We start from the raw sequence: 57,671 nt of genomic DNA on the forward strand, positions 1-57,671 counted from the left end.
CGTCCATTTATTGCTCCTTTCAGAAACTTTGAGCGGTTCCTGAAACTGAGCATGATGGACGACTCCAGCATATGTCAAACTATGGGAGTCTCCCCGGCAAAGCCGGGGGTTTACCCTTATCAATTATGGGTGCCAAAATATGGATAGGCTGTTTGTCAAGCAGACAGATGTGGCCAGCACACTTACCAACCTTAGACCACAAAAGTATTTGATGGACACTGACTATGCGTGGTTTTTCAATGAGAAAGATGATCTGCTGGTCGGTTGGGCCGACACCGGATCTGCGCTCGGATGGCGGGATCACCACAGACAATTGATATCTGCCGACTTTCTGGACAAACTGAAATCGAAGCTAAACAGCTCGGGTCTGGAACTGGATGATGTAGTCCCATTAATGAGTCTGCGGGAGAACTCATATAACGAATGGATACGGTACTCGAACGACCTGACGGCTATAGGTTCTGGCATAAACATCGGGTCGCCTGATTGGATATCGTCTTTTGCGTGGAACCTGTACGGCTCCCTCGACGCGGACGGCAAAGCGCTTGCTAGGTCCGACGGCGGCCTTCATCTGGCCAAATTTGACCCGCAATATGTTTTGAGTATTTTCAAGGCTCAAAAAATGCAGGCACATCCCGACAGCGAGATGCCGCTTTCTCTGATCGGAGAGTCTGCAGCCGATTCTATCGAAAAGAGCAAGCAGAAAGCGCAAGAATTTACCGGGCGGGCAGTATCCGATCCGCAGATCTTATCAACCATGACAATGCGTGTTGTGAAATCTCCTGCAACCAACCGACTGTACAATGATAAAGGCTTCGTGCCGGTTCCATCCGGTCTAAAACTGTCAGAATACAAGATTGTGTTTGCTTATAAAATTGACGGAGAAGACCATAGTTACACCGTCTCCGGCCCGGCGCTGGCATTTCCTGTGTGGTCGGATGCGCGCGAAGCCGAGGTTATCAAAGCGTCTCAATAGTCCGGCAAGTCATACTCGGCTGCCAGGTGCGCGTGTGCATGCTCAAGCTGTGCCAGTTTATTGACCAGATGCTTATTAAACTCAGGCAAATCACCCGGGCTGCGGCTTGAGAGGAAATTGTCGTCCTCCACTGCAGGCTCGTCGACCCATATCGCCCCTGCGTTAACCAGGTCGTCTTTGATGGTGTGATACGATGTCATCTTTCGCCCTCGAACAAGCCCAGCCGATATGAGCAGCCATGGCCCATGACAGATAACTGCTATGGGCTTGTTCTGCTCATTCATATAGCGAAGAAAATCCTGCGCTGATTTGTTTTCTCGAAGCTTGTCAGCGTTAACTGCCCCTCCTGGTATAAGTGCGGCATCGTAGTCCTCTGTGTTTGCCTGATCTATAGGCACATCCACTTCGAATTTATCACCCATATGTGTATGATGCATGCCCTGAACAAGCCGCTCGGCCGGTGAAAGAATATGCACCACGGCGCCCTCGGCCTGCAGAGCATCTCGCGGGCTTGTGAACTCAATTTGTTCGAAGCCGTCAGTCATAATTGCGGCTACGCGTATGTTTTCGAGCTTGTTTCCCGACATTTCGACCCTCCATCGGCTGTACAATTGTTAGATTTTTTGTTCTTCCCTATTGGCACATCTTCATAAGAGCTACCCGCTGGTGTGTGTGAATAAACAAGAGCCTAAGAAGCAATCAAACGAAATCCAATGTTTAGTCAGATGTTTCTCGGTGATTTCGATAGTTAATCGTTAATTTCGTGCAGGAGTTTGTATTGATTGTGGGGAAGTACTGCTCAGTTGTAGCTGGCAGGCAGCACGGTATGTGAAATACCTGGATGATAGATGTTTGCATTGGCATCTTAATCTAAACTGCTGTGCAATGCTGGCCAAGGCCTGCCTGGTAAGCCATCCGGCCCCTGGTGCCGCGTGGATTGCGCGCATCATGGAACGGAGTTCTTAGAACTGGATAACTGGAGCAGAGCACAATGGTAGAATGGAAGCTAAGCGCTGCGGGCAAAGCCAAGCCCTCTGCGCGCGTTTCGGAAGGCAGTATTAACATCGGGCAACTGTCGCGAGTAATTAATATGTCTCCGAGACCGTTCGTGCTGATAAACGAACGTGAACTGAGCGTGCTGCGGCGCGGATTGACCAAGGATGGTTGGAAAAGGATCCTCTATCTGCAGCCCGCGGACCTTCGCCATGGCATTTATGTAGGCGCGGGCCTGCTGTCGACAGCAAATCAATGGCTGGAGAAAGAAGTTCAGATCCCAGAGCCCGAAACAGAAATGGGCAAGTCCGTATGCGATAGCGGGACTGGTGAAGTCTCTAATGACCCGACTCGACATACGCAACACGCCCGCCTGGCAGGAGCCGCACTCTCGCTGGCTATTGTCTACAGCATCGAGAAGGACAAAACCTACTCCGACAAAGCCGCCCAAATACTGCTTATGTACAGCGAGTATTATCGGAGGCTCGGCAATTGCCGCGAAAATGTACGGGATTCCAGCGCAGAAGCCGCTTGGGCTATAGCGATGACCCAAGCATATGATCTGATTTACTACTCAAGAAGCCTCAATGAGAACGAAAGAGCAGCAATCGAAACACAGCTTTTCAGGCCGCTTGCAAACCGATTTCGAGACCTCGAAGATGCGGGTGTGCCGGGAGCTTGGCACTTATCCGCAGTCGGCGTGATCGGGCTTTGCACTAAAGATGCTCAATTGGTGGCTGCCTCTATTGACTCCTATAGAAAATGGATATCTACACAAATAGGTGACGGCGGGCTTTTACCGGAACATCTAAATGCTCATTTTAGCGCGACATCCGCACTGTTATATTTTGCCGAGGCTTGTTACCATGGGGGAATCGACATTTTTTCCATGGGTTCGCAGACTCGATCACTCAAAGCAATGTTCCTGGCTCCGCTGAACCTTATGTATCCTTCTTTCCGCTTCCCGGCAATAGGCAATGAACAATTCGACTCATTTCTTCCGCTTGACCTCTATGAAGTGGCTTACAGGCGATGGGGAGACCCGGAACTCTCGTGGGTTCTGAAAAAAGGCTATAAATTTGGTCAGGATCCGGCAAACAACTACCATCTCCAGCATCCCGAGCGCTTCAGCAGGTCGGGTTTTTATGCGTTTTTGTTCGGACGTGACTTGCCGGGCCGTTCGGCAGCTCCGCTGTTCAAAAGCGAAGACTATCCATCGCTGGGAATATGTACATTAAGAAGCGGCGATGACTTGATGGCAACCGTAGATTATTACGCTCACAACAACCATCATCTCAGCAGACTCGGTTTCACACTTTCTGCCGGTGATGATGTAGTGATTGCGGATTACGGCACATCTCCGCTCTGCAGCAGCGCGATTTCCGAGTGGTCGCAAAGCACAGCCGCGCATAATACGGTGATGGTTGATGAGAAATCACAATCTCTTGCAGGTAAAAGCGGACTAACCGCTCAGTGTTACGGCACATTTATTCAAGGGGTCGAGTGTATCGCGAGCAATTGCTACCCAGGCGTAAGTCATAAGCGGAAGATAATAATTCTGGACCGCATTTGCATCATCCAAGACAACCTGACGGGTGATGATGAGCACAACTACGATTGGCTGATGCGCTGTCAGGGTATTGCACGCCTGCATGGCTGCGCGGAATCTATCGAGGTCCCAAAATCAAATACTCCGATGATAGAATGGAAGAAAGCATACAAGACATCCGGCGAATGCAGGGTCGATTGGCAGCTTTCAAATGGCGTTCTTGCCGCCGGAATATGGCACTTCGGAAGTAAAGGTGAGATTGCTCTCGGTAACTGCGCCACCGACACCGCACAAAACAGTGTGCCGATACTGCGCTGCCGCCAGCAGGGAAAAGAAGCGTCTTTTTTGGCAGTGCTGGCGCCGATGTCTGAAGCAGATGAAATATTTATGAAAAGAGACCGGAACCTGATCACGCTGACAAAGAAAGAAAGCGTTGAGTATCTGTATATAAGGGGATGTGACGACGTCGAAAAAAATGCCACTCAAAATGGATTAGAACTGGAAACTGATGCAAGTTTTGCAGCCGTCAGGACATGTGATGGTGAGATCAGGTCTATGGTGATCTCCGAAGGCTCGTGGCTGAAATGGAACGGTAAATCCATACTGGAGTGTTCTTCACAGGTTGGCTGCCTCGAACTGGTATTTGAAGAGAGAGGTCCACAGATGAAATATCACGGCGAGGCCTCCGGCATGGTAAAGATCAGGACCAACGCGCGGGCGATGAGAGTGAACGGTGTGCGAGCACAAGCCTATAATACTGACGGCTACGCCACTCTACGAATAGCCGGGCACATGATTGCCGGTGAAATGCATCCACACAAGAATTAATTAGGTGCTCCTGTCTTGTATATTCGTTCTCTCTGCTAGACAGGAGCCATGCGCGGTATAGTTCTACCCCCTAAACACAACCGAGAAGTTCAAGAAAGCAAGACCGCAATCCTGGACCGGTTCAATCTGACTGATACACTGCCAGGCTCGCTTGACCATTACCGCTTGAACCTTTAGAATTACAATGTCAGTAAAAAACAGGAGAACCGGTCAATTGGCAAACGTAGAAATGGAGACCATCGTAAACCTGTGCAAGGCGCGCGGGTTTATTTTTCAATCATCTGAGATATACGGCGGGCTGGGCAGCACATGGGACTACGGCCCGCTTGGTGTTGAGCTTAAGCGCAATGTCAAGGAAGCCTGGTGGCGGTATATGATCTCTACCCGCGACAATGTGGTCGGCCTTGACTCCGCTATTCTTATGCACCCAAAAGTCTGGGAGACATCCGGCCATGTGCAAAACTTCACCGATCCGCTGGTCGACTGCAAGCAGTGCAAGCAGCGCTTCCGCGCAGATGACCTCGAAGATGTCAAGAAATGTCCGGCATGCGGCGGCGAGCTTACCGAAGCGCGGCAGTTCAACTGCATGTTTAAGACTCACATGGGACCGCTGGAAGACAGCGCCGCAGTAGTCTATATGCGTCCTGAGACCGCCCAAGGAATATTCGTTAACTTCACCAACGTTCAGCAGGCGACACGCAAGAAGCTGCCGTTCGGAATAGGCCAGGTGGGCAAATCATTCAGAAACGAGATAACCCCGGGCAACTTCACCTTCCGCACACGCGAGTTCGAGCAGATGGAGCTGGAGTTTTTCTGTATGCCCGGCACCGATGACGAGTGGTTCGAATATTGGATCAACGAGCGCAAAAACTGGTATACAAGGCTGGGCATGAAAGAAGAAAACATGCGGCTGCGAGCGCATGATCCGGCTGAGCTTGCGTTCTACTCTAAGGGCACGACCGATATCGAGTATAAATTCCCGTTCGGCTGGGGTGAACTCGAAGGAATCGCCAACCGCACAAATTACGACCTTTCGAAGCACTCTGAAGGATCTGGCAAAGACCTGACTTTCTTCGACGAAGCCAGCGGCGAGCATGTAACTCCGTTCGTTATCGAGCCGTCAGCCGGGGCAGACAGAGCAACCCTGGCGTTCTTGCTGGACGCTTATGATGTGGAAATAATTCCAAAGGGCGAAAAGAAGGACAAGCGCACTGTTTTACGATTAAGCAAAGACCTTGCGCCGATAAAGGCCGCGGTTATGCCGCTTCTGCGTAACAGGCCCGAGATAGTCGAGACGGCAAAGAAACTTGCGCATGACCTGCAGCGCGCCTTCCCGACAATGTATGACGACACAGCCTCCATAGGCAGACTATATCGCCGGCAGGACGAGATCGGCACACTCTGGTGCATAACCGTGGACGTGCAGACAGTCGAGGAAGACCACCAGGTCACCATCCGCGACCGAGACAGTATGCAGCAGATCAGAATGCCCATAGAAGGCGTAAAGCAGTATCTGAGGGATAAATTAGAGAATGTGGACTGCTAAGACTAGGTTTCAATCTTCCAGGAGAAATATCCAATGAGTAATCCCGAACTCATTGCACTCGTTGATCGGCTGTGCAACGAGACAAACGAAACCGAATGGCTGGAGTTCAAGAGAAACCGATATGAACCGCAAGAACTCGGAGAGTACATCTCAGCCTTAGCTAACGGTGCATGTCTGGCGGGAAAACCTCGTGGATATATATTGTTTGGAGTTGATGATGAGTCTCATAATGTAGTAGATACCAAATTTGACCCACACACTGCCAAAGGAAAAGGTAACCAGAGTCTGCTGATTTGGTTAAGAAGTGGATTGCAGCCCAATACCGGTTTTGAAGTTCATATTGTCAATCATCCTAATGGACGCATAGTATTATTTGAAATACACCCAGCTTGGGATCGCCCGGTTAAATTCTATGGGAAGGCATTCATCCGAATTGGCTCAAGTAAAACAAATTTGGAAAAACACCCAGACAAGGAACGAGCTATTTGGAATCGCCATACAGATTGGTCTGCACAGGTCTGCGAAAGGGCAACAATAGCTGATCTTGATTCTGTTGCAATACAGATGGCTCGAGAGCAGTTCAAAATCAAAAACCCTAGACAAATCGCTGATGTTGATAGTTGGGATGATATAACTTTTCTCAACAAGGCTAAGCTTACAATTCAAGGGGCTATCAGTCATGCAGCAATAGTGCTACTTGGGAAACCTGAATCTGCCGCGCTATTATCACCAGCGGTGGCAAAAATATCTTGGATACTGAAAGACGCACACAATCAGGAGTTGGACTATGAACACTTTGGACCACCATTTGTTCTAGCAGTGGACAAGGTGCTTAGCCGTATTCGCAACCTGACTATTCGTACTCTACCTAGTGGTACATTATTTCCGCAAGAAATTACTCAATATGACCCATGGGTAATACGTGAGGCTCTTCATAATTGTATTGCTCATCAGGACTATAGTCTTCACGGTCGAATAAATATCGTGGAGACGTCAGATTCAATTTTGTTAACCAATATGGGCAGTTTCTTGCCTGGAGACATAGAAACAGTTATATGTCAAGATGCGCCGTTAGAAATCTATCGCAACCCGGTCCTAGCTGAGGCGATGGTTGGGTTGAATATGATTGATACACAAGGCGGCGGCATCAAGCGTATGTTCCGAACGCAGATGCAGAGGTTCTTCCCTTTGCCAGATTTTGATTTCACTGAGCCGGATCGAGTGGCTGTCAAAATTCAAGGGAGGATTATCGATGAGCAATATACGCGTTTGTTGATGGCTAATGGAAATCTTGATCTGTGGCAAGTAATCCAGTTGGATCGTGTTCAAAAACAACTTCCAATATCGCGTGATGCACATCGTCGACTGAAAGCTGCAAACCTAGTGGAAGGGCGCTATCCAAACATAATTGTTGCTGCTCTTATTGCAAAAGCCACTGGGCAGAAAGCGCGCTATATTCGCGATAGAGGGTTTGACAAGAAGTATTATCTCGATGCGATTTTGGCTTTGGTAAATAAGCACGGGCCTGTTGACCGTAAAGATATTAATGCTCTGCTTCTGGAGAAGCTGCCTGAAGTACTCACAGAATCTCAGAAGAAATCTAAGATTCATAATTTGCTTGCCGAATTAGCACGTGAGGGAAAAATATACAATACAGGTACTCGACCAAAACCGCGCTGGCAGATAGTTAAAAGCGATGACGATTTATCAAACCATAATGAGAAGTAAAACAATGAACTGTTAAACATTGTTTGTTGCTGATACTGCGATTACCTGGATATTGTTTGCTAAAGCAGGCCATTTTGGCTCGATTAACAAAGCTTTTAACAAAGATTCTAGCAAAGCATACCTTGTTAGCTGCCTGATAATACGTCAGATTTTAGCCCGGTGCGAACATGTGGTTAACACACTGTAAATGCAAAACAACCAACAAAACAGCTCAATCTGCAGGTGGAGTGATGCCAAATATTGGCTTACTCCTTTGGCGCTGACTTTCATCATATACATTCCCTCCCTTTTTTCTTACTTCCAGCAGGACGACTGGGGCCATCTGACCACAGTCACCCAACCCGGATTTAACCCATGGTTGTTCGGACAGTGGTTCTACAGGCCGCTCTTTCTTGCTGCCTTCGGCGGGCTGTATAAAGCATTCGGGCTGAATGCAGGTGCATGGCATATAGTCGAACTAATGCTGCATCTGATTAACGTTGCCCTGGTATATCACCTTATCAGAAGATTGAAATTCGGCCAGTCGGCGGCAACAGTCGGTGCGCTGGCGTTCGGAGTCTTTCCACTCAGCACTAATGCAGCGGCATGGTTATCGGATATATCCGGTATTGCCGCCACCACGCTTTGCCTGGCTGCTGCTCTCATCGCCTTGTCCGACCGCATTTCAGTGCTTATCAGAGGAGTGTTATGCGCTGTTGTGTGGGCGAGTGCGCTTTTTTTTAAGGAAGAGTCAGCGAGCATGATCGCTGTGCTGCCATTGCTTCCATTGTTTAATAATACAAATAGAAGCAGGCGCGAGTGGATTGTCTGGTTTGCGTCATGCCTGATGATGGTCGGTGCATTTGCATTCTTCATGCATATGGAAGGTCAATGCCAGCATACTTTAGGCAATGCGAATGCCCGCGTGAGTCTTGAGTTGCTGCGCAGAGCGGCGACCTTCGTGCTGTGGCCGACAAGTATGGGCCTGCCGATTTTCGCAGCAAGCGAAATATGGATGCCTGCAATTCTCGTTGTTGTGCCGATAGCACTCTGGCTACTGTATCCGAGTCTTAGGCCCGGAATTTTCTGGCTTATCACTACAGGCTTATCTATTGGAATAGCCTTGAAGTATCTGGCGCCGGCGGGCCGCTATTTTTATATACCAGCTATAGGAATATGCCTGTGCATTGCGGCTCTTGTGCAGCGGCTTTCAGCGGTCGAACGCCCCGTTCCCTTCATTACACGGTTTATTGCTGCTCTGCTCGTGGTATGGATTGTTTCAATAGGCGCTGCGCTGCCTGCAGTTTCAATTGCTGCCGGATTGATCGTAATGTTGTGGAAAAGCGGATCAGACGAAAAAGACAAACTCGACCACGCCAAATGCACTGCAGCACTTGCTGCGGCTTGCATCTTTACATTGCTCGAATATTTATCCGTGACTCTATCAAGTGTCGGGTATTTCCCAATCTGGCTGACCCTGGTTGTGCCGCTGGCCATAGCCGCTGTGTTCATTATAAACGACCCTGCCTGCCGCGTACGGCCGTCGCGGCGGTATGAGTATGTGTTATTGTCCTGTCTTGCATTTTGGACACAGCAGCCGACAGCATTGATATTCCTGTTGGCGCTCATATGTATTCGTTTGACAGAGAACAAAAAACAAAATACTTCCGTAAAACCTATTGGAGCTTGGGCTGGAATACTGGCGGGAGCGATTATTATATTGCCATGGACCGCTATGTCGATTTCGCGAAACCTAACATGGCTTCATTCCGGACAAATAGTCAGGTCGGCAGTAAGCCGGACAGCGCATATTATGAGCCGACTGCCTAAAGGTTCGGATGTTGTTGTTGTAGACAAAGCCGGAATGACATCTCCTGAGCCTCGCATACTGCAAGCTGCGTCTCGCCTGATCGCACGACGGTCCGATTTGAGGATTAAACTAGCTCAAGAAAAAGACCCGAAGGCTTATAATATAGTATGTGACAGCCAATGGCGCATCAAGCTCTATCGGCCGGATAATTAACATGAATATACGCGAAACATACGAACAACTCGAAAAAGAAATACTCTCAGCCGATGCAATACTCGCCTGCAAGTCGAAGGGCAGGCTACGCCCGGAACCGCAGGACAGTGTGCGAACCTGCTTTCAGCGCGACCGTGACAGAATAATACACTGCAAATCATTTCGCAGGCTCAAACACAAGACGCAGGTATTTATTGACCCGGAAGAGGACCACTATCGCACGCGGCTCACTCATACTCTGGAGGTCGCGCAGATTGCCCGCACCATCTCACGCGCGCTCCGCCTCAATGAAGACCTCACTGAAGCAATCGCTCTGGGTCATGACCTCGGTCATACTCCGTTCGGCCATGCCGGTGAAGCTGCGCTTGATGAGGTAATTCGGGAATATGTGCCGGACGCCTCTTTCAGACACTCTGAGCAGAGCCTGAGAGTGGTCGATGTGCTTGAAAACAAGGGCAAGGGGCTTAATCTGACTTACGAGGTCAGAGACGGCATTCTGCACCACTCCAAGGGCAATGCAGACCTTGTGATTGATTCCCGCGGACCCTCCACTTTTGAAGGCAGGGTTGTAAAGATCAGCGACCGTGTAGCGTATGTAAACCATGATATAGACGATGCAATCCGCGCCGGCATTATCACCGAGGATGATCTGCCGACGGATTGTGTCGAAATCCTTGGCAGAAGCCACTCGCACAGGATTGGAGCAATGGTCGAGGATATCATATATTACTCCGCCGAGCACAAAGCCATAGGAATGAGCGAACCATTCCGAAAAGCCACTAACCGCCTCAAGGACTACCTCTTCAAGCATGTTTACGGCCGCGATGTAGTCGGAATCGCTGAGTTAAAAAATGCAGGTGAAGTGCTTAAAGAGCTTTTTCGGTTCTACATGGCCGACCCGGATCAACTGCATTCGGCGCATGGTGAGTCTTTCGAATTGAACAAAGACACTAATGAACTGGCTCGCTGTGTCTGCGACTTCATCTCAGGCATGACCGACCGTTATGCTCAAAAAGATTACACGCTCAGATTTGTTAAGTAACAGGCCGACTCACAAATTGCTTGACTCAGTGGTGCCCACGCATGTAGAATGAATGGGCGGAGGTAACCTCTTTGAAAGGCGGCACTCTCTCGAACTTTGATGAGTGGTCTCCAAATCGCCGTCATTTGCCCATATTATTTTTTGGCAGCAAGCAGGTCTGAATGTCACTATACATAGTAATAACGATTATCGTAGTCGCCCTCATTTTTGATTTTCTGAACGGTTTCCATGACGCGGCAAACTCGATTGCAACTATTGTCGCAACAAAGGTTCTTTCACCGTTTCAGGCAGTAATATGGGCGGCTTTTTTTAACTTTCTGGCTCCTCTTGTATTTGGCGTGCATGTTGCCGATACGGTCGGCAAGACTGTCAACGCAGCGATCTTTTCATCTCATACAATGCTGATAATAGCTCTGTCGGGGCTATGCGGAGCAATTTTCTGGAACATCATTACCTGGTATATTGGACTGCCGACCAGTTCTTCCCACGCTCTGATCGGAGGGCTTGCCGGTGCAGGTCTAACTGCCGCCCACATTTTGACCGGTTCCATGAAAAACGTATTGAACTGGGAGAAGATCGATACAATTGCCGCATTTATTGTGTTCGCCCCTCTGATCGGTATGGTATTCGGCTTCACCATTATGGTGATCGTTATGTGGCTGCTCCGGAAGGTTTCGCCGAGCAGGGTCGACAACTGGTTCAGGCATCTGCAGCTTTTATCGGCTGCCGCTTACAGCATCGGTCATGGCACCAACGATGCCCAAAAAACAATGGGTGTTATTGCCGTGGTTTTGCTGACTGCGGGCCATCTGCAGCCAATGGCAAATGGAAGTATACCGGTGCCGATCTGGGTGAAGCTGATCTGCGCTATGGCAATCGCTTGCGGCACCATGTCCGGCGGCTGGAGAATTGTAAAGACTATGGGACTCGGCATAACAAAACTCAAGCCGGTCGGCGGGTTCTGTGCAGAGACAGCAGGCGCAATAACTATTATTGGATCAACAATGGCGGGTATTCCCGTCAGCACCACACACACCATCACCGGTGCGATTGTCGGGGTAGGCGCAACACACAGGCTTTCCGCTGTAAAGTGGGGAGTGGCCGGAAGGATCGTTTGGGCATGGATTTTGACTATGCCGCTCTCCGCGCTTATGGCGTCGGGAGTCTATTCACTAATCCACTTTTGCCAATAGCCGTTAAAGAAATGGAGGCCGGATATGGGCCTGAGGATTATACCAAGAGAAGAAGCTTTTTTTGATCTGTTCAAAGCACAGGCTACTAATGTAGTCGAAGGGGCTGTGTTACTTAAGGACCTGCTTGAGGACTACACAGACGTAGATCAAAAAAGAATGAAGATCGAAAAGACTGAGAGCTTTGGCGATGAGATTGCACATAAGATCATCGAAAAGCTCAACAAAACATTTATCACACCGATAGACCGCGAGGATATCCACGCATTAAGTTCAGCTTTGGACGACATTCTCGACTTCATCAACGCCACGTCTCAGCGACTGAACCTATATGGCGTAGAGTCAATAAGCGCCGAGGCAAAAGAACTCGCGAACATTGTTTTACGGGCTGCCGAGGAGACACTCGCCCTTACGGAAAGTATGAAGAACCTCAAGGATGTCAAAAGCATGAAGTCGCGCTGGATTGAGGTCAACCGGCTTGAAAACGAGGGAGACAAGGTCAGCCGCAACGCCATTGCAGGTCTGTTCAAAAATGAAAAAGACCCCATCGAAGTAATTAAGTGGAAAGAACTCTACGAGCACCTGGAAATGGCCATCGACAAGTGCGAAGATGCGGCCAACATTGTAGAGGCTGTCGCACTCAAGAACGCATAGAAATCAGTCTCGGTCTATTGCGCGCGGGCCATGCTCAAACCCGGGTCCGCCATGACCTTCTCGTCCATGCGGGTTGGCCAGCACAAGGAACGAGGTAATCGCAATAGTTATTGCCAGCAATACCACGGCAAGCACTGGCTTGTGCTTGAGATAGCTCCCGATGCACTTGGCATTCAAGATAAGGTGAAAGACGGCCGCAATGACCATCACGAGGGCCATCAGTTCATGCACCGGTGTCACTTGGCGAATATGGGCAAACATCATCAACAGGCCGGTAACTGCTGTCGCCGCGAACGACAGGATTAATATCAACGATACTGTACTTCTCATTTGACCCTCCGAATGCGCAAGGTTTTGTGAGGATGAAGAAATAATGCCCCGGCATCAATGCTCGGGGCACACTCTCTTTGGTATTTTGGGTTCTACGCCGACACAGCGGAGACATTAGATGCCTGTGGGCCTTTGGGACCGTCGGCAATCTCGAACTCCACCTGCTGCCCTTCAAAAAGGGTCTTTCGGCCATCCATATTAATAGCCGAATAGTGCACAAAGATATCTTTGCCTTCGTCTGTAGCGATGAAGCCATAACCTTTAGCGTCGTTGAACCACTTTACGACACCAACTCGCAACCTCTCACCCTCCTTCAGATAATTCCACACGGATTTACGCCAGTGAACGGATTATAGCACCGAAAACTCACTTTGTAAACCCACTTTTTGCAGCATTTTAGGCTGCTTACTTATCTTACTTCTGCATACGCCTTATTCTCTCCTCCATGAGCTGATGCATTCGTTCCATTTCACTCTCCATTTGCTCTTGCATGTGCGTCATTTTGTCCAGAAGGTCAAGAATTACTTCTACGCCTGCCAGGTTAACGCCCATGTCTTGAGTCAGACGCTGAATCTGTCTGAGCCGGTCTATATCGGCTTCGGAGTACATGCGGTTTTTTCTGCCGAGTCTTGCCGGACGCACCAGCCCCAGGCGCTCGTACATACGCAGAGTCTGAGGATGCAGCTCACAAAGTCTTGCGGCAACCCCAATCAAATATAACGGTTCATTTTTGTCAACGCGTGGCATAGTGAACCCTCGCTTTCACATCAGGTGACAGGTGTTGGGCGTTAGGTGATGGGGCCTGTACCCAGCACATATCATCTACTATCAAATGTCTCAACGCAGCTTTCGGATTTCCTCTAGTAGTTCGCGTTCCCTGGCGGACATATGCTCTGGTATCTGAACTTTCACCTTAACATATTGATTCCCCCGCCCACCGTCTTTTATCCTGGGCATGCCCTGGCCGGGAAGCCTGAACGTTTTGCCGCTGGTGGTGCCGGGCGGGACCTTCATAGTCACTCGACCGGACAGTGTAGGGACAGTTATCTCACCGCCAAGAGCTGCGGTTATATAATCCACGGGTGCTTCCATTCGCAGGTCATCGTCAGAACGTTCAAAAACCTTATGCGGGCGCATCTTTATGCGAATATATAAGTCTCCACGCCCGGCAATGCCTTCCTCGCCCTGGCCGGCCAGTCTTATCTTCTGGCCGTCGCGAACACCCTTGGGTATACTCACTTCTATCTTGCGACCATTAAACGAAAATGATTTCTTGGTACCGGTGAAGGCATCTTCAAGAGATATCTCCATCTCCGACTCGATATCTGAGCCCTTTGTCGGAGCCGCGCGCCGTCTGTGCGTTGCGCCTCCCGCACGCTTGCCTTCTCCAAAGAGCATCTCAAAGAGATCAAAGCCGCCTTCGCCGCCGAAATCTACTCTCTGCCCTCCCTGGCCGAAACCACCGAAGTCAAACGTAAAGTCGCCGCCGGGATATCCCGTACCCGGTCCGGGACCGGCCTGCCCGGCTTGCTCCCAATACTGGCCGAACTGGTCGTATTTGGTGCGCTTATCTTTATCGGAGAGAACCTCGTAAGCCTCGCTTACTTCCTTGAACTTCTCTTCGGCGGCCTTGTTGCCGGGGTTTACATCGGGGTGATATTTGCGAGCCAGCTTGCGATAAGCCGACTTGATATCCTTCTCAGACGCACTCCGATCAACGCCCAGTATCTTATAATAATCTTTATAATTCGTGGCCACCGGCTTCTCCAGGTGATGGGTGTTGGGTATTAGGTGTTAGGGAAAAGACGCGCATTCATAACCCGACACCTAACACCCGACACCTGGCACCCTATTCTGCGTTTACTTTTATCTTTTTGGGTTTGGTCTCTTCAGCTTTCGGAATAGTAACTTCCAGCAGACCGTCATGGTAGCTTGCCTTGACCTTGTCCGGCTGCACCGGCACTCCTATGCTAAACGATCTCTGAAACGGCCCATACGGCCGCTCAACCCGTATATATTCATCCTTGGCAGCTTCATCGAACTTGCGCTCGCCGCGAATAGTCAGGGATTCGCCGGTGACTTCTATGTCGATATCATCCCGGTTCATCCCCGGCAGCTCAGCGCGAACAACAAGGTCGCTTTGAGTCTCGATAATGTCTACGACCGGCGACCAAGTCCTGCTCGACGTATTTTCCGCATGACCTGCCGATTCGTTGAAAACTCGATTGATTCTGTCCTGTAAAACACTAATGTCTCGAAATGGGTCCCATCTGCTGATCATTTGCTGTCCGCTCCTTTCGGGTGATGGGTGTTGGGTATTGGATGTTAGGGAAGGGAGAGCCTTCCCTCCATCCAATCAACAGGGTGCTTGTCACATCTGCGGAATAAGCCCCGTTGTATCGGGACACCCCTGTCCCGATACCTTGCTGCACTAGGGGCGTTTCGGGAGAAGGGCTCCCGAAACAACTCTTTTCCGTGAATTTGACATACACCTCAATCAACACCTTATAGCTTATAGTCATTGGGCATTTGTGTTAGGGAAGATAACCTCACCCCATCACCAAACACCCAACACCTAATACCTATTCTTTATTCTGCTTTGAACTCTGCGTCGATTACGCTTTCGTCTTCTTCCTTTGGCGCTTCGGCTGCCGGTCCCTCAGGCGCCTGGCCTTCAGGAGTGCCCTCCTGAGCCTTGGAAGCCTGCTCGTAGAGCATCTGTGAGAGCTTGTATGCATGCTGCTGAAGCGCTTCGGATGCGGTATTGATCCGCGCCGCATCGTTAGACTCCACAGCCGATCTCAACTCGCTCAGCGCACTTTCGATTGCCAGCTTGTCCTCCGAAGATACCTTGTCTCCGAGGTCCTTTAAGGTCTTCTCGGTAGAGTAAAGCAACTGTTCCGCCTTGTTCTTGGCTTCGGCAGCGTCTCTGAGCTTGCGATCTTCCTCAGCATTACCTTCGGCGTCTCTCATCATCTTATCGATATCGTCCTTGGAGAGCCTGGTCGAGCCGCTGATCGTAATCGACTGCTGCTTGCCTGTCGCCTTATCCTGAGCCGAAACATTTACGATGCCGTTAGCATCGATGTCGAATGTGACCTCAATCTGAGGAATGCCTCTTGGCGCAGGCGGAATACCGGCCAGATGGAACCTGCCGAGGCTGTGGTTATACTGAGCCATCTCGCGCTCGCCCTGCAATACGTTGATCTCAACTTCTGTCTGACCGTCGGCCGCCGTAGTATATGTCTTTGATTTACGGGTCGGGATGGTCGTATTTCGCTCGATGAGCTTATCGGTGATGCCGCCGAGGGTCTCGACACCCAGCGTAAGCGGAGTAACATCCAAGAGTACGACGTCCTTGACCTCGCCGCCCAGGACACCCGCCTGAATCGCAGCGCCTATAGCCACGACCTCATCAGGGTTCACGCCTCTGTGCGGTTCCTTACCACCGGCGAGGTTTTTCACCAACTCCTGGACCATCGGCATTCTGGTCGATCCGCCGACAAGCACGATCTCGTTGATCTGTCCCTCGCCGATCTTTGCGTCTTCCATTGCTTTCTTGTATGGGCCAACGCAGCGCTGGAGCAGGTCATTGGTAAGCTCCTCGAACTTCGCTCGGGTCAGGTTCATATCCAGGTGCTTGGGTCCCGACGCATCCGCAGTAATATAAGGAAGGTTGATATTGGTCTGGACTACATTTGAAAGCTCGATCTTTGCCTTCTCAGCGGCCTCTTTCACACGCTGAAGGGCCTGCTTATCGTTCTTGAGATCGATCCCCTGTTGAGCCTTGAACTCGCTGCATACCCAGTTGACTATGCGCTCGTCCCAGTCGTCGCCGCCCAGACGGGTGTCGCCCGAAGTCGACTTGACCTCGAATACGCCTTCTCCTACTTCCAGCAGCGATACATCAAAAGTCCCGCCGCCCAGGTCCCAGACAAGAATGGTCTCGTTGCCTTTCTTCTCCAGGCCATATGCGAGAGAGGCCGCTGTCGGTTCGTTGATGATCCTTAGGACCTTGAGGCCCGCGATCTCACCAGCCTGCTTTGTGGCCGTTCGCTGCATATCGTTAAAGTATGCCGGAACTGTGATGACAGCCTGAGTCACCTGCTCTCCCAGATAAGCCTCGGCGTCCGCCTTAAGCTTCTGCAGGATCATAGCCGAAATTTCTTCCGGCGTATAGCCCTTGCCGTCTATGGTGACCTTGTGATCGGTCCCCATCTCACGTTTGATGGATGAGATTGTGCGATCAGGGTTAAGGATCGCCTGGCGCTTGGCGGTTACGCCTACCAGACGTTCACCGGTCTTTGAAAAACCTACAACGGAAGGAGTCGTCCGGCTTCCCTCGGAATTCGGGATTACGACCGGTTCGCCGCCCTCCATCACTGCAACCACGCTGTTGGTGGTGCCTAAGTCAATACCTACTGTTTTGGCCAATTGAGTTCACCTCCGCGGATAGTGGATACCCCTATTTTATGCGTGCCCAAACAAGGCCGCTGTGGTATCATTGCCTGCACCCATAATTATATGACTTGAGTGCAATACTGTCAAGTGGTATATACCCACATTTTAGGACTCTTCAACAATTCTCTTGAGTTTTTTGCATTTTTACGGCAGACTGCGGATAGGCAGCTTGCAAGCCGATTATATAAGGTGTTGGGGGTTGGGTGTCAGGTGTTGGAGAAGGAACCACCACATCCGTCACGTAAATTGACATGATCTTCTATCATTACTATAATCCAGTCATCGCAGGAGGCGCATGGAGGCTGATATGAAAGCTCTTATATTGAGTGGAGGTAAGGGAACTAGGCTGCGGCCGATCACCTATACCGGCGCAAAGCAGCTCGTGCCCGTTGCCAATAAGCCGATTCTCTTCTACACTATCGAGGCCGTGAAGGCCGCTGGCATAAGTGATATAGGAATCGTGGTTGGCGACACGCATGAAGAGGTGGAGGCCGCCGTCGGCTATGGTAAGCGCTGGGGAGTGAAGATCACATATATCCACCAGGAAGCTCCCCTGGGCCTAGCTCATGCAGTAAAGATCTCACAGAATTTCATAAAAGACGACGCCTTTGTAATGTATCTGGGCGATAACCTTATCAAGGACGGCATTACTTCATTTGTAGACGACTACTGCGCATCGGATGCAAACGCGCAGATACTCCTGGCGCATGTGCCCAACCCACAGTCTTTTGGTGTAGCCGAGCTTGAGGGAGGGCGCGTGGTCCGCTTGATCGAAAAGCCCAAGGAGCCGCCGACAGACCTCGCTTTGGTAGGCGTCTATATGTTTGACTCGACAATATTCGAGGCTGTGAACGCTATCAAGCCCTCCGCTCGCGGCGAGCTTGAGATCACTGATGCCATTCAGTACCTGGTGGATCACGACTATAAGGTCAATAGCCATATCATCACCGGCTGGTGGAAAGATACCGGCAAGCTCGAGGATATGCTCGAAGCCAACCGCATCATACTCGACGGGATCGAGCTGGACGTGCTGGGTGAGGTAGACAAGGAATCCGAAATTGCCGGAAGAGTGAAGATAGGCAAGGGCAGCAGGATAATCAACTCCTGCGTGCGCGGGCCAGCGATTATAGGCGAGGAATGCGTTATTGAAAATGCCTTTGTCGGACCATATACATCTATCAATGATCGCTGCAAGATCATAGCCAGCGAGGTCGAGCACAGCATTATACTTGAAGACTCTCAGGTGCTGGGTATAGGCAGCCGACTGGAAGACAGCCTAATAGGCAAAAACGTCAAGATCGCTAAGGACCACAAAATACCTAAAGCGTATCGCATGATGGTAGGAGACAACAGCGCTGTAAGCGTTATTTAGTTGAGAGTTATGGGTTAAGAGTTGTGAGTTGAGGAAAGGTGAAAAATGATAGAAGGAATCATTGTTAAGCAGCTTAAGCGGCATGCCGACGAGCGCGGCTATCTTATGGAAATGCTCCGCGAGGACTGGCCGGAGTTCGGCAAGTTCGCCCAGACATACATCAGTATGAACTATCCCGGTGTGATCCGAGCGTGGCACTATCACAAGAAGCAGGACGACTACTGGGTGGTGGTCAAGGGAATGGTCAAGACAGTGGTCTACGATGCCCGCAAAGACTCGCCCACTTACGGTGAGGTCAACGAGTTCTTTATGGGCGACAATAACCCCATTTTGGTGAAGATTCCGGTCGGCACGATGCACGGGTATAAGACTGTAGGGGTGGAGCCGTCGCTGCTAATTAACTTCCCGACAAACCTCTACAACCCGAAGGAACCCGACGAGTATCGAGAGGCGTATGATAGCACGAATATTCCTTACAATTGGGATATTAAGATTACGTAGAAGCTGAGGGAGATTGTTGGAACACATCGACGAACTCATACAGGAACTCGGCAATCCAGATAATGACATCCAGCTAAAAGCTGAATGTGCGCTTATACGCTCAGGCAAAGCATCTGTGGAGCGATTAATAGAGGCGACCAAGCATGCTAACCCACAGGTGCGCTGGAGAGCTGCTTTCTCCCTTGGTGAAATAGGTGACCAACGCAGATACCCGGCTGTGCTTGCGCTGTTTGACGATGAAGATACGCAAGTGCGAGCTGATGCTGTTGATGCGGCTGGAAAACTCGGTGGGATAAAATCAATCGAGCCATTGTCAAAAGTTATATTGGATGCATTGAATGATCCCCATGCAGCAACGCATGCTGCATTTGCGCTTATGTGGATGGGCAATGTGGCTTTGCCTGCCTTGCTGGACATCTGGCAATGCGGGACGCATGAAGCACGCAAAGCTGTTGTTCAACCAATAGGGGAAATTGGAAACCCGGCAGCAATCGAACCATTGGCGGAATACCTCAATGATGAGTCTCTCCGTTTCGATGTCGCTTCATCACTCGGCAAGCTGGGTGATATCCGTGCACTTGATCTCTTAATTGATTACATGTGCAACCGATGGGGTGACTATTCAGAGGGAAGTGCTGAATGGGGGTTGATTGGACTGGGCACGTTAGCAGTGGAACGCCTAATTGAAGTGACGGTCAATGGTTCACCGGAAGCAAAAAAGGAAGCTATACATGCCTTGGGTGAGATAGGTGACGCTTCGGCAATTGACAGACTGACCGAATTACTTGATGTGCCTGAACTTGATTACACTGCGTTGATTTCACTTGGCAAATGCGGTGATAAACGTGTGCTGCCCAGACTTCTTGAAATAGTGCAAGAAGCAGATGAAGACTGGGACACCGAAGTCGCTGGAGCGATAGGTATATTTGGAGATGAGGCCGTTGAAGAATTATCACGGATTGCAAATCTCGGCGTTAAGCACTCAAGAGAGATGGTTGCATGTGCTCTCAGCAACATCGCATCTGAAAAATCGATTGGCATTCTGGAGTGCATGCTGACTGACCCTGATAGTGACGTCCGCACCTGGGTTCTGGAATCGATTTGGGAAATTGGTTCAGGAAATCTGCCTGTTTTCGGTCAGCGGTGTCTGGACCTGATCGAAACGCTTCTTGATGATGCCGGCAATAAAGTTCGCAGCCGCGCTGCTTCCTGGAGTTGTGATCTGCGTCAGGACCTTGGCCAGCCATTCAATCCGGTGGCCTGGTCATTGGTGGGGAACTATTGATTTTATGCGCCATACTGTTGTCACATTGTCGGAAATGTGGTATATAGTATACGTGAGGTGATTTGTATGACAACTGCACATCTTTCCGACAAATGGCAGATTACCGTGCCGCTGAGTATTCGTAAGGCTCTCGGCCTTAAGCAGAGGGCAAAAGTAGAGATTGAATTGCGAGATAATGAAGCTGTCTTGCGCCCAGTGAGGTCTGTGAGAGAAGTTCGCGGCATATTTCACGAGGCAGCCAAGAATAAACCTGCTAACTGGGAAACGGTGCGAACAGAGACCGAAAAGATGATTGCGGAAGAGGCAGCCAATGAAGGCAGGTAGCAAACCCTTTGCAATCGACGCCAATGTTATTTTACGATACCTGCTCCAGGACAATGAAGAACTGACTCCAAAAGCGGACGCAATAATTGAAGGCGTTGAAGATGGGAAGTTGCAAGTGCTTTGTGAGCCGGTGACTTTGTCCGAGGTCGTATATGTTCTCTTTCGCTTTTATGAGCAGGAAAGAAGCGTAATATACAAAGGCTTGGAGCCTATAGTGAAAATGGACGGATTTCTTATGCCGGACAAATCCCGGTATATTCATGCACTGGAATTGTTTGCAAATGATATCCCCCATTTTGGCGATGCCTGTGCCTGCGCAGCCGCATTGGAGCAGTGCAAAGGGCGTTTGCTGTCATTTGACAGGAAGCTGTCAAGTGTCAATGGAGTGAGCAGGTTCGAGGAACCGGAGAAGTGAACGACAACGCACCTTGCGAACAGCGGAGTCCCAAGCAGAGAACCTTTGATTTCATCTATGCAATTGCAAAAGGAATTACTAATTTTCTGATGCTCGTTAGAGCATTAGGCGTATGCTTTTTGATCTGGGGTCTTATAGTGCTGTTGCAAAGCGATTTGCATTTTTGGTTCTACCACAATAACTGCAAACTCATAAACTGACAACCGAGGACTGATAACCAACATGAAAAACCTTCTCGTCACCGGCGGTGCCGGGTTTATTGGAAGCAATTTTGTAAGATATATTCTCGGCAGGCACGATGACCTGAGCATCACGGTCTTTGACGCTCTCACGTATGCCGGTCACCTGGAGAACATGGAGGATGTAAGGGACAACCCCAGGTTCATGTTCGTGAAGGGTGATATCAGAAATGCCGATGATGTGGCAAAGCCGGTAGATGACGCGGATATAGTGCTCAACTTCGCAGCCGAAAGCCATGTGGATAGATCGATCAACGACGCAGAAAACACCATGACCACTAACGTGATGGGTGTCTTCACACTCTGCGAGGCTGCCAAAAAGTACGGCGTAGAGAAGTTCATACAGATATCTACGGACGAGGTCTATGGCGATATTGAAGAGGGTTTCTCAAAAGAGACCGACCCCGTATCGCCCAACAGCCCCTACTCGGCAGGTAAAGCCGGGGGTGAGCTGCTTGCGAAGTCGTATTACCGCACTTACGGCCTGCCCGTGATGGTCACCCGAGGCTCGAACACGTATGGACCATATCAGCAGCCCGAGAAGCTGGTCCCGCTGTTTGTATCAAACGCGATGGAAGGCAAGCCCCTGCCCGTCTACGGTGACGGCATGCAGATACGCGACTGGCTGCACGTGCTCGATCACTGCTCAGGCATCGAGACAGTAATGCTCAAGGGTGAGCCGGGCGAGATTTACAATATAGGCGGCAACAATCAGCGCCCGAATATCGAGATCATCAAGATCATCCTCGAGGTTACTGGTAAGGACGAGAGCCTGATAAAGCATGTGCAGGATCGTCCAGGCCATGACCGCCGCTATGCTCTCGACTCCGCCAAACTCCTGGCGATGGGCTGGCCGCGCACGCACGACTTCGAGACCGGCATGCGTGACACTATCCGCTGGTATATGGAAAACGAGTCCTGGTGGCGGCCAATCAAAGAGGGCAAGGACAACAAAGAGTTCGCGGAGAAGTGGTACGCAAATAGAAAGTAGCCTGACAACCCAAGGGATGCAAAATGAGCTTGCAGCAAATATTAATCGATGAGTTAAAGGCTGCGGGGGCAGACCTCGTCGCCTTTGCGGATATGACTGACATTCCTGAAGATATCAGGCACAATATGCCGCGCGCGATAAGTATTGCTGCTGCATTCGATCCATCGGTCATCGCCTCGGTCAAAGACGGCCCCACGGCGGAATACGATGCCGAATGCGTTCGCGTAAAGAACCTGATGAATGACCTGGGCGACAAATGCGTGAGCATTCTCAAAAGCGAGGGCTATAATGCTCTGCATAACTCGTTTTTTGGGTGCGGATTTTCTCCCGAGACTATGAGCACACCTCTTCCACATAAGACTGCTGCCACGCGGGCTGGTCTTGGCTGGATAGGCAAATGCTGCCTGCTGGTAACTGAGGAATATGGCCCTGCGGTCTCATTAATGACTGTGCACACAGATGCGCCCCTGACGGTCGCCTCACCTATAGACAATTCACGCTGCGGCGACTGCATGGCATGCGCAAAAGCCTGCCCGGTGAATGCTCCGTCAGGGAAGAATCGGGAAAAGGGGATGGCGCGGGAGTCTTTCTTCGATGCGCTTACGTGCTATCAAAAGATAGAAGCCGGTAGGCGGGAGTTCGGCTTCGAGCTATATATATGTGGAATGTGCATAGCTGCCTGCCCTTATACTCAGGAATATATTAAGCGAAGTGGACAACCATGACCACCGGCTCGCAGTCTTCAGGCCGCATCGGTGTGGTAATTCAAAACATAGCACCCCTCAGGGCAGAGCCTGATTCAAAATCCGAACAGGTCAGCCAGGCTCTGATCGGTCAGAACGTCAAGATAGAAGACGGTTCCCACGGCTGGCTCTACGTTCAGACATGGGACACATATCGAGCCTGGATTCCGGCGGCTGCCTTGCGAATACTGCCCTCAGGTTCAGAGCCTTATGCATCCGTGGGGGCTGTAGCCATAATGCGCGAGTTGTTCGTTGACGTGCGGCGCTCTGCCTCCGACAAGTCCGAGATCCTCACTAAAGCGACTATCAGCGCTGAGCTGGAAGTGGTCAAATCGGCAAATGATTGGGTCGAACTGCTCATGCCGGACAATCAGCATGCCTATATACGCAAGAAAGAGGCCCGGCTGGTCGATAAAGACCTGGCTCAGACTATACCTCTGCCCGACCCGCGCAAACTTGTCGAGACAGCCGAGCAGTTCATCGGGGTGCCCTACCTTTGGGGAGGCTCATCACCATTTGGGATAGACTGCTCAGGGTTTGTTCAGCTTGTCCACAGGGTTCACGGTGTCACTCTCCTGCGTGACGCATGTTTGCAGGCGGACGACACTCGGGCCGTCCCCGTCGAGCGAGACAGCCTCCGGGCAGGCGACCTGGTCTTCTTTGCAAGTTCCGGTGGATGTGTAAGTCATGTGGGAATGATGGTAGATAAGAAGCGTTTTATTCATTCCAGAGGCGGCTTCGGAGTCGGCATTACTCCCATCAGCGATCCATATTACACTTCCATCTATTGGGGGGCGCGAAAGATGCGCCTGGCGACCCTTGACCCGGGAGGAGGCGTGACCGGATGACGCTTACAGGTTTCGATTATATCCGGTTTGTCGAAACTGCATGAAAGTGCGGTAAATAGAGGTTCAACAATGTCAAAGAACAAGGGAATCGGGATAATAGGCTACGGCGGGTTCGGTGAGTTTATTCATAAGGCATGGGATATGATGGACAACGCAACGGTGACTGCACTCTGCGATGTCGATTCATCGCGCGCTCCAAAGACCGGACCGAAGTTCTACACCGACTACAAAGAAATTTTTGCCGACCCTAATGTCGATATCGTATCCATAGCTACCCCACCCTCCACTCACAAAGAACTCGCGATACAGGCTATGCGCTCAGGCAAGCATGTGCTTATCGAAAAGCCTCTTGCCCTGACAGAACAAGATGGTGAAATCATCAAGCAAGTTGCCGAAGAGGCAGGCCGTGTAGCGACAGTCAACTTTGTGCTTCGACATAATCCTATCGTTGAACTGCTGCATGAGATCACGGAAAGCGAAGTCTTCGGGAAGCTCAGGAGAGTCGATCTGAAAAACTATGCCATGCAGGACACCGTGCCGGAAGGGCACTGGTTTTGGAACCCCGATATCAGCGGCAGGATACTGCTCGAACACGGAGTGCACTTTTTCGACCTCGCAAGCTGGATGATAGGCACGAAGGCCAAGGATGCTTTCTCTCTCGGAGTCGAACGAAAACCGGGGATGGAGGACAAGGTCTTTGCCGCCGTCAAATATGAAAACGGAGTCGTGGGCACATACTGGCACTCGTTCTCCCGCCCAAGAGAACTGGAGACCACGACATTCCACTTCGCATACGACCTGGGCGAAATTGAGATGATCGGCTGGATTCCATTGCAGCTCGATATTTGGGGATGGACAGGCAACGACGGACTCGACAAACTAGAAGAGCTGCTGGGAGAAGACCAGGTTGTGGTCGATCCGATCGAGTCTCAGAAGGCGCACTCGTCCGAGTTTTTCTACGATGTGGACTATGAGGTCAACACCGTTGTAGAGCTGGAAGAGGAGAAGCTGGAAGTCTATGCCCAAAACCTGCGTTCTATCATGGCCGATCTGATCCGAAAAATAGATGATCCCTCTCACAAAATGCGCGTAACTATCGATGATGCCCTGGAGGCAGTGCGTATTGCCGAAAAGGCGACGCTGTTCGCGCACCCTCATGATTAAATAATCTAAACTAGTATTCCTCACAGCGCAAAGCATCACTCCCATAAGGCATAACCTATACGTAAGCAACTACCGATAATAGCAAACCCATCGAAAGGTGGGGACGCAAAGCCAACGGGACTAACCCGGAAAGCGGTGCAGGGTCGGATTAGCCGATCAGTTGCCCGCTCGGTATGTCAGCCGAGCTGCCGAAGTAGGAGTTGCTGATGATCAGGCACTGCCGGCGGTAATAAGTCGTCCGGTAGACCCACGTGAAATTTGCGTGGATAGGGGTCTTGAAGTATGGGCCTCGGAGTGCGCGGCGGTTTTTGATCATCGGCAATTCTATACGGCAGCTCGGCTTTTTCGTGCTGCTGGTCTTGGAGGCCAAAAAATGATGATCCCTGAAGCGAAGCAATATCTCGGTAGAAATGTAAGCGTCACTTTCCGTGATCGTCACGGCGATCTACACACCAAGACACTGCACGTGCACGAGGTGTCGTTCGTCCCGATGTATGGCGGGTGCCTCGTTGGCGACATCGAGGATATCTGGCTGGACAAAGTAACCAGCATAAGCGCTGTCGATTAAGTAATGCATGGTTAGTCGCAAGCAACCATGCAATTTACTAAGCGTAAATTGCTTAAGACCATGCAATTTACTAAGCGTAAATTGCTTAAGGTGTGACTTTGAGCGGCCGCATCATTCGACCATCGGGGCTTGGTCGGTCAATGACCGGCATGATCAGCGGTTTATGAGTGTTGAATTGAGAATGGGAGCTTTACCGGGGAGGTGAGCGCAAGTTCGGCTAAGGCTGAATACAATTGAATATCGAAAAATTGAATAGCGACCTCAAGCCCGGCCTCACACACGGGAGAACTACCAATCAGGCCGGGCTTAATTATGTACAAATACAAAATATAAAATAATCAATACTAAATTTGTCAGGCTGCTTTGTGGCGTTTATTGTGCTTCAATAACTTCAACTGCTCGCACTCCAGGCTCTCGCAAATTTCCTGAGGCTGCCAGCCTTTTGTCATCAGCGCGCACTCAGGGCCGTTTGTGTACGGGCAGTAGAAGTCACTGTCATCAGTGTCCTGCGCGCCGAAGAGCATATCATCATCAGTATTGAACTCATTCATCCAATACGAATCCATTGCAAATCCCCCCTCGGGAAAGATACACCATATTTTCGGTCGGCAATTTGCAGAACTTAAGGGTCTATGCGGAAGCGTGTTATGATGCTATACTGTGCAAAATGTTATTGATATCGAAAGGAGCTTTGCCGAGATGGACTGGCAAGCTAAATGGATATGGGATAAAAACGAGCCGTCACCGCGCAATTTCTATTGGTGCGCTCGCAAGACATTCGATGCGCCCGATAAGTTCGAGCATATCGATCTTCACATAAGCGCTGATTCGCGATACAGCCTCTGGTTAAACGGCGAGTATTTGGGGTTCGGGCCGGTGCGGGCTTTTACACAAAACTGGCGATATGACAGCTATGACATCACCAATTACATCAAGCCGGGCAAGAATGCTGTGGCCGTGCTTGTGCAGCACTACGGCATCGGCACGTTTCAGTATCTGGACGCGCCGGGAGGGCTGGTAGCTCAAGTAAACCTCGATGGTCATGTAGTTGCGGCAACAGATTCGACCTGGAAAACGCTCTGTCATCCGGCATATGAGCGGCGGACTCCACGCACGGCATGTCAGCAGGCGTGGACCGAGGCTTTTGATGCACGCAGTGAACCTACCGGCTGGAGGAAAGTCGACTTTGACGACAGCCGATGGGACCAGCCTGTCGTAGTCGGCGAGGTCGGCTGCGAGCCGTGGGGAAAACTGCTGCCAAGGGATATTCCATTTCTTACAAATGCTCCCGTATATCCCGTTCGGACAATTAGGACCCGCACAGTGAAAGCTCCCGAGCAGGCCTGGGGAATAAATATCAGAATGATCCAGCATCCGGAAGATAAGACAGCGAACCCGCTCGCCATGATCGGGCTGGTAGCGACTATGCTTTACTGCTCCAAAGACACGAATGTTAAGATCAAACCGTTCTACTGCAACTGTAAAGCGCTCAGACTTGATGGAGCTGATCTGGATAAAGATACAGCCCAGGCCGGAGTTGATATATGCGCTGGTGGGCACCTGCTTGTCGCGGACATAACCATACCCTGGTATCACGACTCCAACTTCACCCTTATAATCGAAGGCGATGGTGTAAAGCTCCAATCGCCTCTCGGCAAAGATGCGCCTACGCCGTTTGCTGTCACAAGCTATTTGCCCTCGACTGATGACCCAAGTTTTGTAAGCGCATGGCATGCTGAAAAGGCTGAAGAACTGCAGGGCATACCCGAAGTGCGCGCTGTAACACTGGAAGAACTCTACGAAGTAAACGTTGCAGCAATCACTGCAGATGCCGATGATGCAGGAGCTGAAGTGTGCATAACCGAGCCTGAGGCTATGCTGGTCGCCAACGATAATGCGACCACTATTGCTCCTGCTAAAGATGGAGACACCGAGATATTGTTGGATTTCGGCAGGATGACCACAGGCTTCCTCGAAATAGCTCTGGATGCGCCTGAGGGCTTGATTGTAGATTTCAACGGGTTCGAGTATATCTCGAACGGACGGCATCAACCGACGTTTACATTAAACAATACTTTCAGATATATCGCGCGCAAAGGCCCGCAGACGTGGAGGTCAGTCATAAGACGCGCCGCCAGATACGCGACTTTGACTCTGCGCTTTCCGGATGGCTGCATCACTCCGGCTAAATTTCAGACGATCAAATTCTATGAACACACATATCCGTATGTTGAGCGCGGCGAGTTTGCGTGCAGCGACTATAAGCTCAACAAGATATGGGACATCTCGCGCCTGACTGTGCGGCTTTGCAGTGAGGACACGTTTGTAGACTGCCCGACCTATGAGCAGACCTTCTGGGTGGGTGACGCCCGCAATGAGAGCCTCTTTGCTTACACTGCATTCGGCGACTATAAGCTTGCTCGGCGATGTCTGAAGCTTGCAGGTGAGTCTATGTGGCGCTCGCCTATAGTCGAGAGCCAAGTTCCAAGCGGTTGGGAAGATATTCTACCGGCCTGGAGCCTGCTGTGGGCTATGGGCTGTGCCGAACACTACGACTTTACAGCAGATAAAGCGTTTCTCGAAGAGGTCTATCCGGACATACGCAAGCAGAACTTCAACATGCGCCGGCACTTCACGAACAAAGAAGGCCTCTACGAAATGGAAGACGCATGGAACCTGCTCGACTGGGCTCCTATGGACACCCCCAGGCAGGGAGCGATGGCTCATCTGAGTATGCTTCTTTGTGCTGTTTACAGACGCAGCGCAAAGGTTGCTGAAACACTCGGCAAAAGAGATGATGCCCAACTTTACATCCAATGGGCTGACGAACTAAAGTCTGCAATCAACAAGCGTCTATGGGATGAGAACAAGCAGGCGTATATTGACTGCATCCATGCAGACGGCACGCGAAGCAGCGTAATAAGCCAGCAGACGCAGACTATGGCCTATCTGTGCGATGTAGTCCCAGCAGATAAGGCTGAGCTCTTTATGTCATATTTGATCGATGTGCCGGAGGGTTGGGTCAAAATCGGCAGCCCGTTTATGATGGCATTTACTCTGGAGGCATTGGACAAAGCAGGCGATGTAGCAGGAGTGGTGGAGCTGATTCGAAAGTGGTGGGGTATGATGGTCGACGATGGCGCCACCACCTGTTGGGAAACTTTCCCCGGTTGGTTCGGTGAATGGCCTGCCAGAAGCCACTGCCATGCCTGGAGCGCGGCTCCGGCTTTTTCGCTGCCGTCATATGTATTGGGTGTACGGCCTGCAGCACCCGGTTTCGAGCGGTTTGAGGTGCGCCCGTTCCTGGGTGACCTGGAATGGGCAAAGGGCAGCGTGCCCACACCACACGGTAATATAGACGTCAATCTAAAACGGGATGCAGCCAAGACCACACTTAAGCTCAGCGTTCCCGAGGGAACAACAGCGATAGTGAATGGAAAAGAGTGCTCATTCGGCATTCACGAATTGAGCTTGTAAAAAATCCGAAACAAATAGCCCTATAGACATTGACATTTTTGGGCTAATGGGGCATAATTACGGTAATGAGCTGGCCAGTGTCGGTCAGCATATATTTTAATGCGTGAATCGGTGTTGTTTCACGCGTAATGGACGACTTGAAGTCCACCCGGGCAGAGCGCTTTGGGTGGGCTTTTGTTATCTGTGGCGCATCCGAAGTTGGATTGCGCGCGGGCTTTAGTGTTGAGCAAAATCGACGAGGGCGTCTTCGCCGGGGGACATGTGTGTGTCCTGTGGTGAAGACGCCCTTTTTGCGTCTGTGGATCGGAGGCGAACGGAAATGAAATGTATTCGCGTATATTACTGCTCAAACGTATTTGATGGAAATGTGGTCCCAGCCGAGCTTGCAGATTTGGGGATGCGTGATGAAGTAATTCTCGAACCGGTACCTTGTGGTGGTCGGATCGACCCGCGTTATCTTCTCAAGGCATTTGAAGAGGGAGATAACGGAGTGTGTGTGCTCACCTGCCCGCTCGGCGACTGCAGGCTGATGGAAGGCAACATCCGGGCGATGCACAGAGTCGAGTTGGCGCGCGAGTATCTGACTGAGGCAGGTATTGATCCAAAGGCTGTTGAGATAATCGTACCGAGCGAGCGAAGCGAAGAGGCGCTTAAGACGGCGATAGACAAGATCGCGTCATTTGTCGGCCAGGAAAGTCCTGCTCTTCAAGAGGTGATGGCATAGAATGAGTGAAGTTTTTGCAAAGGCCGTCAAAGACGGCCGGTTTATAGTGACGGCTCAGTGTACTCCGCCGCAGGGCGCAGGCGCAAAGCAGTTGCAGGCATGCGCCGCTGCTCTCAAAGGTTCGGTAAGTGCGCTTTACGCGCCGGAATGTGAGGACGGCATAAGGCTATCGAGCCTTGCCGCATGCGCTCATCTGGCAAAGGCAGAGGTTGAGTCTATAGCTGCATTCACGACCAGGGACCACAACCGCATTGCACTACAGTCGATGATCCTGGGCGCTGTGTCGATGGGGATAAGCAATATTTTCTGCACTGCAGGTCGGCATCAGACACTTACCTCAGCCGGGTCGGCCAAGGGCGTGTTCGATCTCGACCCGATCCAACTGCTGCAGATTGCGGATGCGATGCGTAAAAACGGCAGCCTCTCCGACGGACAGGTGATAGATTCTCCGATTGAACTGACTCTGGGCACGGACACCAATCCTTTCGCCGAGCCGGTCGAGCTGAATGTGATCGTGCTGCAAAAGGCGATAAGCGCCGGGGCGGATTTTGTGATCACGCACCCTGTCTTCGATATTGATAAGTTCAATGCCTGGATGAAAGCTGTCCGCGAGCGCGGCTTGCACGAGAAAACAGCTATCATAGCATCCGTTATGCCGCTGAGTTCAAGCGCGCAGGCGGCATCTGTTGCCGAGAAATACACTATGCCCGACGATATTGCAGCCAAGCTCCAGTCGGCAGACGCCGGCAGGCAGATGGCTGTCGATACTATCAAGAGCCTCAAGGGGATTGACGGTGTACGCGGTGTCCATCTGATGGGCGGCGATTTTGAACTCATTTCAAATATCATTAAATCAAGCGCGCTCGGGAGTTAGAGATTATGCCGGCTAAATATCATATCAAAATACGTCCCGAGCCGCCCAGGCACAAGCCTATAGGCAAATACTGCATTATAGACTGGCGCGAGGACTGCTCTTCATGCCACAACTGTGTGAAGCGTGAGTGTGCCTACAGCGTTTACAATGATGAGCGTGACCGCCTTCAGCACGTCGCAGAGGACTATGTAGAATATCTCTATGAGTGCAAGGGGTGCCTGTGCTGCGTGCAGAGCTGCACCAAGGGCCTGCTCACCCAGCGGGTCAACCCGGAGTATCTGGCGATGGGCGACGATGTCTGGAACGCCGATATCATATCCGGCACCTGGTTTCAGGCTGAGACGGGCAAAATTCCGGTATCGGGCGCAGGTTACCCGGGACCGTTCAGGGGACCGGGGTTCGACTCGATCCTGACGGATATGTCAGAGATCGTTCGGCCTACACGTGACGGTATCCATGGCCGCGAATATATCAGCACCCATATCGATGTCGGCCGAAAGCCTATGAAGCTGGAGTTCAACGCCGACGGCTCCCTCAAGACCGATTTTCCGACCCAGGTCGAGATTCCCCTGCCGGTTATCTTTAATATGATGCCGTGGCATTCGCCCAGCGCTAATGTCTCGCAGTCTATTCTCGACGCTGCTAATGAGCTCGGCACGTTTGCAATTACGGATGATCCGATGCTGGCGGCAAACGATGCCGCCATGCCTCATATATCCAAAGACGCCAAGGGCGACCCTGCGATCTCCCGGTTGGCTCAGTGGGACGACTGCCCGGATGTAATGGAGAAGATCAAGGCTGCCAAGGCTGCCAACCCGAGCCTGGTCGCGATAGTAAGGCTGCCTCTGGAGTCGATCGACAGGGCTGTCGATCTTGTTAAAGCCGGGGTAGACGGTCTGCATGCCTACGCCGACTGGGAGGGTGTTGCAGGCAACGGGAAGCACATATCAATTGCGGTCCGCGACCTGCATCACGCGCTTATCGCCCAGGGGATACGTGATCAGGTAACACTTTTTGCCAGCGGCGGTATTTCACTGGCCGAGCATGTAATAAAGACGCTGCTTTGCGGAGCGGACGCTGTCTGTGTGGATGTCCCGCTTTTGATTGCTCTCGAATGCAGAGTATGTAAGAACTGCAGACAGGGGATCAAGTGCCCGATAGGTTTGGAAAATGTGGATCACGACTATGCAGTTCATAGAATAGTAAACCTGATGGGCGCGTGGCACTCTCAAATGCTGGAGATGATGGGCGCTATGGGTATCCGTGAGGCCAGGCGTCTGCGCGGCGAGGCCGGTAGAGCGATGTTCTTTGACGATCTGGAACGCGACTGCTTTGCGCCGGTCTTCGGCAAGAGAGTGGAGGTAAAATAATGTCGATTACAATAGACCCCCACAGAAAAGTCAAACCGATCCCCGATACGGGCCTGCCGGAGCCGGTCCGCGAAGTAAAGCCTGCGCCGGACCGCTGGCGCAACTCGCTCGGCAAGTACCGGGTCAAAAGATACGAGGAGCTGTGCATTAAGTGCGGCAAGTGCGCGGAAGTCTGCCCTAACGGTGTGCATGTGATGCCCGAGGGCTATGCCGGTTTCAAGAGGCCGCTCGAGAGCAAGTGCACCGCTGCTATCTGCAAAGAAAACGGGACATTCTGCGTCGATGTGTGCCCCCAGAAGGCGCTGCGCGTGGAGGTGCTTCCTTTATATGAGTCTCTGGGCGACTATCGCTGGAGCGCCGACCTGATCCTCTCGACCTGGTATATGGCTGAAACGGGTGAAGTGCCGGATGGTGAACTAAACTACAAGACAGGTAACTCAGGCGGCGGGTTCGATAAGATCGACTTCGTCTTCCCCGAAGGCGGCAAAAGGACCGATCCGAACGAGATCAACACGTCCATCCCGCTCAACCGCAGGGAAGACGGCAGGCCCAAGATTACAATCGATCTGCCCATATACGGCGGCGGAATGTCATTCGGGTCAGTCAGCCCGGTGACTATCTTGAGCAAGGCTCGGGCCGCAACTGCCTGGAACCTTTTTACCTGCACGGGAGAGGGCGGTTATATCGAGCGCCTGGTTCCATATAAAGACCATGTAATTACACAGGTCGCGACGGGTCTCTTTGGTGTGCGTGAAGAGACAATAAGACGCGCGCCTATAGTCGAGTTCAAATATGCTCAGGGCGCAAAGCCTGGTCTGGGCGGCCACCTGTTGGGCGACAAGAACACACCCGCAGTAGCTGCAATGCGCGGAGCCATGCCCGGCACGTCGCTTTTCTCGCCTTTCCCGTTCCACAGCGTCTACTCGATTGAGGACCATAAAAAGCATATCGACTGGATCAGACACGTTAACCCTAACGCTCTGGTCTCGGCCAAGGTCTCTACTCCTGTCGATGTGGATATGGTCGCTGTCGGGTCATTTTTTGCTGGAGCCAATATAGTCCATCTGGACGGCAGCTACGGCGGGACCGGAGCTGCTCCTGAGATCGCTAAAAAGAACATCGCTATGCCGATTGAATACGCCATCCCGAAGGTCTCGCGGTTCCTGGTCGAAGAGGGGATTCGAGATCAGGTCACTCTCATCGTGAGTGGCGGCGTTAGGACTGCATACGACGTAGCTAAAGCTATTGCGCTAGGTGCGGACGGCGTAGTTATCGGCACGCCTGAGTTGGTAGCGCTTGGCTGCATAAGGTGCGGCAGGTGCGAATCCGGCAGAGGCTGTGCACGTGGAATCGCAACTACCGACCCTGAAATGGTCAAAAAAATGGACATCGAGTGGGGCACGCAGAGACTGATCAACATGCTCCATGCTTGGCGCACTCAGATAGTCGATATTCTAAGCCGGTTCGGCATGAGCGATATAAGCGAACTGCGCGGCAGAACTGATTTACTTAAGCATCAAGATTACGAGTAGATGACAGGTAATGGTGTAAGTGAGGTTCTTTCCAATACCTAACACCCAACACCTATCACCTGCGTGAGGCATATATGAACGACTTTGCGGATAAGTTAATAAATAGCAGGGCATGGATGATGGAGGGCTGGAGCCCGTCCGAACCGCCGCACACTGAAGAAGAGGGCGGATGCGGGGTTACGGGGTTTGCCTGTTCCATTCCTGTCGGCGGCAGGCACATTTATGAGCCGTCCGTGCAGATGCATAACCGCGGCAACGGCAAGGGCGGCGGAATCGCGGCTGTGGGTATGGTGCCGGAACAGCTCGGCGTCTCGCGGGATGTGCTTACCAACGATTACATACTTCAAATAGCGCTGCTGGACCCGGCTGCCAGGAATGCAGTCGAAGCGGACTACGTTAACCCCATGTTCGATATCCATCATGCCCAGCAGGTCGGCCATATCGACAACTGGCAGGATATCGAAGGGCTTCCGGTCTGCCCGCCTGAGATCTGCCGTTATTTTGTAAAACCCAAGAAAGATGTGCTCGCTGCTTTTGCGCAAAAGCGCGGTCTTGACGGGTTATCCCCGCGTGACATAGAAGAGGAGTTCCTTTTCCAGAACGCATTTGAACTCAACAACAAATATTATGCTGCCATGGGCGACAAGCAGGCTTTTGTGATGAGCCAGGGCCGCAACATGATGATCCTGAAGATCGTCGGTTACGCCGAGCAGATCGTCACCTACTATCAGCTCGATGACTTCAAGGCGCATGTCTGGATCGCTCACCAGAGATATCCTACACGCGGACGTGTGTGGCACCCAGGCGGCGCGCACCCGTTCTGCGGCATGAACGAGGCCCTGGTGCACAACGGTGACTTCGCTAACTATTATTCTGTGTGCGAGTATCTGGCCCAGAGAAATATCAAGCCGCTGTTTCTGACCGATACCGAGGTATCTATACTGGTCTTTGATCTCTGGAGCAGGGTCTATAAATATCCGCTGGAGTATATAATCGAGGGCCTGGCGCCCACCAGTGAGCGTGACTTCGATATGCTGCCCAAAAAGAAGCAGGAAGTGTATAAGCGGATACAGCAGGACCATATCCATGCTTCACCGGACGGGCCGTGGTTCTTTATTATCGCCAGGAATGATGTCGAAAACGACGCATTCCAGCTCCTGGGAATCACAGACACGGCTATGCTCAGGCCACAGGTATTCGCGCTGCAGGACGGTGAGGTCCAGATCGGCCTGATCTGTTCCGAGAAACAGGCAATAGATGCAACTCTTGCCAGCCTTGCGCGTGAGGACAGCCGGTTCTGCACGGTAGCCGACAACTATTGGAACGCTCGCGGCGGCAGCTATACGGACGGCGGCACTTTTGTCTTCACCCTTAACCATCAGGACGATGGGTCGTATAAGCTGAGCTGCGCGGACAAGTTTGGAAGAGAGCGCAAAGCAGACAGCGGAGAGCTGAAAGCAGGTGAACCTGTTGCTATAAATGAGGCCGTAGCAAATATTCCGGCGCTGCTTGCTGATGAGAGCGGAGTATCGCTCTTTAAGGCTCTAAAGAAAGCTGCATCTGGAATGAGTCTTGAGGACTTTAAGAGCCTGTGCAGCTCGATCATATCTACTGTTCAGACTGACGACCAGCGTCCGGCTGCAATAAACGGCCTGACACTTATGATCGACCGCCGCTATCACACGGGCGTAAACAGGCATGCAAGAATAGTTGAAGCTGTGGTCAATACGCTTACGGCTATATTTGAATCGGTGCCGTCCATAGTCGACGGCGGCAGTTCAAAATATGCCCGTGTGGACTGGGAGACCCGCGACGCCATGAGGGCTCCGATGGGCGATGAGGAAGTGTTGATCGTTAACGGTCACGACTTCCCGCCGGAGGGCGATGAGTGCGACGCTAGGCTGGTCTACGAAGCCTATGAAAAGGGCTGGAAGAAATTCATCTGTCACAGCTATATCGGGCAGAGGTTCCTCGGCTCGGGTCTGGGCCCGGAATCGGTCGACTGCCGGATAGACGCTTACGGCAGCACCGGCGACTACCTTGCTTCCGGTTTGGATGGCGCGGTGATAGTGGTTCACGGCAACGCTCAGGACCAGCTCGCTCAGATCATGAGGGGCGGCAAGTTGGTAATCCACGGCGATGTCGGCCAGACGTTTATGTATGGCGCCAAGGGCGGCGACGTATTTATCAGGGGCAATGCCGCTGGAAGACCGTTAATCAATGCGGTCGGCTGCCCGAAAGCGATTATAAACGGCACCTGCCTGGACTTTTTGGCTGAGTCGTTTATGGCCGGTGATCCGCTAAATGGCGGCGGGTTCGTAATATTGAACGGTGTGAAGTTCGACAGTGACGGCACTATCATCGACCTGGATACGCCGTATTCGGGCTCGAACCTGTTCTCGCTGGCTTCGGGCGGCGCGATCTATGTCCGCGATCCGCACAACACTCTCGATGACGAACAGCTCAACGGCGGCGAGTATTATGAGCTTACCGACGCTGATTGGAAGCTGATTGAGCCTTATCTGGAAGAAAACGCACGGCTCTTTGATATATCCGTTGATCGTCTGCTTACAGTAGACGGCAAGACACTGGAACCCAGGCAGGTCTATCGCAAGGTAGCTCCGGCGCGCAAAGTTGTCGCTGCTGCTGTCGCGGATGATGCAACGGACTGTGACGAAGACTAGGGTCTGGGCGGATGAAATACAAGTTCGGGCGGATCTGTGATCCGGCCCGCAAATGACCAAATGGCATCTCCGATGCCACAACGTAATGCTTGAAAATTAAATGTATGGCTAACGGGATCATAGATCCCGGGGTTGTCCTATGGGGCTAGATTGCAAATCTGCCCCAACAATAGCACTTTCTTACTCCCTCTCCCATTGCCGGGAGAGGGTTGGGGTGAGGGGGACATAGCCCTCCCCTAACATGAATGAGGAACGTATATGAGTAACTCGGCAACGATTACAAAAATAGATCAGAGCCTGCTTGAAAAGCTGGACCCCAAGGGTGAGCTTAATCTGGCGTCTTGTCTGCAGTGCGGACGGTGCTCGGCTGGCTGCACGATGCGCCTTGAGATGGGCATCCTTCCCCACCAGATGAACCGGATGGTCCTGCTGGGTATGGAAGACGAACTGCTTTCGAGCAAGGCCATATGGACCTGCGCGTCATGCCATACTTGCGTATCGCGCTGCCCTATGAAGGTAAACACACCGGCGCTCATCGACAGGCTCCGCGAGATGGCAAAAAGCGCCCCGACTCAGGACCTGGAGAAGATCAGGACCTTTAACGACGAAATGCTTAAGTCGATGAAGCTCTTCGGGCGAGTCTATGAGATGGGCATGATGGGCTTTTACAAGATGCGCACACGGGACCTCTTCAGCGATTTGGCCAAGTTCCCGACCATGCTCGCCAAGGGCAAGATGAAGATATTCCCGCCGCGCACTCGGGCGCGTAAGGCGGTCTCGACAATATTCGACCGGGTGCATCGCGCACGGAGGGCAAAATGACACACAACCCAGTTGCTTCGGCAGCGAAGCTGCCGGAGCCGGGCACACAGTGCCCGAGAAGCCTACGGAGGGTTAGGTGATGAAATATTCATTCTTTCCGGGCTGCTCTATGGAGTCGACCGCTCACGACTTTGAGATGTCGACTCTGGCGGTCGCAAAAGCCTTAGGAATCCAGATGGAAGAACTGCCGGACTGGAGCTGCTGCGGCTCGACCCCGGCGCACGCCACCGACTCGCTATTAGCCGTATCGCTTCCGGCTCGGAACCTGGCTATAGCGCAGGGACTTGGCAGCGACCTGATCGTCTGCTGCGCATCCTGCTACGGCAGGCTGGCGACGGCTAACCGCGATCTAGCTCATGATGCCCAGCTTCGCGCCCAGGTCTCGGATATTATCGGACAGCAATACGATGGAAAAGTAAAGGTTCGACACTTTTTGCAGCTGCTCCGAGATGATTACGGCATCCCGGAGATCAAGGACAATATAGTCAAAAGTCTGAACGGTCTTAAGGTGGCTTGTTATTATGGGTGCCTGCTCACCAGACCAAAGGAACTCAGCATTCTGGATGACCCTGAGGACCCGCAAGTGCTGGAAGATATTCTCTCGGCTGCCGGAGCTGATCCTGTCGAGTGGCCTTATAAGACAGAGTGCTGTGGCGCCAGTTTTTCGATCACTCGCACCGATACTGTAAAGCACCTGGCAGGTGACATACTCCGTATGGCAAAAATGAGCGGTGCGGACTGCATAGCAGTGGCGTGTCCTCTGTGTCAGAGCAATCTGGATTTGCGCCAGTCCGATATTGAAAAAGAGACCGGCGAGAAGATAGGCCTGCCTGTGTTCTTCTTCACCCAGCTTTTAGGTAAGGCTCTCGGGCTTTCGGACTCTGAGCTTGGTATAAACAAATTGATGGTCAGTCCGGCTGGAATTGCCGGTCTTTAGATTAGATGGTCCGGGATTTGAATCCCGGACTCCGGTATGGGGGATATTTATCCCCTGCATGTGTTTATGGTAATTGGTTCGGGGACTAAAGTCCCGAGAACTTGCATCCGGGAGTTAACTCCCGGATGATCAAGGAAATTCTATGCGGGTGCCATCAGATATAGCGCCCGATCAAAGAAGTTGTTCATTAGTTTCGCGTTTTCGCTCTTTCGCGCTTTCGCGATTGTGAGGCTGAGATATTATTATGGCAATCAAGAAATCGGAAAATGGCCCTGTAGGGGCGGTAATGGTCGCAGGGGGCGGCATAGCCGGAATCCAGGCGTCGCTGGATCTCGCGAACTCTGGTTATAAGGTCTACCTGGTGGAGAAGTCGCCGTCTGTCGGCGGAAAGATGGCCCAGCTCGACAAGACCTTCCCGACGGGCGACTGCGCCACTTGTATCATATCGCCGAAACTGGTCGAATGCTCGCGAAACCTCAATATCGAAATAATACCTCAGTCGCAGGTCGAAGAGCTTACCGGCGAATCGGGCAGCTTCAAGGTCAAGCTTAAGCAGAGAGCGCGCTTTGTTGATATCAATAAGTGCAGCGCCTGCGGTGACTGCGAGAAAGTATGCCCTATAAATGTGCCCGACCCGTTCAACAGGGGTCTGGCTAAGCATACGGCGATCCATAAAGTGACCGCCCAGGCTGTGCCGAATGCGTATGTGATCGAAAAGCGCGACAGACCGCCGTGTGTCAGCGCCTGCCCTATGGGCCAGAACGTCCAGGCTTATGTCGCTCTTATCGCCAAAGGCAAGTTTGCAGAGGCAGCCGAGATTATCAAGCGTGACAACCCGCTGCCGCTCATCTGCGGCTATGTCTGCCACAGGCCGTGCGAGAGCGAGTGCCAGCAGGGCAGATACGGCGAACCCATCTCTATAAGAAACCTCAAGCGCTTTGCAGTTGAGCACGCCGGTTCGCCGACACCCAACACCCAACACCCAACACCCGACACCTCCAAGGTGGCGATAATCGGTTCGGGACCGGCAGGCCTTGCTGCAGCCGATTATCTTGCTCGGAAGGGCTACGCAGTCACAATTTATGAGGCCATGAGTGTGCCGGGCGGTATGATGAGAGCCGGTATTCCAGACTTCCGTCTTCCGCGCAAGGTCCTCGACAGCCAGATCAAAGATATTCTCGATTTGGGCGTGGAGCTAAAGTGCAACTCACCCATTGGCTCGGATACGACAATCGACAGCATCTTGAAGAGCGGCTACAAGGCTGTGTTTGCCGCAGTCGGTGCCCAGAACAGCACTGATCTGGGCATCAAAGGTGAAGAGCTTAATGGTGTCCGGCCAGGAATCGAGTTCATCAAGCAGGTAAACCTTGGCGAGAAAGTCTCGCTTGGCAATAAAGTTGCCGTGATAGGCGCGGGCAACGCTGCTATGGATATAGCGAGAACGGCTGTCCGCCTGGGCGTGAAGGATGTAACTATCATATATCGCCGCACCAAGTGCGAGATGCCCGCTGACCCGGCCGAGGTCGAGGATGCCATCAAAGAAGGCGTCAAGTTTGTCTTCCTCACTAACCCCAAGCGGTTCGTGGGAGATGGCGGCAAGCTTACCGGTATCGAATGCCTGGATATGAAGCTTTCGGACGAGCGCGACGCTTCCGGCAGGCGCAGACCTGTCGCAGTCGAAGGCTCAGAGCACATCATTGAGTGCGACGACGCCATCCTGGCTACAGGCCAGAAAGTCGACCTGAGCTTTATGATGGGATGCGAGCTTGGAGTAAATAAGTGGGGCCTGCTCAATGTAGACCGCGTGACCCTCGCGACCGACAAGCCCGGCATCTTTGCAGGCGGCGATGTGGTCGCAGGCGCAGGGACTTTGAGCGAGGCGGTAGCCGCAGGTAAGCGGGCTGCTGTTTCTATAGAGAGATATCTTAAGGGTGAGGACATGGTCGAGGGCCGCGATGCCGACAGCCGTATTTGGACTGATGAGAGGCACCGCGAACTCGAGCTTGCCCAGAGGCGTGAAAAGCGCCTGAAGAGTGCGCGTGTCCAGCCGGACAAGCCGGACGGGTCGTACTCAGAGGCCAAAGCTATTGAAGAGGCGAGCCGGTGTCTGGCATGCGGAGTCTGCTGCGAGTGCGGGGAGTGCGTAAAGGCATGTCTGGCTAAGGCCATTGATCACAATATGCAGGACTCGTATCGTGAGCTGGAGGTCGGCGCAGTTGTGCTGGCTCCGGGTTATGAAGAGTTCGACGCTACAATCCGCGGAGAGTTCGGCTTCGGCAGATACGCGAATGTGGTCACCAATGTCCAGTTTGAAAGGCTCCTTTCGGCAGGCGGGCCATATGCTGGCCACCTTCAGAGGATATCGGATGGCAGGGAACTCAAGAAAGTAGCCTTTATCCAGTGCGTTGGTTCGCGTGACGCGGCCAATAACCGGCCTTACTGCTCATCTGTGTGCTGCATGGCGGCAATCAAAGAGTCTGTTGTTGCCAAAGACCACACACCGGGTCTTGAGACCACCATCTTCTACACCGATATACGCGCGTTCGGCAAGGACTTCGACAGATATTATGAGCGCGCCAAGACAGGCGGGGTGCGCTTTGAGCGCAGCCAGATATCGCGTGTGGTCGAAATGCCCGATACCAAGAGCTTGAGGCTTTCATATCTCAAGGACGGAAAGCCCGTTGATGAAGAGTTCGATATGGTAGTCCTCTCCACTGGTATGAGACCCAGCGAGGAGGCTCTGCGCACTGCAAAAGCGGTCGGTATTGAGTTAAACGAGTGCGGGTTCTGCAAGTCGAGTGAGTTTGCTGCTGTGGCTACCAGCCGTGATGGAATCTTCGTCGCCGGAGCTTTCCAGGAACCTAAAGACATTCCTGAGACGGTTACCCAGGCGAGCGCAGCGGCCGCTATGGCTATGGAGATGCTCTCACCTGCGCGCGGCACGCTGGTCACGCACAAGCAGTATCCCAAAGAGCGCGACGTCATCGACGAAGAGCCTAGAATCGGCGTCTTTATATGCCACTGCGGAATCAATATTGCAAGTGTGGTGGATGTGGAGAAGGTCGTAGAGGCTGCCAAGAGCATGCCTTATGTCGCCTTTGCCGACCACCAGATGTATGCCTGTGCGGACAACACTCAGGACTATATGAAGCAGATCATAAATGAGTATAATCTGAACCGCCTGATAGTGGCGTCCTGCACGCCTCGTACACATGAGGCGCTCTTTAGAGAGACAGCCCGCGAGTGTGGGCTTAATCCATACCTGGTGGATATGGCGAATATCCGCGACCAATGTTCGTGGGTCCACTCAAAGGACCCTGACGCAGCGACCGCCAAGGCTATCGACCTGGTCAAAATGGCAGTCGGCAGATCGGCAAAGCTCACCGCTCTGGAGACTGAGGAACTGCCTGTCGTGCAGACTGCATTGGTGATCGGCGGAGGGCCCAGCGGCATGAGTTCAGCTTTGAGCCTTGCAAAGCAGGGCTTCCTGGTCAATCTGGCAGAGAAATTGGATAAACTCGGCGGCAGGCTCGCTCCCGGCAAGATCCGGGATAAGCTAATTGCCGATGTCGAGAAGCACCCTATGATCAGGACATTCCTTTCGTCCAAGGTCGAAAAGCTCAGCGGATTTGTCGGCAACTTCACCAGTGAGATCAAGACACCGGAGGGAATGGTCGATATCGAGCACGGTGCGCTGATCATTGCAATAGGCGGACGTGAGTATAAACCGACAGAATATCTCTACGGCCAGGACAAACGCGTTCTTACTCAGCGCGAGCTTGAGAACAAGTTCTCGATGGTGAGCGAGCTAGCAGCCAGGCCCACTGTCGCTATGATCCAGTGTGTGGGCTCACGAAACGAGCAGAGGCCGTTCTGCAGCCGGTCTTGCTGCACCGACGCAGTCAAGAACGCTATCCGCATAAAAGAGATGCGGCCGGACTCCAAAGTTATCGTGCTCTACAGAGACATGCGCACTTACGGCGCAAACGAGCTATTCTATCAGAAAGCGCGTGAGATGGGCGTTATCTTCCTGAGATACGACCCCGAGAACCCGCCCGAAGTGACCGGTGGCGATAAACTCAAGCTCAAGTTTATGGAGACTGAGCTCAAGATGCCGGTCAACCTGGATGTGGATATGCTGCTGCTTTCAGTCGGGACATCTCCTGCAGTGGAAAACCAGGAGATATCTGATCTGGCGAAGCTTCCGCTCAATGCGGACGGTTTCTTCCTGGAGGCGCATGTAAAGCTGCGTCCTGTGGACTTCGCGTCAGAAGGCATCTTCCTTTGCGGAAGCGCCCATTCGCCGAAGAACACTGTCGAGAATATCCAGCAGGGAAGAGCCGCAGCCGGTAGAGCCGCAACGGTCATCTCGAAGAAGACGATGAACGTCGGCGGTCAGGTGAGTGTAGTAGACACCAGAAAGTGCGTTTCGTGCCTGACATGTGTAAAGGTGTGCCCGTTCGGAGCGCCTGAGGTGAGCAAAACCAACGGCAAGAACCGTGTCGAGATTCAGGCGGCCAAGTGTATGGGCTGCGGAAGCTGCGCCTCGGCGTGCCCTGCCAAAGCTATCGAGCTGCATCACTTTATGGACAAGCAGGTCTCTGCCGCCATTGAAGCGCTGCTCAGAGCGTAATTTATAGTTGAGAATCAAGAATTGAGAGATCAATCGTATGGATAACTTTGAACCGAAAATACTGGCGTTGTGCTGTCATTACTGCGCATACGCCGCTGCGGACCTGGCGGGTTCTATGCGGCTGCAATATCCGGCAAACGTGCGTGTGCTTAGGCTCCCGTGCACCGGCAAGGTGGACCCGGGCTATATAATGACCGCATTTGAGAAGGGCATTGACGGCGTGCTTGTGGCCGGCTGCCTGGAGGGCGGATGCCACTTCCAGGAGGGCAACCTGCGGGCTAAAAGGCGTGTGGCACTCGTCCGTGAGATGCTGGAGGAAGCCGGAATAGAGAAAGACAGGCTGGAGATGTTTAACCTCTCCTCAGCCGAAGGACCCAGGTTCGCTGAGATAGTCGGTATAATGGCCGACCGGATCAAAAAGCTCGGACCAAATCCATTGAGACGCGAAAGCGCTCAGGTGACAGGTGTTAGGGGTTAGGTGTTGATATGATCGTTGCACAAAGAAAAAACATAAAAGAACTTAAGGATATCCTGGCGCAGCACAAGCGCATACTGGTGCTGGGCTGCGGCACATGCGTCACTGTCTGCCTTGCAGGCGGTGAGCGCGAGGTCGGCATGATCAGCTCCGCTCTGCGGATTGCGTATAAGCTCGACGATCAGGAGCATGAGATAAATGAGCTGACGATTGAGCGCCAGTGCGAGAACGAGTTCTTCGAAGATGCTATAGAGGCTGTCCAGAACGTGGATGCAGTGCTCTCTCTGGCCTGCGGCGCCGGCGTTCAGGCTACAGCCGAGAGGTTCCCGAACACTCCCGTATACGCAGGGCTGGACACCAAGTTCATCGGCGTTTTGCAGGAGCAGGGTATCTGGACCGAGAAGTGTGCAGCCTGCGGCAAGTGCGTGCTGGGCGAATACGGCGCTGTCTGCCCGGTCACCCGCTGCTCAAAGAGCCTACTCAACGGCCCATGCGGAAATGCCCGCAACGGCAAGTGCGAAGTCTCACCGGACCTCGACTGCGGCTGGCAGCTTATCTATGACCGCCTAAAAGCCATCGGCCAGCTCGACAGGCTCCGGGAGATCGTATCACCGCAGGACTGGTCAGTAAGCCATTCGGGCGGATGCAGGAAGATCGTGCGTGAAGATCAGAGAATCGGTTGACACCTGCCACCCCATTTGATAGACTGACATTATCAAATGGGCGAGTGGCGGAATGGCAGACGCAGCGGACTTAAAATCCTCCGGGGCAACCCATGTGGGTTCGACTCCCACCTCGCCCACCAGGTTTTTCGAACGTAAAGAAGAGCCTCCACGACAGAAAACGTGGAGGCTTTTTTTCACATTCCAGGGACACGTTCATATGATATGCCGTCTGCAACGACGCTGCCGTCTGATGCCTGCGCACCTTCAATAAGCTTCTTTTGCGCACTGCTCCAGATAAAAGCCCTGACAAACCAGCCATAAACCAGCGGACAAGAAAAGACATAACTCCCAGATCCATTACGTCTCCAACAGCCTGTCACATAAATAGGGCGATTATTGCTGCTGATTGGAGAAAGAACTACTGCCTTATAGCTGGCTTTAGTCAGATTGCCATTATATAGACTAGCGGCTTCAAATGTAATAATGTCTCCAGGAGCCGCAAAGCAAGTGGTAGTCGGCAATACACTCATTGCCAAAAGTAATGTGAGAGTTTTGTAAATCATGAGGTTTGTCTTGCATTGGTATTTCTTGAGATTTGGAGTAGTTGTTATTGCTGAGCTAAAGACTATGAGGATAATACAAAAGGAGCGCTAATCGCCACTGACCTGATGCTTTTTTTTAGAGTAAGCATATGGAGATTACTGTGTGGAGTCTTACGCTGATGATATTACCTGTGTATTGCCTTTGTTTTACGAAGTTGCTGAAGACTGAAAACTATCGGCGCCACGAAATCTCGCCGCATTTACTACCCAGTTGTCTAGAAATTGCTTACCATCCATGTATAGCACTAAATATATGACAGAAGAGTATTCTGCTGCATTTATTATTCTACAGACTGTAGATTACGTCAAGCCATCAACCACTAACCCCCGCTTGCTTCAATGCGCCAACATCATCAACATATATTAAATATTTCATGACAACATATGCAGGCTATCTGGGCGATTTGTGCCGCAAGGAGTGGGTGGAAAGTGATTCTATGATTTGAATGTAAAAAGAGCCTCCCGGAAGTTATCCGTAGAGGCTCTATGGGTTACTGCAGCAATTAAAAATTTGACGGCTACTTTTCAGTTAGTGTTTTTCAGCAGGGATTTCAGGAGTACATAGGCTACATAGCCGACCGCTACTACAATGGCTACGCCTATTGCGAAGGAGATTATAGTGATGGCCAACCCGATGACAATTCTTATAACGGCCAGAGCCACCGCCAAGGCAACTATCCCTACTATAAAGTAGGCTATAATGCTCAGCCAATTTTTCTTTGCGTTCATATACATCGCCTCCAAGTCCTGACTTGTTATTCGACGGCTGGTGCCGAAATCCTTTAGTATCTTACCAGCGAACAGACCTCATAGTTATTCAGTGATTTCCGCCCTTTAAGAAAGAGGAGTTCTATGATGAAGCTCAGGCCTGTAACCGTGCCCCCAAGCTCCTCGACCAGTTGAACTGCAGCCTTTGCCGTGCCTCCTGTAGCGAGCAGGTCATCCACGATTGCGACCCTCATTCCCGGCTCAATGGCATCCTTATGAATCTCAACGGTATTTGTGCCGTATTCGAGATCATACTCAGCCTGCACAGTCTCCCATGGCAGCTTGCCCTTTTTGCGGACGGGGACAAACCCCAGTCCCAGTTCCAGAGCAACTGGTGCGCCAAGGATAAACCCGCGCGACTCTATCCCCACAATCACATCGGGCTTCATGGGCTTTACGCATTCGACTATTGAGCCGACGACCTCATTAAATGCTCGAGGGTTTTGCAAGATAGGTGTGATATCACGAAATAAAATGCCGTCCGCGGGAAAGTCGGGCACATCGCGGATGATCTGTTTCATCGTTTCTTCGGTTATCATAATGGGGCCTCCGGCATGCTTTATCTGAGATTCTTTTTGTACGGCGGTCTGATAATACCCTTCTGGGTTATGATCGCCGTCACATATTCTGCAGGGGTAACGTCAAAGCTGGGGTTAACGACTTGGACACCCATCGGCGCGATTCGGTGTCCGTCAATGTGAGTCACTTCATCGTGCGATCTCTCCTCAATAGGTATTTCATCACCTGAGACGAGAGAAAAATCGACTGTAGAGAAGGGAGCGGCTACATAAAACGGGATCTTGTGATGGCGAGCCAGCACCGCAACTGAATATGTGCCGATCTTGTTGGCCACATCTCCGTTTGATGCAATGCGGTCCGCGCCGACCACTACGCAGTCGATCTTACCCTGGCGCATAAGCCAGCCGGCCATGTTGTCCGAGATGACAGTGACCGGTATATTGTCGCTCATAAGCTCGAAGCAGGTCAGTTTCATCCCCTGCAGTCGAGGGCGAGTCTCATCGGCATAAACGTGAATCTGCTTACCAGACTCAACTGCCGCTCGGATTACACCTAAGGCCGTGCCATATGCGACGCATGCGAGCGCACCGGCGTTGCAGTGGGTAAGGACACTGCCTTTATCCGGCAGAAGCCGGGCTCCGTGTTTGCCAATCATCCGGCAGACATCCTCGTCTTCAGCCAGCATCAGCTCACCGAGTGATTCGAGAGCATGGACTACATCATCGACACTTGATCCTGCCTGCACTGCCGCATGCGCGGCATCCAGCATTCGATCAATTCCCCAGAACAGGTTCACTGCAGTCGGGCGAGTGTTTTTAAGCACATTTCCGGCGTGTTCGAGTTCCTCATATAAGACGTTAGGATCGGCTGCAATCGATCCTCTGGCGGCGACAACGATACCCAGCGCGCCTGTGACGCCTATAGCGGGAGCTCCTCGGACTTTCATTGTCTTGATAGCTTCGGCTACGCTCTCATAGTCAGAAAGCTCGATTGTGACCAGTTCGGCTGGAATACGCGTCTGGTCGATCAATATTACTCTGCCGTCTTTGTAGTCTACTGTGCGCTGCATGCTAGCCCAGCCTCGCGTTCTCCAATGCATGAGCGCAGGGGCAGTCACGAGTCTCGGGCATTTTCTCAATCATCTCGAAGATCAGCCTCTTTACTCGCTCGTTGTTTGCAGTAAGGACTTTTACCACCTCACTCGCATTGACTGGTTCCGCTCCGCCCTCTGCTACAATCCCCACATCATAATCGGTTATCAGCGCGATATTGACGTAGCAGATCTCCTGCTCAAGGGCAAGAATGCACTCGGGGTATTGGGTCATGTTGACCACATGCCAGCCCATTTTAGTAAACCACAGGCTCTCCGCCCGGCTCGAAAACCTCGGGCCCTGGATGCAGACTGTCGTTCCGCCGTCGTGCATCGTTACGCCGTGGTTTCTGCCTATCTCGACAGCAAGTTTGCGCAGCGCACGGCAATAAGTATCAGCGGAGGAGACATGGGTCACGATTGGGCCGTCGTAAAAAGTATCTTTTCGGCCGTATGTGCGGTCGACGAACTGGTCGCAGACCACAAAGTCACCCGGCTTTATATCCGCCTGCAGGCTGCCGACAGCATTGGGGCCTATTATTCGGGTCACGCCAAGCTGTTTCATAGCCCAGATATTTGCGCGATAGGGAATCATGTGGGGTGGAAGATGATGGGTCTTGCCGTGTCTGGGGATAAATGCGACACGCCTGCCTGCGATTGCCCCCAATGCAACAACGTCGCTCGGAGCGCCGTAGGGAGTGTCGAGCTTGGTCTCCTCGACATCGTCCAATAGTGAATAAAACCCGGAGCCGCCTATGACCCCGATCTCAGCCCTAAGTTCTGACATTATACCTCCCCATAAGTCAAAAAGTTGGAAAGTCGAAAGGTCAAAAAGATTACAGGCAGCTCACCTAACTTTTTGACTTTCAGACTTTTTGACTCTCTATTCTATCCAGCGCCTGAAGAGCGGCAGCCTGTTCGGCTTGTTTTTTGCTTTTGCCTGTGCCGCTGCCAAGCCGTTTCTTATCGAGATGCACTTCGACTGTAAATGTCTTGTCGTGGTCTGCGCCTTTTTCGTTTACTACAACATATAGCGGCGCCTTTTTATAGATTCCTTGAGTATACTCCTGCAGGAGGGTCTTGTAATCGCGGATGTGCTGCCTGTGCTCAACGTCTTTGAGAATAGAATCAAGCGCACGCAGTATGAACTGCCGGGCTGCTTCAAGACCCAGATCGAGATAAATAACCGCGACCAGCGCCTCAAATGCATCAGCCATGATCGAGAGCCGCTTCCTGCCGCCGCTGGCCTCCTCACCTGAGCTCATCATGATCATATTTTGCAGCCCGAGCGACTTTGCGCTCTCAGCAAGCACGGGTTCACTGACTGCAACAGCCTTGGCCTTGGCAAGCTCGCCTTCGTTGCGTTCGGGAAAATGCGTATAGAGGTACTCGGCGATTACGACTCCCAATACCGAATCGCCCAGGAACTCCAGCCGCTCGTTTGACGTAGCCTCGGCTGATTCTCCGAGATATGACCTGTGAGTCAATGACTGCCGCAGGAGTGTAAAGTCCTTGATCTCCAATTGCAGCTTCTGAACAATCTGTTGAAGAGTTTTTTGGTCGAGGGTCATGTTTGATTTCAGCTCTCAGCTCTCGGCAATATAAACTGTCTTTATCCCTCCAGTATCTTACCTGGAGGGCGAGTAAAATTGCTGACGGCTGAAAGTTGTTACCCTTTCTTGAAATTGACATGCCACTTCATGCGTTGCGGACCGAGAATTTCGATCTTTCCTGTTTCAATATAGCGTGCACGTCGAGCTTTGTCCAGTTGAAGAAGAATCTTCTCTTTTTCAGGATCGCGGGGGCGTCGACCGGGAACACGACCTTCGAATTTATTTTCGATGTCGATCAGCTTCAGGAAAACTTCCCGCTTACGGCGTTTCCAGTCCTGATAGTCTACTTTTTTCATTCTCCGGCATCCTTTGCAAGGTCGCTCAGCGCATCCGAGACTCTCTCTTGCTCCGCTCGTCGCGTCAGATATTCCCAATCCATGCTTTCCCTGCCAAGCGCTATCAAGCGACTTGCCCATCGGCCGTCCTCGGTAGATTTCCAGTGCACAAAAGCATTCAGCCGATCAATGATCAAATCCTCGATTCCGAGAACGCAGACCGTCATGTCATCGACCTGAACTTCAATTACACGAGCCGTGCCCTCCGCCAACGATGATGAAGGGGCTTCTATTGCGATGTCGATGTCCTCCCGAATCCAGTATCGACCGCGTTTCAAGAAACCCAATTCGGCCATTGCGTCATCCACATGAGCGGAAGTAGGCATGACCACATCAATATCCTTGGTTGTATATCCACCAAGAGTGTAGAATTGCACCGCTCCGCCACCCACCAGAACAGGCTTGACCCCCAACTCCGATAAGCGCTGAGTAATTACGGCAAGCGTAAACAATCGCCGGTCGAGTATATCATCGATCTCGGCGGCACTGTTCAGTAGCTCTTTAAGGTCGTTTTTGCTTGCCATTTTGGTTCCGAATCCTAAAGCAGATTCCTCACTAAGATCGAGATGACAACAGGCATTTATTTCAGCTTACTTACAGCCTCGGCTATCCTGTCCAAGCCCTTTTCGATGTTATCCATGGAAGTCGCGTAGGAAAGGCGGATATAGTCATTTGCCCCAAAACCGGCTCCAGCCACTACCGCCACTCTCGCATCATCCAGCAGCCAGCTCTCCACACAGCCCGAGCACTTCAGCACTTTTCCGCCTGCGCTCTTGCCGAAGAGAGCCGACACATTCGGGAAGACATAAAAAGCTCCGCCGGGCATTGCGCAGGTGATGCCGTCTATGGCGTTAAGCCTTTCGACTATATACTTTCTGCGCTTGTCGAACTCGGCGACCATCTCGGCCAATATTTCCTGCGGGCCGTTGAGCGCGGCAACCGCTGCCGGCTGAGCAAACGAGACCAAGTTGGACGCGCTGTGGCTCTGGATAGCCGTCATAGCCGAGATTATTTCTTTTTCGGCGGCGGCATAGCCCAGACGCCAGCCGGTCATTGAGAACGCTTTGGAAAAACCGTTGATTGTGATCGTCAGCTTCTTGATCTCATCACCAAGCGAAGCGATGCTCACATGCTCGCGCCCATCATAGATGATCTTCTCATAAATCTCATCAGAGAGCACATAGAAACCCTTTTCGACCGCAAGCCGGGCAATCTGCTCGATCTGCTCACGATTATAGACCCCGCCTGTCGGGTTGGACGGGCTGTTCAGGATCAGCATCTTGGTCTTGTCCGTTACTGCGGCTCGAAGCTTCTCAATGGGAACGGTGAACCCCGTGGACTCGTCCGCATCGACAAAGACGCACTTGCCGCCTGCCAGCCCAACAATCTCAGGATAGCTGACCCAATAGGGCGCAGGGATAATCACTTCATCGCCCGGGTCGACTGTCGCCAAGACCGCATTATAGATCGAGTGCTTTGCGCCAAGAGAGACAATCACCTGGTTCGGAGCATAGTCCAATCCGTTATCGCGTTTGAGCTTGTCGCAGATCGCTTTTTTGAGATCGGCAGTGCCGCTGGTCGGGGTGTATTTCGTAAACCCAGCCTGCAGCGATTTTATCGCGGCATCTTTAATGTGCTGCGGCGTATCGAAATCGGGCTCACCCGCGCCAAAGCCGATAACGTCGATCCCGTCCGCTTTCATCTGCTTTGCCTTCGCCGTGACTGCCAGTGTCGGCGAAGGAGTTACACTTTTTGCTCTCTGCGATATATCGGGCATTTCCTTACTCCTCAGAAGTGGAGAGTGGAAAGCTAAAAGTGGAAAGTCCGGATTGACGGCGCTTTCCACTTTCCACTATCTACTTTCCACTAATCCGCAAATCTCTTGAAAATCAGCGTCGCATTCTGGCCGCCGAAGCCGAACGAGTTGTTCATGGCATACTCGATCTTTGCCTCACGCGCTTCGTTTGGTACGAAATCCAGATCGCACGCCGGGTCGGGCTCCACGAGATTTCGTGTGGGCGCAATTACACCATCGGTCAACGCCTTGATACATACAATGCTCTCGACCGCGCCTGCGGCTCCCAGCAGATGGCCGATCATCGACTTGGTCGAGCTGACCATCATCTTGTAGGCATGATCGCCGAAAGCTCTCTTGATAGCCTCGACCTCGCCCGGGTCGCCCACAGGGGTCGAAGTGGCGTGCGCGTTTACATAATCGATCTTCTCGGGCGCAAGCCCAGCGCGACCCAGCGCATTCTTCATACTGCGGGATGCGCCGTCGGGGCTGTTTGCGACCATATCGTAAGCATCAGCCGAGCACCCATATCCGACCACTTCGGCATAAATCTTTGCTCCGCGAGCCTTGGCATGCTCCAATTCTTCGAGCACGACCACACCGGAGCCTTCTCCCATAATGAAGCCGTCTCTGTTTTTATCGAACGGGCGGGACGCATGCTCCGGGTCGTCGTTATTGGTGGACATCGCCTTCATAGTGCAGAAACCCGCGCATGAAAGGGGTCTGATCGCAGCTTCGGCTCCGCCCGCCATCATAACGTCGGCGTCACCGCGCTTGATCATGTGCCACGACTCACCCATCGAGTGGCTGGCAGTTGCGCAAGCCGTCACGACGGCCATGTTCGGGCCCTTCGCGCCGGTTATAATAGCAACGACGCCGCTGGCCATATTGGAGATCAGCATAGGCACAAAGAACGGGCTGACCCGCCTGGGGCCGCTCTCCCAGATAACTTTCTGCTGGGTCTCCCACGTCTCGACTCCGCCGATACCTGAACCGATAAGCACACCCACGCGCGGAGCGTTTTCCTCGGTGATGACCAGACCGCTGTCGTCAAAAGCCATTTTAGCCGCCGCGACACCGAATTTGGTGAACTGGTCCATCCGCCGGGCGAGCTTGGCATCGACATATTTGGTGACGTCAAAATCTTTTACCTGCGCCGCAATTTTGGTCGGGTGATCACAGGCGTCAAAATGAGTGATCGGGGCGATAGCATTCTTGCATGCCTTGACCCCCTCCCAAAACTCATCGACCGTGTTTCCCAACGGCGTAACGGCGCCAAGACCGGTTATGACTATTCTTCTATCCTGCATTAACATCCTTCTAGTATGGGTGATGGGTGTTAGGTATTGGGTGTTAGGGAACCGACACCGGCACGCTTGACTTGCTTGCTAATGCATTACGCAAGCAATAGAGCTGTTTTGCCAACGCAGTAGCCAATCCAGACAATTCCTGGAAATCGCTCTGCGCGATGTAGCCCAGCCTGTACGCAATCTCAAATTGTGTCTGCAGTTCAGCAAGCGAACCTTGAGCCATCGCGATGTGCTGAAGATACTCCTTCAAATGCTCGCGAACATGCCCTTCAGCTATGTTTGATGGAACTGAAACCGCCGCACGTCTCATTTGCCCCGTAAGCCCATAGAGTTCACTCTTAGGAAGAGCTTGTGTGATTCGATACACGCTTTCCACAAGATTCATTCCTGTCTGCCAAACCCGCAGGTCACGGAAGCTATTGATAACGGCGCCGGTTTCCTTCCCCATCACCTAATACCTAACACCCATCACCCGGCTTTTTTAAGCCGACTTGCTTGTGATATAATCGACAGCCTGATTCACGGTGGTGATCTTCTCGGCGTCTTCGTCCGGTATCTGAACTTCGAACTCGTCCTCAAAGCCGATTACGAGGTCGACCACGTCCAGTGAATCCGCGCCGAGATCGTCGACGAACGATGCCGTCTCAGTGACTTCGTCCTCGGATACTTTAAGTCTGTCAACTACTACTTTTTTTACTCTCTCTAGAGTTGTTGCCATAATAACTTCCTCCTCACATAACCATTCCGCCGTCAACGGCGATTACTTGCCCGGTGGTGTAGCTCGACATTGGTGAACACAAGAAGAGCACCACTTCAGCCACATCGTCCGGAGTACCGAGGCGCCTCAAGGGAATCTGCTGGGCAATTCCAGCCTTTGCATCCTCGGGCATCTCCTCGGTCATCACTGTCTGAATAAAGCCGGGCGCAACCGCGTTGACGTTGACACCACGCGAACCAAGCTCCTTGGCCGTGGTCTTTGTCAAAGCGATAACTCCGCCCTTGGAAGCGGAATAGTTAGCCTGTCCCGCATTCCCCATAATCCCCATTACGCTCGCCATATTGACGATCTTGCCGCTTCGCTGGCGCATCATCAACTTGGCTACCGCCTTGGAGCAAATGAACACTCCCTTTAGGTTTGTGTCCAAAACCATATCCCATTCCTGCTCGCTCATGCGAACCAACAGGTTATCACGAGTGATCCCCGCATTGTTGACTAGTATATCGATCCTGCCGAACTTGTCAACTGCCGCCTGGACCATCTTATCGACATCGTCAGGGTTTGAGACGCTGCCGTAAACCGCAAGAGCCTCACCGCCCATATCTTCGACTTCTTTCGCAACCGCCTGAGCGGCCTCCGGCACAAAGTCCGCAATCACGATCTTTGCGCCTTCCTTGGCAAGTCTCAAGGCTATTGACCTGCCGATGCCCTTACCTGCTCTGCCTGCGCCTGTTATCAGCGCTATTTGTCCTTCAAGTAACAACTTACATTCTCCCATCGTCTATTATATTTCGCGTGAACCGCAATATCATTTCGGAACCGCTTCGATAATAAACTGAAACGTAACCAGATTCGGAACGAACCTGCTCAGTATTCGGTGCCTTGCCCTTTTATAGACACGGTCAAACTTTGTGATCCGGTAACCCGTATCTTCAAAAAGCCGCCTTGCGGTGGATGCCGTGAAGAACCTCAAGTGCGTGTCATCCAGAATACCTGCGTTGACATATTCGAACCTGCCGAACAGCAGGTTGAACCTGACTTCGTAATACGCCACATTCGGGATCGACGCCAGTACCTTGCCGCCGTTTTTGAGCAAGTCGCGCGAACGCCGCAATATATCCCACGGGTCCTTGAGGTGCTCCAGCACGTCACCGAATATCACCGCATCAAATCCGGGCTCTATCTCAGCCCACACATCCGGCGACTCGATATCGCCTGTTATAGCCCTGTCCGCATACCGGCTCGCCTGCCGGATCAGTTCCGGATTGATTTCGACAACCGTGACCTTACATCCCAGCTCATCCATAGCCTGGGTCATAAAACCGGTGGCGCAGCCTGCTTCAAGCACTCTCGAACCCGGCGCGACGCAATTGAACATCATCTCATGCGAGTAACCGAGCCCCGTATGCGTGTATATCTTATTGTGCTTCATAAAAATGATTAGATCAGCGCTTCAAGGGATGCTTTGTCGCCAACAGAGTAAACCTCGGCATCTCTGGCAATCCTCTTGATGAGCCCTGCAAGCACTGAGCCCGACCCTAATTCTATAAATACTTCGGCCCCTGCGTCAAGCATTGCGTTTATCGACTCGACCCAGCGCACGCTTCCGGTGATCTGTTTAGACAGATTCACTTTGACTTCTTCGGCCTCATTCTCGACCTGGGCTGTGTAGTTTGCCACCACCGGGGTCGAAAGATTATTTATCCGGCAGGCATGCAAAGCCTCAAGCAGAGCGTCAGAGGCGTCCTGCATGAGCGGCGAGTGAAACGCACCGCTTACACTCAGCGGAACCACCCGCCTCGCGCCCATCTCAGAGGCTATCTCAGAAGCCCGCTTCACCGCATCCGTCTCGCCGGATATTACGGTCTGGATAGGGCTGTTAAAGTTTGCTGCCACGACAATTCCGGAATCCGACGCCTTTGAAACCGCTTCAGATACCTGATCGGGAGAAAGGCCAAGAATGGCGGCCATGGTGCCCGGATTAGCCTGCGCGGCATCGTTCATAAGCTTTGCTCGTTCGCGGACGAGCTTGAGGCCGTCTACAAAATCATAAGCGCAGGCAGCAAAGAGGGCCGCGTATTCGCCTACACTGTGCCCTGCTGCAACAATCGGCTTCAGACCTGATGCGGCAGCGACCATATAGGCAGCGCAGGATGTCAAATAAAGCGCAGGCTGGGTGTTGATCGTCAGCGTAAGCTGGTCCTCGGGTCCGTTGAAGCACAGGTCGGACAGCGAAAAGCCCAGCGCATCATCGGCCATGTCAAAGAGGACTCTGGCCTCATCGAAGGACTCATAGAGGCCTTTGCCCATGCCCACTGCCTGCGAACCCTGGCCGGGAAAGACGAATGCAAGCTTCTTGCCTAGTAAGCCCATTTCATCACTCCCGCGGCCCAGGTAAGCCCCGCGCCGAAGCCGACCGTGACGACCGTGTCGCCTTTTTTGATCTTGCCCTCGCTCAGCGCTTCATCCAGCGCAATCGGGATAGAGGCAGCCGAGGTGTTGCCGTATTTTTGGATGTTTACAAAAAACTTGTCTTTGGCAAGCCCGAGCCTTTGGACGGCGGAGTCGATAATCCTGATGTTTGCCTGATGAGGGATCACCATATCGATATCTTCTACCTTCATGCCCAACTTTGCAAGCACGCGCTCGGTAGCTTCGCCCTGAATCTTGACTGCAAACTTAAAGACCTCACGGCCCTCCATGTGCGTCTTGTCTGCATGAGAATCAAGCAGTTCATGCGTTAACGGCTGTCTGCTTCCACCGCCGGGGATGCACAGAGCGTTAGCGCTGGCGCCGTCCGAGCCCAGTTCAAACCCGAGCATTCCCTCGCCTTCGCCTACAGGACCAACTAACGCTGCGCCCGCGCCATCTCCGAAGAGAATGCAGGTCGTGCGGTCCGTCCAGTTGGTTACCCGAGTGAGCAGATCAGCGCCAATCACCAGCACGTGATTGTACATGCCGCTGGTGATGAAAGAGTTGGCAGCGGCCAGTGAATATACCCAACCCGAACAGCCGGCTCCCAGATCGAATGCCGCAGCGTTTTTACAGCCCAAAGCGTTTTGCACGATAGAGGCTGTGGCAGGATATTGCATATCTCCCGTCACCGTGGCGAGAATTATGAGATCGATATCATCCGGCGTCAAACCTGCGCGGTCAAGAGCTATCTTCGCGGCCTTTGTCGCATAGTCGCTCGTCGCTTCGCCTTCGGCAGATATACGCCGTTCGGAGATTCCGGTCATCGTGCGGATCCACTCGTCGTTAGTGTCGACCATCTTCTCCAGGTCCGCATTTGAGAGCACCTTATCCGGCACGGCTGAACCGGTGCCGATAATTCCCGCATTCCTCTGGTTACACATAGCACATCCTATCTCATCTGACATAAACATACTAAACAGGCCATAACCTGCTGACTGTTAACTGTTATTTCCCACCTGCATGGGTTCCTGCTTGTCCGCACCGATAATCGAATCCCTGATCGTGCTGACAACGTGGCCGTTTACCGCTTCCTTTGCGGCCCTGACTGCGCTTGCGACCGCGCGCGCATTAGACCTGCCATGGCCGATGATACACACACCGTCAAGCCCAAGCAGAGGCGCACCGCCGTGTTCGGCGTAGTCCAGTTTCTTCTGCAGACGCCTGAACATCGGCGCAAGCAGCAATAAGGGGATTTTGGCGAGCGGATGCACGCGAAGATCATCCTTGATGACCCCGGTCACATGCTCGATCAGCCCTTCGGCGACCTTCAGCGCAACGTTTCCGGCGAACCCATCGGCTATTATCACATCGGCTTCGTTTGAAAGCAGATGTCTGCCTTCGACATTGCCGATAAAGTTCAATTTACTCGCAGCCAAGACTTCATACGTAGCCCTGACAACCTCGTTGCCCTTGCTCTTCTCCTCGCCAATCGAAAGCAGAGCTACACGCGGATTTTGGATCGAGAAAACTTTCTCTGCATAGACGCTGCCCATCACGGCAAACTGCGTCAGGTTTTCAACGCTGCAGTCTGCAACGGCGCCGGCGTCCAGCATAATGGTCGGGCCATGTCTTCCGGGCCAGACGCACGCAATGGCCGGGCGATCAATACCTTTGATCCTGCCTAGCCTGAGCGTTGCGACCGCCATAGCCGCTGCGGTATTGCCGACACTGACCATGGCGTCGGCCTCGCCTTTTTTGACCATAGACGCGGCAACAACCACGGACGCGTCACGCTTCGTGCGGACAGCGTCCACGTGGTCGTCCATCGTGATCACTTCCGAGGTATGTCTGATCGTTACTCTATTGGACGCGGCAAACTCAGCCGGCAGATATCGCCTTATGGCCTTTTCATCCCCGACAAGAACAACGTCCACGTCATGCAGCTTGCTGCCCTGCGCCGCTCCCTTGACTATCTCCGCGGGAGCAAAATCGCCACCCATTGCATCGACGGCTATTTTCATGCGCGAATCCCTTCGACGCCGTCAGTCAGCAACTCTACTCGGCCTTCTGCTTTTCCTTGATTTCTATAACCAGCCGGCCGTTGTAATAGCCGCACGACGGGCAGGCATGGTGCGGTTGAGCCGGCGCATGGCAGCGCGGGCACTCCGAGACGGTCGGCACGTTGAGCTTGTAGTGCGTTCTGCGCAGACGCGTCCTCTGATTTGAATGTCGTCTTTTCGGTAAAGGCATTTAGATCTCCTTTTGTATAGTCAAAAAGTCTAAAAGTTTGAAAGTCAAAAAGTTGCCATCAATCAACAGCGACAATACTGATCGCACGCAATCTCCGAATCGCGTGCGAAACCGAATACTAGGATTTCAAATCCTCAGATTCTGTTTCGGGCGTCATCGGAAATAACGCCCGATCAAAGTTAACTTTTTGACATTTTGACTCTCTAGCTTTCCGACTCATCTTCTTCAAGCAGCTCTGCGAGCGCGCCGAACGGAGACTCATCGCCCTCCGCCGGGCAGCCGCATGGCCCCTCATTAAGGTCCTTGCCGCAGCG

At 52.3% G+C, this 57,671-nt stretch carries 57 protein-coding genes, 1 tRNA gene and 1 riboswitch (1 of these 59 running past the window's edge); of the genes, 30 read left to right on the forward strand and 28 right to left on the reverse strand.

What is annotated here, in order from left to right; translation table 11 throughout:
- Window positions 1-139: 139 nt before the first annotated feature.
- Entirely contained in the window at window positions 140-976 is an 837-nt protein-coding gene (locus tag ABFD83_11420) for a hypothetical protein (GenBank protein ID MEN6357679.1), read from the forward strand.
- Here ABFD83_11420 and ABFD83_11425 read toward each other — a convergent pair.
- A complete protein-coding gene (locus ABFD83_11425; GenBank protein ID MEN6357680.1) occupies window positions 970-1,563 on the reverse strand; it encodes a type 1 glutamine amidotransferase domain-containing protein in 594 nt (197 codons plus the stop codon). The two genes, ABFD83_11420 and ABFD83_11425, sit on opposite strands and share 7 nt — an antisense overlap.
- Window positions 1,564-1,967: 404 nt before the next feature.
- Here ABFD83_11425 and ABFD83_11430 point away from each other — a divergent pair, with 404 nt between their 5' ends.
- The 7 genes from ABFD83_11430 to ABFD83_11460 all read left to right on the forward strand — a co-directional run bounded on the left by ABFD83_11430 (window position 1,968) and on the right by ABFD83_11460 (window position 12,508).
- Window positions 1,968-4,346, forward strand: coding sequence for a heparinase II/III family protein (locus tag ABFD83_11430; GenBank protein MEN6357681.1), 2,379 nt, complete (start codon window positions 1,968-1,970; stop codon window positions 4,344-4,346).
- A 229-nt stretch (window positions 4,347-4,575) separates the two neighbouring features.
- On the forward strand, window positions 4,576-5,892 hold the full coding sequence (locus ABFD83_11435; protein ID MEN6357682.1) for a glycine--tRNA ligase: 1,317 nt from the start codon (window positions 4,576-4,578) through the stop codon (window positions 5,890-5,892).
- Between the two features lie 33 nt (window positions 5,893-5,925).
- Complete coding sequence (locus ABFD83_11440) at window positions 5,926-7,620, forward strand: RNA-binding domain-containing protein (protein ID MEN6357683.1); 1,695 nt, start codon at window positions 5,926-5,928, stop codon at window positions 7,618-7,620.
- 187 nt (window positions 7,621-7,807) lie between these two features.
- Window positions 7,808-9,622 carry a hypothetical protein gene (locus ABFD83_11445; GenBank protein ID MEN6357684.1) on the forward strand — a complete coding sequence of 605 codons (1,815 nt, stop codon included), beginning with the start codon at window positions 7,808-7,810 and terminating at the stop codon, window positions 9,620-9,622.
- 1 nt (window position 9,623) lies between these two features.
- A complete protein-coding gene (locus ABFD83_11450; protein ID MEN6357685.1) occupies window positions 9,624-10,664 on the forward strand; it encodes a deoxyguanosinetriphosphate triphosphohydrolase in 1,041 nt (346 codons plus the stop codon).
- A gap of 161 nt (window positions 10,665-10,825) precedes the next feature.
- Complete coding sequence (locus tag ABFD83_11455) at window positions 10,826-11,857, forward strand: inorganic phosphate transporter (protein ID MEN6357686.1); 1,032 nt, start codon at window positions 10,826-10,828, stop codon at window positions 11,855-11,857.
- A gap of 24 nt (window positions 11,858-11,881) precedes the next feature.
- Complete coding sequence (locus tag ABFD83_11460) at window positions 11,882-12,508, forward strand: DUF47 family protein (protein ID MEN6357687.1); 627 nt, start codon at window positions 11,882-11,884, stop codon at window positions 12,506-12,508.
- A 3-nt stretch (window positions 12,509-12,511) separates the two neighbouring features.
- Here the strand turns inward: ABFD83_11460 and ABFD83_11465 are convergent, their stop codons facing one another.
- The 6 genes from ABFD83_11465 to dnaK form a co-directional block, all read right to left on the reverse strand.
- Window positions 12,512-12,838 (reverse strand): DUF4405 domain-containing protein, encoded by a 327-nt coding sequence (locus tag ABFD83_11465; GenBank protein MEN6357688.1) that lies wholly within the window; start codon window positions 12,836-12,838, stop codon window positions 12,512-12,514.
- A 92-nt stretch (window positions 12,839-12,930) separates the two neighbouring features.
- Complete coding sequence (locus tag ABFD83_11470) at window positions 12,931-13,137, reverse strand: cold shock domain-containing protein (GenBank protein MEN6357689.1); 207 nt, start codon at window positions 13,135-13,137, stop codon at window positions 12,931-12,933.
- A gap of 115 nt (window positions 13,138-13,252) precedes the next feature.
- Window positions 13,253-13,585, reverse strand: a complete 333-nt coding sequence (locus tag ABFD83_11475; GenBank protein MEN6357690.1) for a MerR family transcriptional regulator — start codon at window positions 13,583-13,585, stop codon at window positions 13,253-13,255.
- Window positions 13,586-13,675: 90 nt separating this feature from the next.
- Window positions 13,676-14,596, reverse strand: coding sequence for a J domain-containing protein (locus tag ABFD83_11480; protein MEN6357691.1), 921 nt, complete (start codon window positions 14,594-14,596; stop codon window positions 13,676-13,678).
- A gap of 91 nt (window positions 14,597-14,687) precedes the next feature.
- On the reverse strand, window positions 14,688-15,119 hold the full coding sequence (locus tag ABFD83_11485; protein ID MEN6357692.1) for an Hsp20/alpha crystallin family protein: 432 nt from the start codon (window positions 15,117-15,119) through the stop codon (window positions 14,688-14,690).
- A gap of 308 nt (window positions 15,120-15,427) precedes the next feature.
- Window positions 15,428-17,272 (reverse strand): molecular chaperone DnaK, encoded by a 1,845-nt coding sequence (gene dnaK / locus ABFD83_11490; protein MEN6357693.1) that lies wholly within the window; start codon window positions 17,270-17,272, stop codon window positions 15,428-15,430.
- A gap of 334 nt (window positions 17,273-17,606) precedes the next feature.
- Here dnaK and ABFD83_11495 point away from each other — a divergent pair, with 334 nt between their 5' ends.
- The 9 genes from ABFD83_11495 (at window position 17,607) to ABFD83_11535 (ending at window position 25,181) form a co-directional block, all read left to right on the forward strand.
- Window positions 17,607-18,671, forward strand: a complete 1,065-nt coding sequence (locus ABFD83_11495) for a glucose-1-phosphate thymidylyltransferase (GenBank protein ID MEN6357694.1) — start codon at window positions 17,607-17,609, stop codon at window positions 18,669-18,671.
- A gap of 45 nt (window positions 18,672-18,716) precedes the next feature.
- The gene (locus ABFD83_11500) at window positions 18,717-19,172 is read left to right on the forward strand and encodes a dTDP-4-dehydrorhamnose 3,5-epimerase family protein (protein MEN6357695.1); all 456 of its coding nucleotides are present in this window, start codon (window positions 18,717-18,719) and stop codon (window positions 19,170-19,172) included.
- A gap of 16 nt (window positions 19,173-19,188) precedes the next feature.
- A complete protein-coding gene (locus ABFD83_11505; protein ID MEN6357696.1) occupies window positions 19,189-20,457 on the forward strand; it encodes a HEAT repeat domain-containing protein in 1,269 nt (422 codons plus the stop codon).
- Window positions 20,458-20,523: 66 nt separating this feature from the next.
- Window positions 20,524-20,781, forward strand: coding sequence for a hypothetical protein (locus ABFD83_11510; protein MEN6357697.1), 258 nt, complete (start codon window positions 20,524-20,526; stop codon window positions 20,779-20,781).
- Complete coding sequence (locus ABFD83_11515; GenBank protein MEN6357698.1) at window positions 20,768-21,196, forward strand: PIN domain-containing protein; 429 nt, start codon at window positions 20,768-20,770, stop codon at window positions 21,194-21,196. Before ABFD83_11510 ends, ABFD83_11515 begins: the two co-directional genes overlap by 14 nt.
- Window positions 21,197-21,418: 222 nt before the next feature.
- A complete protein-coding gene (gene rfbB, locus ABFD83_11520; GenBank protein MEN6357699.1) occupies window positions 21,419-22,426 on the forward strand; it encodes a dTDP-glucose 4,6-dehydratase in 1,008 nt (335 codons plus the stop codon).
- A 23-nt stretch (window positions 22,427-22,449) separates the two neighbouring features.
- Entirely contained in the window at window positions 22,450-23,151 is a 702-nt protein-coding gene (locus tag ABFD83_11525; protein ID MEN6357700.1) for a 4Fe-4S double cluster binding domain-containing protein, read from the forward strand.
- Window positions 23,148-24,017: a C40 family peptidase gene (locus tag ABFD83_11530; GenBank protein MEN6357701.1), complete on the forward strand. Its 870-nt coding sequence runs from the start codon at window positions 23,148-23,150 to the stop codon at window positions 24,015-24,017. The genes ABFD83_11525 and ABFD83_11530 overlap by 4 nt, the downstream gene beginning before the upstream one ends.
- A gap of 69 nt (window positions 24,018-24,086) precedes the next feature.
- Entirely contained in the window at window positions 24,087-25,181 is a 1,095-nt protein-coding gene (locus ABFD83_11535) for a Gfo/Idh/MocA family oxidoreductase (protein ID MEN6357702.1), read from the forward strand.
- 70 nt (window positions 25,182-25,251) lie between these two features.
- Window positions 25,252-25,374, forward strand: a riboswitch (cyclic di-GMP riboswitch).
- Here ABFD83_11535 and ABFD83_11540 read toward each other — a convergent pair.
- Window positions 25,330-25,551, reverse strand: coding sequence for a hypothetical protein (locus ABFD83_11540; GenBank protein ID MEN6357703.1), 222 nt, complete (start codon window positions 25,549-25,551; stop codon window positions 25,330-25,332). (Overlaps the previous riboswitch by 45 nt.)
- A gap of 3 nt (window positions 25,552-25,554) precedes the next feature.
- On the opposite strand from ABFD83_11540, the gene ABFD83_11545 reads away from it, so the two are divergent.
- A complete protein-coding gene (locus ABFD83_11545) occupies window positions 25,555-25,749 on the forward strand; it encodes a hypothetical protein (protein ID MEN6357704.1) in 195 nt (64 codons plus the stop codon).
- Between the two features lie 353 nt (window positions 25,750-26,102).
- On the opposite strand, the gene ABFD83_11550 is transcribed toward ABFD83_11545, so the two are convergent.
- Complete coding sequence (locus ABFD83_11550) at window positions 26,103-26,315, reverse strand: hypothetical protein (GenBank protein ID MEN6357705.1); 213 nt, start codon at window positions 26,313-26,315, stop codon at window positions 26,103-26,105.
- Window positions 26,316-26,409: 94 nt separating this feature from the next.
- On the opposite strand from ABFD83_11550, the gene ABFD83_11555 reads away from it, so the two are divergent.
- The 12 genes from ABFD83_11555 (at window position 26,410) to ABFD83_11610 (ending at window position 44,082) form a co-directional block, all read left to right on the forward strand.
- Window positions 26,410-29,226: a family 78 glycoside hydrolase catalytic domain gene (locus ABFD83_11555; GenBank protein ID MEN6357706.1), complete on the forward strand. Its 2,817-nt coding sequence runs from the start codon at window positions 26,410-26,412 to the stop codon at window positions 29,224-29,226.
- 319 nt (window positions 29,227-29,545) lie between these two features.
- Window positions 29,546-29,950 carry a hydrogenase iron-sulfur subunit gene (locus tag ABFD83_11560; protein MEN6357707.1) on the forward strand — a complete coding sequence of 135 codons (405 nt, stop codon included), beginning with the start codon at window positions 29,546-29,548 and terminating at the stop codon, window positions 29,948-29,950.
- Window position 29,951: 1 nt separating this feature from the next.
- Complete coding sequence (locus ABFD83_11565) at window positions 29,952-30,824, forward strand: methylenetetrahydrofolate reductase (protein ID MEN6357708.1); 873 nt, start codon at window positions 29,952-29,954, stop codon at window positions 30,822-30,824.
- A gap of 5 nt (window positions 30,825-30,829) precedes the next feature.
- Window positions 30,830-32,194, forward strand: coding sequence for a glutamate synthase-related protein (locus ABFD83_11570; protein ID MEN6357709.1), 1,365 nt, complete (start codon window positions 30,830-30,832; stop codon window positions 32,192-32,194).
- Window positions 32,194-33,726 carry a glutamate synthase-related protein gene (locus tag ABFD83_11575; GenBank protein MEN6357710.1) on the forward strand — a complete coding sequence of 511 codons (1,533 nt, stop codon included), beginning with the start codon at window positions 32,194-32,196 and terminating at the stop codon, window positions 33,724-33,726. Before ABFD83_11570 ends, ABFD83_11575 begins: the two co-directional genes overlap by 1 nt.
- 74 nt (window positions 33,727-33,800) lie before the next feature.
- Window positions 33,801-36,410: a glutamate synthase gene (locus ABFD83_11580; GenBank protein MEN6357711.1), complete on the forward strand. Its 2,610-nt coding sequence runs from the start codon at window positions 33,801-33,803 to the stop codon at window positions 36,408-36,410.
- 258 nt (window positions 36,411-36,668) lie between these two features.
- The gene (locus ABFD83_11585) at window positions 36,669-37,232 is read left to right on the forward strand and encodes a 4Fe-4S dicluster domain-containing protein (protein MEN6357712.1); all 564 of its coding nucleotides are present in this window, start codon (window positions 36,669-36,671) and stop codon (window positions 37,230-37,232) included.
- A gap of 79 nt (window positions 37,233-37,311) precedes the next feature.
- Window positions 37,312-38,169 (forward strand): CoB--CoM heterodisulfide reductase iron-sulfur subunit B family protein, encoded by an 858-nt coding sequence (locus ABFD83_11590; protein ID MEN6357713.1) that lies wholly within the window; start codon window positions 37,312-37,314, stop codon window positions 38,167-38,169.
- Between the two features lie 244 nt (window positions 38,170-38,413).
- Window positions 38,414-42,802: an FAD-dependent oxidoreductase gene (locus ABFD83_11595; protein ID MEN6357714.1), complete on the forward strand. Its 4,389-nt coding sequence runs from the start codon at window positions 38,414-38,416 to the stop codon at window positions 42,800-42,802.
- 37 nt (window positions 42,803-42,839) lie between these two features.
- Window positions 42,840-43,280, forward strand: a complete 441-nt coding sequence (locus ABFD83_11600) for a hydrogenase iron-sulfur subunit (protein MEN6357715.1) — start codon at window positions 42,840-42,842, stop codon at window positions 43,278-43,280.
- An 8-nt stretch (window positions 43,281-43,288) separates the two neighbouring features.
- Complete coding sequence (locus ABFD83_11605) at window positions 43,289-43,960, forward strand: methylenetetrahydrofolate reductase C-terminal domain-containing protein (GenBank protein MEN6357716.1); 672 nt, start codon at window positions 43,289-43,291, stop codon at window positions 43,958-43,960.
- A 38-nt stretch (window positions 43,961-43,998) separates the two neighbouring features.
- Window positions 43,999-44,082 (forward strand) — tRNA-Leu (locus ABFD83_11610).
- Between the two features lie 54 nt (window positions 44,083-44,136).
- Here ABFD83_11610 and ABFD83_11615 read toward each other — a convergent pair.
- The 19 genes from ABFD83_11615 to ABFD83_11705 all read right to left on the reverse strand — a co-directional run.
- Complete coding sequence (locus tag ABFD83_11615) at window positions 44,137-44,505, reverse strand: hypothetical protein (GenBank protein ID MEN6357717.1); 369 nt, start codon at window positions 44,503-44,505, stop codon at window positions 44,137-44,139.
- A 564-nt stretch (window positions 44,506-45,069) separates the two neighbouring features.
- Window positions 45,070-45,273 carry a hypothetical protein gene (locus tag ABFD83_11620; protein ID MEN6357718.1) on the reverse strand — a complete coding sequence of 68 codons (204 nt, stop codon included), beginning with the start codon at window positions 45,271-45,273 and terminating at the stop codon, window positions 45,070-45,072.
- A 53-nt stretch (window positions 45,274-45,326) separates the two neighbouring features.
- A complete protein-coding gene (locus ABFD83_11625) occupies window positions 45,327-45,851 on the reverse strand; it encodes an adenine phosphoribosyltransferase (protein MEN6357719.1) in 525 nt (174 codons plus the stop codon).
- A gap of 20 nt (window positions 45,852-45,871) precedes the next feature.
- Window positions 45,872-46,900 (reverse strand): S-methyl-5-thioribose-1-phosphate isomerase, encoded by a 1,029-nt coding sequence (gene mtnA / locus ABFD83_11630; GenBank protein ID MEN6357720.1) that lies wholly within the window; start codon window positions 46,898-46,900, stop codon window positions 45,872-45,874.
- A 1-nt stretch (window position 46,901) separates the two neighbouring features.
- Complete coding sequence (locus tag ABFD83_11635; GenBank protein ID MEN6357721.1) at window positions 46,902-47,708, reverse strand: S-methyl-5'-thioadenosine phosphorylase; 807 nt, start codon at window positions 47,706-47,708, stop codon at window positions 46,902-46,904.
- A gap of 79 nt (window positions 47,709-47,787) precedes the next feature.
- Window positions 47,788-48,492, reverse strand: a complete 705-nt coding sequence (rnc, locus tag ABFD83_11640) for a ribonuclease III (GenBank protein MEN6357722.1) — start codon at window positions 48,490-48,492, stop codon at window positions 47,788-47,790.
- A gap of 98 nt (window positions 48,493-48,590) precedes the next feature.
- Window positions 48,591-48,830: a hypothetical protein gene (locus ABFD83_11645; GenBank protein ID MEN6357723.1), complete on the reverse strand. Its 240-nt coding sequence runs from the start codon at window positions 48,828-48,830 to the stop codon at window positions 48,591-48,593.
- A complete protein-coding gene (locus tag ABFD83_11650) occupies window positions 48,827-49,393 on the reverse strand; it encodes a DUF6036 family nucleotidyltransferase (GenBank protein MEN6357724.1) in 567 nt (188 codons plus the stop codon). The genes ABFD83_11645 and ABFD83_11650 overlap by 4 nt, the downstream gene beginning before the upstream one ends.
- A 56-nt stretch (window positions 49,394-49,449) precedes the next feature.
- Window positions 49,450-50,646: a pyridoxal phosphate-dependent aminotransferase gene (locus ABFD83_11655; protein ID MEN6357725.1), complete on the reverse strand. Its 1,197-nt coding sequence runs from the start codon at window positions 50,644-50,646 to the stop codon at window positions 49,450-49,452.
- A gap of 89 nt (window positions 50,647-50,735) precedes the next feature.
- The gene (fabF, locus tag ABFD83_11660; protein ID MEN6357726.1) at window positions 50,736-51,974 is read right to left on the reverse strand and encodes a beta-ketoacyl-ACP synthase II; all 1,239 of its coding nucleotides are present in this window, start codon (window positions 51,972-51,974) and stop codon (window positions 50,736-50,738) included.
- 43 nt (window positions 51,975-52,017) lie between these two features.
- Window positions 52,018-52,422, reverse strand: a complete 405-nt coding sequence (locus ABFD83_11665) for a four helix bundle protein (protein ID MEN6357727.1) — start codon at window positions 52,420-52,422, stop codon at window positions 52,018-52,020.
- Between the two features lie 33 nt (window positions 52,423-52,455).
- Window positions 52,456-52,692, reverse strand: a complete 237-nt coding sequence (gene acpP, locus ABFD83_11670; protein ID MEN6357728.1) for an acyl carrier protein — start codon at window positions 52,690-52,692, stop codon at window positions 52,456-52,458.
- Window positions 52,693-52,705: 13 nt separating this feature from the next.
- Window positions 52,706-53,455, reverse strand: coding sequence for a 3-oxoacyl-[acyl-carrier-protein] reductase (fabG, locus tag ABFD83_11675; protein MEN6357729.1), 750 nt, complete (start codon window positions 53,453-53,455; stop codon window positions 52,706-52,708).
- Between the two features lie 45 nt (window positions 53,456-53,500).
- Window positions 53,501-54,124 carry a class I SAM-dependent methyltransferase gene (locus ABFD83_11680; GenBank protein MEN6357730.1) on the reverse strand — a complete coding sequence of 208 codons (624 nt, stop codon included), beginning with the start codon at window positions 54,122-54,124 and terminating at the stop codon, window positions 53,501-53,503.
- A gap of 8 nt (window positions 54,125-54,132) precedes the next feature.
- Complete coding sequence (gene fabD / locus ABFD83_11685) at window positions 54,133-55,065, reverse strand: ACP S-malonyltransferase (GenBank protein MEN6357731.1); 933 nt, start codon at window positions 55,063-55,065, stop codon at window positions 54,133-54,135.
- Entirely contained in the window at window positions 55,053-56,048 is a 996-nt protein-coding gene (locus ABFD83_11690; GenBank protein ID MEN6357732.1) for a beta-ketoacyl-ACP synthase III, read from the reverse strand. The genes fabD and ABFD83_11690 overlap by 13 nt, the downstream gene beginning before the upstream one ends.
- A 57-nt stretch (window positions 56,049-56,105) precedes the next feature.
- Complete coding sequence (gene plsX, locus ABFD83_11695; GenBank protein ID MEN6357733.1) at window positions 56,106-57,128, reverse strand: phosphate acyltransferase PlsX; 1,023 nt, start codon at window positions 57,126-57,128, stop codon at window positions 56,106-56,108.
- 34 nt (window positions 57,129-57,162) lie between these two features.
- Window positions 57,163-57,357, reverse strand: a complete 195-nt coding sequence (rpmF, locus tag ABFD83_11700) for a 50S ribosomal protein L32 (protein MEN6357734.1) — start codon at window positions 57,355-57,357, stop codon at window positions 57,163-57,165.
- A 203-nt stretch (window positions 57,358-57,560) separates the two neighbouring features.
- Window positions 57,561-57,671: the final stretch of a DUF177 domain-containing protein gene (locus ABFD83_11705; GenBank protein ID MEN6357735.1), read on the reverse strand. Its footprint extends 426 nt past the window's final position; 111 of the gene's 537 nt are visible here — the last part of the coding sequence; its start codon lies off the right edge, out of view; the stop codon is at window positions 57,561-57,563.

The organism is Armatimonadota bacterium (genome assembly GCA_039679645.1).
Lineage (GTDB): Bacteria > Armatimonadota > UBA5829 > UBA5829 > UBA5829 > UBA5829.

What these genes read in the sequence shown, in the direction of transcription:
- ABFD83_11420 (MEN6357679.1), top strand. Translation starts at nt 140, where the DNA reads ATGGATAGGCTGTTTGTCAAGCAGACAGATGTGGCCAGCACACTTACC.
- ABFD83_11425 (MEN6357680.1), bottom strand. Translation starts at nt 1,563, where the DNA reads ATGTCGGGAAACAAGCTCGAAAACATACGCGTAGCCGCAATTATGACT.
- ABFD83_11430 (MEN6357681.1), top strand. Translation starts at nt 1,968, where the DNA reads ATGGTAGAATGGAAGCTAAGCGCTGCGGGCAAAGCCAAGCCCTCTGCG.
- ABFD83_11435 (MEN6357682.1), top strand. Translation starts at nt 4,576, where the DNA reads ATGGAGACCATCGTAAACCTGTGCAAGGCGCGCGGGTTTATTTTTCAA.
- ABFD83_11440 (MEN6357683.1), top strand. Translation starts at nt 5,926, where the DNA reads ATGAGTAATCCCGAACTCATTGCACTCGTTGATCGGCTGTGCAACGAG.
- ABFD83_11445 (MEN6357684.1), top strand. Translation starts at nt 7,808, where the DNA reads ATGCAAAACAACCAACAAAACAGCTCAATCTGCAGGTGGAGTGATGCC.
- ABFD83_11450 (MEN6357685.1), top strand. Translation starts at nt 9,624, where the DNA reads ATGAATATACGCGAAACATACGAACAACTCGAAAAAGAAATACTCTCA.
- ABFD83_11455 (MEN6357686.1), top strand. Translation starts at nt 10,826, where the DNA reads ATGTCACTATACATAGTAATAACGATTATCGTAGTCGCCCTCATTTTT.
- ABFD83_11460 (MEN6357687.1), top strand. Translation starts at nt 11,882, where the DNA reads ATGGGCCTGAGGATTATACCAAGAGAAGAAGCTTTTTTTGATCTGTTC.
- ABFD83_11465 (MEN6357688.1), bottom strand. Translation starts at nt 12,838, where the DNA reads ATGAGAAGTACAGTATCGTTGATATTAATCCTGTCGTTCGCGGCGACA.
- ABFD83_11475 (MEN6357690.1), bottom strand. Translation starts at nt 13,585, where the DNA reads ATGCCACGCGTTGACAAAAATGAACCGTTATATTTGATTGGGGTTGCC.
- ABFD83_11485 (MEN6357692.1), bottom strand. Translation starts at nt 15,119, where the DNA reads ATGATCAGCAGATGGGACCCATTTCGAGACATTAGTGTTTTACAGGAC.
- ABFD83_11495 (MEN6357694.1), top strand. Translation starts at nt 17,607, where the DNA reads ATGAAAGCTCTTATATTGAGTGGAGGTAAGGGAACTAGGCTGCGGCCG.
- ABFD83_11500 (MEN6357695.1), top strand. Translation starts at nt 18,717, where the DNA reads ATGATAGAAGGAATCATTGTTAAGCAGCTTAAGCGGCATGCCGACGAG.
- ABFD83_11510 (MEN6357697.1), top strand. Translation starts at nt 20,524, where the DNA reads ATGACAACTGCACATCTTTCCGACAAATGGCAGATTACCGTGCCGCTG.
- ABFD83_11515 (MEN6357698.1), top strand. Translation starts at nt 20,768, where the DNA reads ATGAAGGCAGGTAGCAAACCCTTTGCAATCGACGCCAATGTTATTTTA.
- rfbB (MEN6357699.1), top strand. Translation starts at nt 21,419, where the DNA reads ATGAAAAACCTTCTCGTCACCGGCGGTGCCGGGTTTATTGGAAGCAAT.
- ABFD83_11525 (MEN6357700.1), top strand. Translation starts at nt 22,450, where the DNA reads ATGAGCTTGCAGCAAATATTAATCGATGAGTTAAAGGCTGCGGGGGCA.
- ABFD83_11530 (MEN6357701.1), top strand. Translation starts at nt 23,148, where the DNA reads ATGACCACCGGCTCGCAGTCTTCAGGCCGCATCGGTGTGGTAATTCAA.
- ABFD83_11535 (MEN6357702.1), top strand. Translation starts at nt 24,087, where the DNA reads ATGTCAAAGAACAAGGGAATCGGGATAATAGGCTACGGCGGGTTCGGT.
- ABFD83_11545 (MEN6357704.1), top strand. Translation starts at nt 25,555, where the DNA reads ATGATGATCCCTGAAGCGAAGCAATATCTCGGTAGAAATGTAAGCGTC.
- ABFD83_11550 (MEN6357705.1), bottom strand. Translation starts at nt 26,315, where the DNA reads ATGGATTCGTATTGGATGAATGAGTTCAATACTGATGATGATATGCTC.
- ABFD83_11560 (MEN6357707.1), top strand. Translation starts at nt 29,546, where the DNA reads ATGAAATGTATTCGCGTATATTACTGCTCAAACGTATTTGATGGAAAT.
- ABFD83_11565 (MEN6357708.1), top strand. Translation starts at nt 29,952, where the DNA reads ATGAGTGAAGTTTTTGCAAAGGCCGTCAAAGACGGCCGGTTTATAGTG.
- ABFD83_11570 (MEN6357709.1), top strand. Translation starts at nt 30,830, where the DNA reads ATGCCGGCTAAATATCATATCAAAATACGTCCCGAGCCGCCCAGGCAC.
- ABFD83_11575 (MEN6357710.1), top strand. Translation starts at nt 32,194, where the DNA reads ATGTCGATTACAATAGACCCCCACAGAAAAGTCAAACCGATCCCCGAT.
- ABFD83_11580 (MEN6357711.1), top strand. Translation starts at nt 33,801, where the DNA reads ATGAACGACTTTGCGGATAAGTTAATAAATAGCAGGGCATGGATGATG.
- ABFD83_11585 (MEN6357712.1), top strand. Translation starts at nt 36,669, where the DNA reads ATGAGTAACTCGGCAACGATTACAAAAATAGATCAGAGCCTGCTTGAA.
- ABFD83_11590 (MEN6357713.1), top strand. Translation starts at nt 37,312, where the DNA reads ATGAAATATTCATTCTTTCCGGGCTGCTCTATGGAGTCGACCGCTCAC.
- ABFD83_11595 (MEN6357714.1), top strand. Translation starts at nt 38,414, where the DNA reads ATGGCAATCAAGAAATCGGAAAATGGCCCTGTAGGGGCGGTAATGGTC.
- ABFD83_11600 (MEN6357715.1), top strand. Translation starts at nt 42,840, where the DNA reads ATGGATAACTTTGAACCGAAAATACTGGCGTTGTGCTGTCATTACTGC.
- ABFD83_11605 (MEN6357716.1), top strand. Translation starts at nt 43,289, where the DNA reads ATGATCGTTGCACAAAGAAAAAACATAAAAGAACTTAAGGATATCCTG.
- ABFD83_11615 (MEN6357717.1), bottom strand. Translation starts at nt 44,505, where the DNA reads ATGATTTACAAAACTCTCACATTACTTTTGGCAATGAGTGTATTGCCG.
- ABFD83_11620 (MEN6357718.1), bottom strand. Translation starts at nt 45,273, where the DNA reads ATGAACGCAAAGAAAAATTGGCTGAGCATTATAGCCTACTTTATAGTA.
- ABFD83_11625 (MEN6357719.1), bottom strand. Translation starts at nt 45,851, where the DNA reads ATGATAACCGAAGAAACGATGAAACAGATCATCCGCGATGTGCCCGAC.
- mtnA (MEN6357720.1), bottom strand. Translation starts at nt 46,900, where the DNA reads ATGCAGCGCACAGTAGACTACAAAGACGGCAGAGTAATATTGATCGAC.
- ABFD83_11635 (MEN6357721.1), bottom strand. Translation starts at nt 47,708, where the DNA reads ATGTCAGAACTTAGGGCTGAGATCGGGGTCATAGGCGGCTCCGGGTTT.
- rnc (MEN6357722.1), bottom strand. Translation starts at nt 48,492, where the DNA reads ATGACCCTCGACCAAAAAACTCTTCAACAGATTGTTCAGAAGCTGCAA.
- ABFD83_11645 (MEN6357723.1), bottom strand. Translation starts at nt 48,830, where the DNA reads ATGAAAAAAGTAGACTATCAGGACTGGAAACGCCGTAAGCGGGAAGTT.
- ABFD83_11650 (MEN6357724.1), bottom strand. Translation starts at nt 49,393, where the DNA reads ATGGCAAGCAAAAACGACCTTAAAGAGCTACTGAACAGTGCCGCCGAG.
- ABFD83_11655 (MEN6357725.1), bottom strand. Translation starts at nt 50,646, where the DNA reads ATGCCCGATATATCGCAGAGAGCAAAAAGTGTAACTCCTTCGCCGACA.
- fabF (MEN6357726.1), bottom strand. Translation starts at nt 51,974, where the DNA reads ATGCAGGATAGAAGAATAGTCATAACCGGTCTTGGCGCCGTTACGCCG.
- ABFD83_11665 (MEN6357727.1), bottom strand. Translation starts at nt 52,422, where the DNA reads ATGGGGAAGGAAACCGGCGCCGTTATCAATAGCTTCCGTGACCTGCGG.
- acpP (MEN6357728.1), bottom strand. Translation starts at nt 52,692, where the DNA reads ATGGCAACAACTCTAGAGAGAGTAAAAAAAGTAGTAGTTGACAGACTT.
- ABFD83_11680 (MEN6357730.1), bottom strand. Translation starts at nt 54,124, where the DNA reads ATGAAGCACAATAAGATATACACGCATACGGGGCTCGGTTACTCGCAT.
- fabD (MEN6357731.1), bottom strand. Translation starts at nt 55,065, where the DNA reads ATGGGCTTACTAGGCAAGAAGCTTGCATTCGTCTTTCCCGGCCAGGGT.
- ABFD83_11690 (MEN6357732.1), bottom strand. Translation starts at nt 56,048, where the DNA reads ATGTGTAACCAGAGGAATGCGGGAATTATCGGCACCGGTTCAGCCGTG.
- plsX (MEN6357733.1), bottom strand. Translation starts at nt 57,128, where the DNA reads ATGAAAATAGCCGTCGATGCAATGGGTGGCGATTTTGCTCCCGCGGAG.
- rpmF (MEN6357734.1), bottom strand. Translation starts at nt 57,357, where the DNA reads ATGCCTTTACCGAAAAGACGACATTCAAATCAGAGGACGCGTCTGCGC.